Origin of the sequence: Paenimyroides tangerinum, assembly GCF_003865405.1 — a bacterium.
GTDB classification, from domain to species: Bacteria; Bacteroidota; Bacteroidia; order Flavobacteriales; family Flavobacteriaceae; genus Flavobacterium; species Flavobacterium tangerinum.
Window position 1 is genome coordinate 1 of sequence record NZ_RQVQ01000020.1, and the last position, 57,671, is coordinate 57,671.

Consider the following 57,671-nt stretch of genomic DNA (forward strand, 5'->3'; position numbering starts at 1 on the left):
TTATCTTCCAAATTTATTTTTGTTAAAATTTAAATTTGTTTTTTCTTGATTTGTATGAACTTCTGTTTTTCAACGGTGCAAATATACCGCCTTATTCTTGTGCCAAACAAGCTTTTTTGAAGTTAATTTTTGATTATTTTTTAGTAAGCTGATGCTAAAAGATTTAAGGATTGAAAATTTGTAAATTTGCTGATTCGAGGATTTGAAAATGAAATAATAAAGATATTGAAAACTTCTTATCCATATAAACTCTCTTAGATACAAACCTTGTAGGTTAACCTATAAAGGAAAATAAAAACTCCAAAAGAGTTTGAAACTCTGTTGGAGTTAGTGAAGAATTCATCCTATCGTCGGAATAACAGAAAAAAAAACTACAGGGTTTTGAAAACCTTGCAGGTTAACTTTGACCTTTAACTTTTATCCACAGATGCACGGATGAAATTTCAAAATTTAAAATTTAATGATTAAAAAATGAAATAATGAAGATGTTGAATACTTCTTAATCTATGTAAACTTTGTTAGATATAAACCTACAAGGTTTGGAAAACCTCGCAGGTTAACGTATAAAGAAAATAAAGAGTCCAACAGAGTTTGAAACTCCGTTGGAGTTAGTGAAGGATTCATTTTATCGTCGGAATAAAAGATAAAAAAATAAACCTACAAGGTTTGAAAACCTCACAGGTTAACTTTATGACTTTATGACTTTAAACTTTCAAACTTTAAGACTTTAAGACTCTTCTTGCGTTAGGGATTGAAGCGATATCCTTTTTTTTATTTTTAGAACACATTATATGACTCAAGGAATGAGATTCTGAAACAAGTTCCTTTAGATTTGAAAATCTTAAATTGTAGTATAAAAAGAAGAGAAAAGAGTTTGAGTACACTATAACGAGTTCAGAGCTATATAATCTCATATGCTGATTAAGACTCAACTCTTTCTTATCAAATTCTCAAATAGAAATTCGGGTTAAAAACCCATTAGTAAGGAATCGAGTTATTGATAAGTTTCTCCTCTCATTAAATTCAGAATAACAATAGAAAATATTAAAAAAAGATTTAGCGGAAAGCCCGACCGAGCGGTTTCTATTACATAAAATTTTACTCATATATATAATGAGCGAGGGAACGCCCAAAAAATAAATTTCTATAAAGATATTAATTAGTCATTTTTTTTTAATTTTAAAGAATGAAAACACAAATATCTTGGAGCGATTTCGAAAAAATTGACATTCGAGTTGGAACTATTCTTGAAGCTAAACCTTTTGAAAAAGCAAAAAATCCGTCGTATCAACTTTGGATTGATTTCGGTGAACTAGGAATTTTAAAATCTTCTGCTCAGATTACACATCTTTATGAATGTGAAGATTTGATTGGAAAACAAATTATGGCTGTGGTCAATTTTCCTGAAAAGCAAATTGCAAATTTTATGAGCCAATGTTTGGTCTTAGGTATTGTTGGAACTGAAAAAGAAGTGGTTTTAATTGAACCTGAGCGCAAAGTTACGAATGGTTTTAGAATTGGATAAAAGTTTTTAAAACTGTATTTTTGCCAAAAAATATTCGGAATGAACATAAAATTACTTGCTATCGGAAAAACAGACAATAAAGCGTTGCAAACTTTAATTGATGATTACACCAAGCGTTTGTCGTTTTACGTAAAATTTGATTTGGAAATCATTGCCGATATTAAGAATGTAAAAAACTTATCTGAAAAACAACAGAAAGAAAAAGAAGGCGAACTGATTTTATCGAAAATCGGAAGTACTGACCATTTGGTTTTACTTGATGAAAACGGAAAAACGTTTTCGAGTGTTGGTTTTGCTGACGAATTGCAAAAGAAAATGAATGCTGGAATTAAAACTTTGGTTTTTGTGATTGGCGGTCCGTACGGATTTTCGGAAGAAGTTTATAAAAAAGCAAACGGAAAAATTTCTCTTTCCGCTATGACTTTTTCGCACCAAATGGTGCGTTTATTTATAATCGAACAAATTTATCGTGGTTTTACGATTCTTAAAAATGAACCGTATCATCATCAATAAATGAAAACTTTTGTTTTTTGAGGTAAAGTATCTGCCGTTGTAATTTTTACCATTTCTTGAATAAATTTTTCTGTAGAAATATTTTTATCAAAACGTAACGTAAGAGAATCCGTTGGTTTTTCAGTAATAAATTCTAAACCATCAATTGGTAGATAAGCCGTTTTATTGGCAACCGTATCGATATATAGAAAATACACTTTTTTATTATCTGAATGCATTCCTTCGGCATATTTTTTTGCGATTAATCGTTGCACATCTGGCAGGATTTCCCCGATTGGCAAATTACTTTCAACGCTAAAAACCCAATCGGTATTTCCGATTGTATTGTTTTCGTTTATCGATGCAGAACCAGCGTCATCTTTTATGATATATATAGGAGATTGTTTGATTAATTCGGGAACGATTGTTTTATCTGCTCTCGAAATTTTCATCTCATTTTTGCCGCAAGAAGCCAATAACAAAATCATTGTTAAAGGTAAAAACTTAATTATTTTCATATATTTTTTGGGTTAATTTCACACATTCAACAGCTTCTTTTACATCGTGAGCCCGTAATAATTTGGCGCCTTTCATTAATGAAATCGTATGTAAAACTGTTGTTCCATTAAGAACTTCAGTTGGTTCTGTGTTTAAAAATTTATAAATCATTGATTTTCTTGAAAGCGCTGAAAGTACTGGCAAGTTGAATTCGTTTAGTAATTCTAATTTATTTAAAACTTCATAATTCTGATTTAATGTTTTCGAAAATCCGAAACCTGGATCGAGAATAATATCGACAATTCCAAACGATTTTGCGGTTGCAATTCGTTCTGAAAAATAAAACATCATATCTTTCATCACATCGTCATAATCGGTAAACTTTTGCATATTTTGAGGTGTTCCTTTCATATGCATCATAATGTACGGAACTTTATATTTCCCAACCACTTCAAACATTTTTTCATCAAGAAATCCAGCCGAAACATCGTTAATAATTGTTGCGCCATTTTCAATACATTGTTTGGCAACTTCTGAACGAAACGAATCAATTGATAAAATAACTTCAGGAAAATGTTTGATTATTGAACTAGCAATAGGCAAAATACGATTTAACTCTTCTTCTTCAGTTACAAAATCGGCGTTTGGTTGTGTAGAATATGCGCCTAAATCAATTATCGAAGCGCCGTCAATCAACATCTTTTCGGTTTGCTTTAGAAAATCAGTTTCGGTTTTGTATTTTCCTCCGTCGTAAAATGAATTTGGTGTACAATTTAAAATTCCCATCACTTTCGGAACTTCAAAATCCATCAATTTTCCATTACAATTTATTGTCATTGCTCAAGTTTAAATAATATATAACAAAAATAATCAATTTCTGAAGTATAATATTTTAAAAGCTGAAGTTTATTCTTATTTTTGATAAAAATAAGATTTTTAATAATGAACAATACTTCAGAACAATATAATACCATCATTTCGATTTGTAAAAATTTGTACACGAAAAAATTACAAGATTATGGATGTGCTTGGCGCATTTTAAGATTACCTTCTTTAACTGACCAAATTTTTATTAAAGCGCAACGAATTCGTAGTTTACAAGAAAACGATGTTAGAAAAGTTGATGAAGATGAATCGTCAGAATTTATTGGAATTATCAATTATTGTGTGATGGCATTGATTCAAATTGAAAAAGGAATTACTTCAAAACCTGATTTATCAAACGAAGAAGCAATTGCTCTTTATGATAAACACATCGAAGAAACAAAAAATTTGATGTTTAATAAAAATCACGATTACGGTGAAGCTTGGCGCGAAATGCGTGTGAGTTCTTGCACCGATATTATCTTACAAAAACTTTTACGCGTCAAACAAATTGAAGATAATCAAGGTAAAACTTTGGTTTCTGAAGGTATTGACGCAAACTATCAAGATATGATTAACTACGCTGTTTTCTCATTGATTTTAATGGGATTTGCAGATTCAAATTAATAAAAAATAAAAAAAGTATATGAAATTTATCACCCAAATCGCCCGTTTTTTTGTTGGATTTTTATTCATCATTTCTGGATTAATTAAATTGAATGACCCAGTTGGATTTTCGTTTAAATTAGATGAATATTTCTCCGAAGCTGTTTTCAACGTTCCCTTTTTACAACCTTTAGCATTAAGCATTGCTGTATTTGTTGTAATTGTAGAAGTTGTTCTTGGAGTTTTATTATTGATTGGTTTCAAGAAAAAATTCACTTTATGGAGTTTATTCTTGATGATTTTATTCTTTACTTTCCTGACTTTTTATTCGGCTTATTTCAATAAAGTTACAGATTGTGGATGTTTTGGTGATGCATTAAAACTAACACCTTGGCAGTCTTTCTCAAAAGATGTTGTTCTATTGGTTTTAATTTTGATTTTATTCGCTGGTCAAAAATATATCTTACCTATTTTTAAATCAAACGGAGCTAATTATGGTTTATCATTTATTAGTTTGGCTTTATGTGGTTATTTAGGTTTTCACGTTCTAAATCATTTACCAGTTATTGATTTCAGAGCTTATAAAGTTGGAACTAATATCCGTAAAGGAATGGAAATTCCTGAAGGCGCACCAGAATCTAAATACGATATCATTTTTAAATATAACGTTAATGGAGTTCCTACCGATTTCAAAATGGATGAATTAGTGAATTTACCAGAAGGAGCTGAGTTTATTTCACGTGAGGAAATTTTGTTAGTTAAAGGTTATGAACCACCAATTCACGATTTCTCGATTGAAAAAGATGGTGAGAATTTTATGGACCAATTATTAGAAGAACCTAAGTTATTGATGTTTGTTAGTTATAATCTAAATTTAGCTTCTGAAGATGGATTGGCTGCATTAAATAATATTTCAACTCAAGCTAAAGAAAAAGGTTATCAAGTGATTGCGATGACAGCTTCTAATCAGGAAACTATTGAAGATTTCAATAAAAAATATAATTTCAATTTCGAATTCTATTTTTGTGACGCAACAACTTTAAAAACAATCGAACGTGCAAATCCAAGTTTAGTTGTTTTAGAATACGGAACAATTGTTCAAAAATTGCATTGGCAAGATGCATCTAAAATCTCATTAAAATAATTTGTTACGATACTTTTTTAATAAACTTGGTTACGGAATTTTAACGCTTTGGGGCGTTATTACGGTTGTTTTCTTTTTGTTTAATATTCTACCTGGCGATCCAGCCCGAATGATGTTAGACCAAAATGAAAACTCTGAACAATTAGCCATAATCAAAAAGAAATACGGTTTTGATTTACCTATTTCACAACAATATTTAAATTATTTAAACGATTTATCTGTCATTTCATTACATTCAAAAAACACAGATAATTATACGTTCTTTGACGAAAATAAATACAATGGAATTAAACTTCTAAGTTTAAATAATTCTGACGTTGTTTTAAAAGCTCCATATTTAAGAGAAAGCTTTCAAAAAAATGGTAAAAAAGTAACTGATATTATTGCTGAAACTTTACCTAACACCATTTTCTTGGCTTTTTTTGCTGTAGGAATTGCAATCTTCTTAGGAATTTTTTTAGGAATTTTATCTGCTTTATATAAAGATACCGCTTTTGATAAAACCATTGCAATCATTAGTACTTTCGGAATGAGTTTACCTTCGTTCTTTTGTGCGATTCTTGCTGCTTGGATATTCGGTTTTGTTCTTAACGAATATACCGGATTAAATATGACCGGAAGTTTATATGAAGTCGATGATTTTGGAGAAGGCGTTCATTTACAACTTAAAAACAGTATCTTACCTGCTGTAGTTTTAGGAATTCGTCCGCTAGGTGTGGTTATTCAATTGATGCGAAATTCTTTGTTAGAAGTTTTAAATCAGGATTACATTCGAACAGCAAAAGCAAAGGGATTGTCTATGTTTAAAATTGTTTATAAACACGCTTTGAAAAATGCTTTAAATCCAGTTGTAACTGCTGTTTCAGGTTGGTTTGCTTCGATGCTAGCTGGTTCTGTTTTTGTTGAATTTATATTTGGATGGAATGGACTTGGTAAAGAAATCGTTGATGCTTTAAATAATTTAGATTTACCAATAATAATGGGTTCTGTGTTGGTTATCGCCACAACTTTTGTTGTAATTACCATTTTAGTTGATATGATTTACGCCTATTTAGACCCAAAAATAAAATTGAATTAAAATGAAAAAAAATATATTAATTGCTATTTCTGCTTTATCGCTTATCTTAGTTGGTTGTAAAAAAAATGAAGAAAGTAATATCACAAAAGGTCTTGAGTCTATTGATAATAAAATTTCAAATGGAATTAATCATTTGAAAGATACTTTAAAAATAAAGCACGATACAATTGTAATTCACGACCAATTCAGTACGGTTACATTAAATAAAGAATTCACGAATTTACAAGGAAGTAAAGTCGCATTTAAAAACATACTTGCTGAAAATAAAGGAAAGACGATTGTAATTGATATTTGGGCTTCTTGGTGTCCAGATTGTATCAAAGGAATTCCGAGTATAGAAGAAGTTCAAAAGCAATATCCAGATGCGGCTTATGTTTTCTTATCTTTAGATAAAACTGAAGAAGCTTGGAAAACAGCAATTGAAAAATACAATCTAAAAGGTTCGCATTATTATTTAAATGAAAAAATGAGTGGTGAATTTGGAAAATCAATTGATTTAGATTGGATTCCACGATATATCATCATCAATAAGGAAGGAAAAATTGCCGATTATAAATCAATCGCAGCAGATGATAAAACATTCCTTTTTACTTTAAAAAAATTAGAAAAAAAAGACAATTAAAATATGAGACATTCAATCGTAGCAGGAAACTGGAAAATGCATAAAAATGCACAAGAAACTTCAGCTTTCTTAAATGAATTAGTGAACGATTTACCAAACGATAAAGAAGTAGAAATTATCGTAGCACCGCCATTTACAAGCTTATTAATTGCTACACAACAATTAGAAGGAACAAACATTGGAGTTGCTGCACAAAATATGCATCAAGCTGAAGGTGGAGCTTTTACAGGTGAAATTTCTGCTGATATGTTAACAAGTATCGGAGTTGATATTGTGATTTTAGGACATTCTGAAAGAAGACAATATTTCAAAGAAACTGACGGAACGTTAGCTAGTAAAGTCGATACTGCTTTAAGACACAATATGCGTGTTATTTTTTGTGTTGGCGAAGAATTGAAAGATAGAGAAAGTAAACAATTCCAAAATGTAGTTTATTATCAATTAAAAGATGCTTTGTTTCACTTACCAAAACAAGCTTGGGAAAATATCGTAATTGCTTACGAACCGGTTTGGGCAATTGGAACTGGATTAACTGCAACACCAGAACAAGCTCAAGAAATGCATCAGTTTATTCGTGAGCAAATTGCTCATCAATACGACCAAACAGTTGCAAATAATACTTCGATACTTTATGGAGGAAGTGTGAAACCAGAAAACGCTAAAGAGATTTTTTCTAAACCAGATGTTGACGGTGGTTTGATTGGTGGAGCTGCATTAAATGCAAAAGATTTTTCTGCGATTGTAAATGCAATATAATTTTTAAAAGCTGTAAATTTGATTACAGCTTTTTTTATTAAAATTTCAGTTATGAAAAAGTATCTTATTATATTATTCGGATGTTTTACTTCGATTTCATTTGCTCAAACTAATGTTTTTGGCCCAACAATTTCATATCAAACACAAAGTGGAAATATGGCGAAAATTGGTGGATTCTATTTACATAATTCGCAAAACAACTTTACTTATAAAATTGACGCTACTGCAAATTTGGCTTATTTTAGAGACAAGTTTGTTGCAATACCTGAAGTAGGTTTTACCTATTATCCCAAACCTGATTTCTTACTTTTACCGATGATTGAGGCAGAAGTTTCACCTTATACGATTACTCCAAAAGTTGGATTTTCAGTTTTGACCATTGTAGATTTTTCTTTTGGATACGGAATTGAAACCCAAGTTAAAAAAGATTTAAAACCTATTAAAGGATTTACTTTTTCATTTGGATTGAATATTCCACTAACTTGGTAAATTAACAAAATAAACAACAGCCTCTTTAGAAATATTGAGGTTGTATTTCACACAATCTGATCTAATGAGTAGAAACAGTTATAGAAACAATTTTACCATTTGAACCTTGTACCCAAACTTGTAAACCAATAGATTCAAATTCATAAACATATTGAGGAATATCATCATCCTCAAAATTTAAACAATCTACCTCTCCACAATAGTTCTCGCCTATTTGCGAAATAAACTCGTTAATAGTAAGACCAATTAGATTGCAACCTTTATATAAAAGTTCACTATAACATCCAATACATTCAATCAAATTGTTATGAACATATAATGTAATTTCTGGACAATCTAATGAATGATGAACACCGGGTACATGTAAATCAGAACTAAAATCATTGATTTCAAAAGAAAATTTTTCTAAATAATCATTAATGTTTGAATTTAAAATAAAATCCCCAACTGAATAAAATACGTTTAATATTGGAATCAATTGATTGCATTTTAATAATTTAATTCATAAACCATAAAAAATCTCATTCAATTTCAAAGACTAAATCATCTTTCAAATTTAAAATGCTATCCTTATTTACAAGATTCAAAAATTTAGAATATTCTTCATTTCTATACGGAAACTCTTTTGATTTAGCACTTATTATATTATCACCAAATCTATAGTAAACTTTTTTAATCATAAAGGTCGAATCGTAGTAAATTTTTAAACAATACTTCGGAGATGGCGAAAACGAAATTTGACTTACATATAAGTTCTCATCTATTTTATAATTAAAATTATTTACATAAACTGACTGACGTAATTCGTTATCATAAACGTCATATTTTTTGTAAAAAGTTTCTTTCGTCATAAACACTGAATCATCTAAACTAAGACTCTTGGTTGTTATCAAAATACCTTTATTTTCTTTTAAAATATATTCGTCAAATTCAGTCTTAATTAAATTAATTTCACGTTCAATCGAATCCTTAAATACGATTTTTATCTTATCATCTAATTTCTCAACTTGTATTGAGCTGTTATTATTACTATCTAGCAAATCAATTCTTTTAGAACAAGATGCGTAAAATATAAGAATCAAAATATTGAAAAAAATATTACACTTCATAATAATCAGGGTAAAATAAAACTTTCTAAATTGGAAAAATTTTCATAAAGAATAAAATACGTTTAATATTGGAATCATTTGATTATATTAATCAATAATAATTACAAAATACATAATTTTTATTTATAAAAAAAATCGACTAAAAGCCGATTTGTATTTTAATAATTGAAACGTCGTTTTTTATTCAATTCTTTTTCATTCTCAATGATTTCTGTAGGAACAACTTTCAAAAAAGATTGATGTTGTTCGATTGCAAATTCAATTTTTTCTACAATATCTTCAATCGAATCGTTATCGTAATCAATATCCAAGGGTTCTTTGATAACCATCGATTGTAAAATTCCTTTTTTCTTTAACCAAATTCCTTTTCTATCAAACGAACGTCTGAAACCATCAATTACAATCGGAACCACAATTGGTCTGTGTTCCTTAATAATATGAGCCGTTCCTTTACGAACTGGTTTAAACGATTTTGTAGTTCCTTGCGGAAACGTAATCACCCAACCGTCTTTTAATGCTATTTTAATATTTTCGGTATCGTTAGGGTTTACAGCTTTTTTATTTTCAACATCTTTTCCTTTTTCACGCCAAGTTCTTTCAACCGTAATTGCACCTGCATAACTCATAATTCGAGGCAAAATACCCGATTTCATTGTCTCTTTAGCAGAAACAAAATATAAATTTAATTTAGGATTCCAGATATAAAAAACATTTTTGATGCTATCAACTCTTCCTTTTAAACTTGCGTTAAATACATGGAACATCGAAACCACATCAGCAAAATAAGTTTGATGATTTGATATAAAAAGTACATTTGTTTCTGGTAATGATTTGATAATTTCAGAACCTTCAATTTTCAAATCGTTAAAACCTCTGTAACGCTTGTGCGTGATAAAACCAAAGATTCTTATGAGCCATTTTTTAAAAAGAAGTACATGCCCGAACGGATCTTTCTTCAATAATCCCATAAAATATATTATTAATCAAGATGCAAAGTTACAAAACTTACTTATAAAGCTTTACTAATAATATCTTTAATTTCGCTTAATATCATTGCAGTAGCTCCCCAAACAATATGATTTGAAATTATGAAAGCAGGAACTTCAATATTTTTTGCATAAGAAGTTGATAATTTTACGTTAGAAATCAAACGATTATCTAACAAATCTTGAATTGGTAATTCTAAAATATGAGAAACTTCACGCGAATCAATTTTCGGAAAAATAGCTTCTGTCGTGATTCCCATAAAAGGTGAAACTAAAAAATTACTTGGCGGAATATACAATTCAGAAAATGGTTTTATGATTTGAATTTTATCTTTAGCAATTCCGACTTCTTCTTCTGTTTCTCGTAATGCTGTTTCTTGTAATGAAGCATCAAAAATTTCCATTTTTCCACCTGGAAACGAAATTTGTGCAGAATGAATTCCAGGATATTCAGAACGAACGATTAATAATAAATTGGTTTGCGTATCTTTGGGGTAAAATAACGAAAGTACCGCAGATTTTCTAGGATTATGAATTGAATAATCATAATTTTCATAATATTTTAATCGTTCCAAAGGAGCCATTTTTATATGCGCTTCAGAAGAAAGTAAAGGTTCTTTTTCAATTTTTGGGATTAATTCTAAGAATTTATCGAATAACATAAATCATTTTCTTTAATAGAAAATAAAAGTAGAAAATTTAAATATATTTATATCTAAAAATAAATTAAAATGTTCAGTAAAGAAGAAGTACAACAACTTAAAAGACAATTTTGGATTGATTTTGCAGAAGCTTATCCTCGAAAATGGTTATTGTTTGATACAAAAATTAAAGATTTTGCGTTTAAGTTTTATGTAGATAATAAAAAAGCAATGGTTATGCTTGATATTGAATGTAAGGATGAAGAAAAACGTAAAATTTATTATGAAAAAATTGAATCGCTTAGAACCTTATTGTTAGAAGAACATGTTGCTGATGCCATTTTTGAAAGAAACTTACATCTTGAAAACGGAAAATTAATAAGCCGAATTTGGGTTGAATTGGATAAAGTAAGTTGTAATAATAAAAATACCTGGCCACGAATTTTCGATTTCTTCAACGACCAAATGAATGCTTTCGAGATTTTCTTCTATGAATATGAAGATTATATTCGAGATTTAGAATTAAATACATAAAATAGATATATTTACTTTTTTCATATAAAAACGGATTGCTTAAAAAATTTTACATATTATTATTTCTGATTTTGTGTCTTCAAACAAAAGCACAAAATAATGATACTATACCTAAAAAAAATCCGATTGAAAACAATCAAAAACCTAAAAAAAATAAATTTATAAAATCGATTGAAAAATTATTATATAAAAAACCAAATCAAAAACCATCAAATCAAAAGGAAATAAAAAAAAATGAATCAATAAACTATAGTTCTTTTGAAGGGAAAATTATTCGAAATATTGACATAGAAACCATGGATCCTTTTGGAAATTCAATTGATGATTCTACCCAAATAGCTCAAAAAAGATTTGAAAAACTTGGAAATAAAGCACATTTAAAAACTAAAAAATTTACGATTCGAAATATTTTATTATTTAAACCAGATCAAAAATTAGATTCAGTAAAAATAAAAGAAAGTGAACGTTTGATGCGTACACAACGATATATTCGTAGAGTTAAAATTACACCTGTTCTGATTCCAAACAGTCCAGATTCAGTAGATATCGACATCAAAGTTCTTGATTCATGGAGTATTTATCCAACCGGATCATTGTCAAATTCTGGCGGTAGAATTCGTTTGGTTTCTAGAAATTTTGGCGGTTTTGGTCATTATTTATCAACGCAATACAAAACAAATTTCGTCCAAAACAAACATGCTTTCAATGCGCAATATCAAGTAAATAATATCAAAAACACCTTTATCAATGTTGGAGGTTTATATGATATTGATTTTGCGAAAAATCATCAAAAATCAGTTTATATTCAGCGTCCTTTTTATTCACCTCTAACAAAATATGCAGGTGGAGCGACCTTATCGAAAATTTTTTATAAAGATTCGATTCCTGATGTTACGAACAACAATCAAATCACTAATATAAAATATAATATTTATGATGTTTGGTTTGGAAGAGCTTTTCGAATCTCAAAAACTAACGATAAAAACATTACAAACTTAATTACTACACTGAGATACAATGTAGTTAATTACAAAGAAAATCCTATTCCAACCAACGATCCAGAAGGTGTTTATTCAGACCAACAATTTGTTTTAGGTTCTGTTGCAATCTCTTCGTCACAGTACAAGCAAACCAAATATTTGTTTAATTACGGATTGATTGAAGATGTCAATTATGGTAAAAACTTTTCAATAACCGGAGGTTTACAATGGAAAAATCAAATTTTAAGACCTTATTTAGGTGCCGAATTTTCCTTAGGTAAGTTTGTGAATGATAATTATCTTGGAATAAATGTTGAATGGGGAACATTTTTTAATGCAAACAAGCCAGAACAAAGTGTGCTTAGTGTAAAAGGAATGTTTTTTTCGAGAATTTATGAATACAAGAATTGGAAATTTAGACAATTTTTTAACCCTGAATTAGTTTTTGGGTACAATCGATTAGATTACACAAAAGATCGAATCAATTTAAACGGAGCAGATAACGGAATAGATGGTTTTTATAGCTATAACTTATTTGGAACAAAACGAGTTTTACTAAGTTTTCAAACACAATCTTATGCACCAGGAAGCTTACTGGGATTTAGATTTAGTCCGTTTTTGTCAGCTTCATTTGGTTGGTTGGGAGATGAAGATAACAAATTTGTTTCAGATAATATGTATTCAAAAATTGCTTTTGGTATTTCATTAAACAATGATTATCTTGTTTTTCAAAACATTCAAATCTCAATTGCACTTTATCCAACAATTCCAGGAAATGGTAGAAACATCATAAAAACAAATAACATACGAAATGATAACATTGATTTAATGCGTTTTAACTCTGGTAGTCCAACAACAGTTCCTTTCCAATAAAAAAAATGAGTATCTTTGCACAATGAAGATAATCCACAAAATACTGTTTTTAGTTTTGTTTTCGCAGCCCATTTTTGCGCAACAAATCACTGTGAATAATACGTTTACGAATCAACAACTTATTGATGGTTTCATAAACGGAACTTGTACGAATATTTTAAACGTCAACTTTAACGGTCACACTTTTTCTGACGGAATGAAAAGTTGGGGATATTTTAATAAAGCACAATCTAACTTTCCGTTTGAGGAAGGAATTGTACTTACAACAGGTAAGTTATCTGCTGCACCAGGACCAAGTTTTTCAATTCTGAGTGATGGTCCAAGTAGTTGGTCTGGTGATATGGATTTGCAAAATGCAGTAAATATCAACAATACTTACAATGCTTCAAGTTTAATTTTCGATTTCATTCCGACTGCGAATACCATTCGATTTGATTATATCTTTGCTTCAGAACAATATTTGATTAATGGAACACAAAACCAATGTAGTTATACAGATGGATTTGCCTTTATTCTAACAAATGTAACTGCAGGAACTACACCACAAAACCTTGCTTTGGTTCCTGGAACAAACACACCAGTAACTTCAAGCACAATTCGTGGAACAGGCGGACTTTGTCCTGCTTCTAACGCTCAATATTTCGCAAGTTATAACGACATCAATTCACCAATTGCATATAATGGAAATACGGTTCCAATGCAAGTTGAAACAACCGTTATTCCTGGAAATACATATCGAATCAAAATCGTAATTGCCGACCAAGGAAACGCACTTTATGATTCGGCTGTTTTTTTAAGAGCAAATAGTTTCAATGCAGAAATTGACCTTGGTGCAAATAAGTTAATCGCAAATAACAATGCTTTGTGCGCTAATCAAACGTTAACTTTAAATGCAACAACAGCTAATGCAACTTATGAATGGTTTAGAAATGGTAATTTAATTACAAATCAAAATCAAGCCACTTATACCGTAACTGAAACTGGAACTTATAAGGTAAAAATCACACAACAAAACGGATGTATTTCTGAAGGTGAAATTACCGTAGAATATGAATTATTTGATTTCGAAGAAACCGTATCACTTCAAGTTTGCGGAGTTGCAAATGAGAATACGGCAGCATTTAATTTGAATGATGCAATGGATTTAATTACAAATGATCCTGTTGATTCAATTAGTTTTTATCAAAATAATAACAACGGAGTTTTGTCTGGAATCATTAATTCTACAATACCATATAACGCAACAAACGGAACACAGGTTTACGCTAGAATTATTTCTGAAAGTGGTTGTGAAAATGTTGGAACAATAAATTTATTGATTAATTCCGAAAACATTACACCAATCACACAAACTAAATGTGATACAGATGCAAATTCATCAGATGGTTTTACGAGTTTTAATCTTACTGAAATTGCACAAATAATTAGAACTGAAAATAATTTCACCCAAAATCATGATATTGATTTCTTTCTAACGGTTCAGGACGCAAATAATGATGAAAATACACTTCCGAATAATTTTACAAATACAATTGCTAATCAACAAGAAATCTATGCAAAAGTTTCTATTAATGGTACTTGTGTTGCAATCTTAAAAATATTTTTGAATGTTGTTAATACCGAAAGTGTTCAACAACAAGAACTTTCAATTTGTCAAGGTGAAACTATTACATTAACTGCAGCTTCACAAAATAACAATTACGTTTGGAATACAGGAGAAACGACTCAAAGTATTCAAGTTTCTACAGCCGGACTTTATACGGTTACGTATTTTTCTATTGATGGTTGTGAGATTACTCAAAATTTTAATGTAAATATTTCAAACGGACCAACAGATGTTCAAATCATCACAACAGATTTTAATGAATCTAACAATTCAATTACTGTAATTGTAAATGATGAAGGTATTTTTGAATATTCTTTAGACGGAGTTAATTATCAATTATCAAATATTTTCACTGGATTAGGAGTTGGAACTTTTACAGTTTATATTAGAGATTTGAATGGATGTGGAGAAAAAGTTTTGAGTGTTTATATTTTAGATTACCCAAGATTTATAACTCCAAACGCAGATGGATATAACGATACTTGGAGAATTCCTAACCTAACAAGAATGGATCCGAATGCAATCATTTCCATTTTTGATAGATATGGAAAATTACTTTATCGAATGAGATCACAATTTTCATGGGATGGAACATTTAACGGAAAACTGATGCCACCTAGTGATTATTGGTTTTTAGTCAACTATTCAAACGGAAAAGAATTAAGAGGACATTTCTCTTTAATCAGATAAAAAATACCCCTTGAAGATTAAACTTCAAGGGGTATTTCGTTGATATTACATTATTGTAAATTATTTAAACGAAGTAGCAATTTTAAGTAAAGCTTCTGGATTAGAAACTCCTTTACTAACATCCATCAATTTAATTTCATCAGAATCACTTGTTCCAGTTGACAACGGTAATTGCTGAGGAATTTTAGGCGTTTCTCCAAATAAATATTGATATAAAACAATTGAATTTAAAAAAACTGCATCATTCAAAGCATGTTTCGATGAATCTGAAAAACGTAATAAATCAGCTCCATCTTTTTTAGACACATAACCTTCTTTACCTTCATAAGCAGAAGTCAAAACGTCTGCAAAATTAACAACTCCTGCATTTGGCAAAGATTTCGCAACTTCTTTAACTATTTCAACAATTTGAGGCTGATATGTTTTGAAATCAGAAGTTTCAATATCAAGAGGAGTCATTAATTGATAAACATAAGTTGCAACACCCGGACTATTCTTTACTATCAAATCATGAAGCATTTTAGTATTCGAAGAAAATTTTCCATCTTCTTGAACTGATACACGAGTAGCTTCTTGCATGATTACGTAATCAATATAATTACCGTCAGTATCTGTTTGAGCAAACATTTTGTCAGCTTTGGATTTATTAGCTGATAAAACTTCGTCAATTCCAACACCCATTTCGACTAAAGTTAAAACTTCTACATTTTTACCATTTTCTTTGCATAAAGCTTCTAACATTTTTGGGTAACTCACAAAAAATTCTGTATGACTATTTCCAACAAACAAAACGCGAACGGTACCTTCTGCTTTAGGTGGCGTTGGTTTAGCAACTGTTTCCTTTGGAGTTGCGCCAGAATCATTAGTTGTAGTTCCTGTTTCATTTTTCTTATCGCAAGAAACTAACATTGTTATTGCAAATAATGAACTTAATAAGATTTTTTTCATAGTGATTGTAATTAATTATAAATATTAAAACAAAAATAACTATTTTAAGTTAAAACTTTAATTAATACACAACAAAATACCAAATAAAAACAAATTAAAATATTATTAAACAAAAAAATCCCTAAAAACAAATGCTCTTAGGGAATTATTATAATTTAATTATTTTTGCCATTCTTTTGTTTCATCAAAAACATGCTGAAGAATCGCTTGTTCCATTTCATCAAAGTCAACATGACGACGAGACATTACAATTTTTGCAGTTTCAAAAGCTTTTTTAGGTAAATAAGCCTGAGTTCCTTGCGCTCCACCCCAAGTAAAATTAGGTATGTAATTACGTGGAAAACCTGCGCCAAAAACATTTGCAGAAACTCCAACAACAGTTCCAGTATTGAACATGGTATTGATTCCACATTTTGCGTGATCTCCCATCATCAAACCACAAAATTGTAAACCTGTATTTTCAAAACGTTCGGTTTCGTAATTCCAAAGTTTCACACTTTCGTAATTATTTTTAAGGTTTGAATTATTAGAATCAGCACCAATATTACACCATTCTCCTAAAACTGCATTTCCTAAAAATCCATCATGTCCTTTATTAGAATATGCAAACATCACAGAATTATTAACTTCTCCTCCTACTCTACAATGTGGACCAACAGTTGTTGCGCCATAAATTTTAGTAGCTAATTTAACTTGAGCTTCTTCACACAAAGCAAAAGGTCCACGAATTACAGAACCTTCCATAATTTCAGCATTTCTTCCGATATAAATTGGTCCAGTGCTTGCGTTTAACGTACAGAAATTTAAAACTGCTCCTTCTTCAATAAAAATATTTTCGGCTCCTAAAACATTTACAGTTGCAGGAATTGGTTCTGATTCACGATCTTCAGTCAACAAATCAAAATCGGCACGAATTGCTGCGTCATTTTTTTGGAAAATATCCCAAGTATGTTCAACAGTCAAAATATCTCCTTCAAATTCAATCAAATCATACGAATCAAAATCAACTTCATCTTGAGAATTGGTTGTAAAAAAAGCAACCATTTCATCTCCATAAATTACGGCTTGATTTTCTTGAAGATTTTCTATTAATTCAACTAATTCAGGATTTGGTAAGAAAGAAGCATTTATCATCACATTTTCTTCTAACTCAACCATTGGATATTTTTCAGAAAGATATTCTTCTGTAATTGTAGTTGTTGTTGCTCCTAAAAACTTTTCCCACTTTTCACGAATTGTCAAAATTCCGATACGAATATCAGCAACCGGACGTGTAAAAGTAAACGGTAAAAGGTTATTTCTAACAGCACCGTCGTATAAAATATAATTCATTTCGTTATTTTTTTCAAATGTACAAAAATAGCTTTACTAAAATATAGAAAAATAAAAAAAGCCACTCTAAATAAGAATGGCTTTTGTATGAAATATTCAGAAAATTATTTACTGAATTTAGCGTATTTAGTTTTGAATTTATCAATACGTCCTGCAGTATCGATAAGTTTAGATTTACCTGTATAGAATGGGTGAGAAGTTCTAGAAATCTCCATTTTGAATACTGGGTAAACAACTCCATCAACTTCAATAGTTTCTTTAGTTTCAACTGTTGATTTCGTGATGAATACGTCTTCATTAGACATATCTTTAAACGCTACTAATCTGTAATTTTCTGGGTGAATACCTTTTTTCATGATAAATCTTGTTTGTTAAATGGGCAAAAGTTAGTTTGAAGCTTTATTTCTAAAGGTGTAAATAACCGTTACCTTTTTGTTATAAATTATTTTTGTTCTATTTCAGATTGCAAATTTACAAATAAATATGAATTTCCAAACATTTAAACTGCTTTTTTTCCATCTAATTATAACATTTCAATTCCTTACAATTTACTATATTTGTAATCTTATATATTTATCAAAAACATGAATCAAACAATTAAAAATATTGGTATTAAATTCGGATTACTTTTAGCCTTAATCCTTTCAATCATTAACGTTGGAATCTATTTTTATGATTATAACATCATGGCTTCGACAGCAAACGGATTTATTTTACTTTTTGTAATTATTATTTTTGGATTAATCTCAACAGCATTAGCTAAATTTAAGATTGGCGGTTTCATTACTTTTAAACAAGCTTTTACTCCATATATTTTAACGATTTCAATTGGAATTTTTATTTCTACAATTGTTCAATTCTTAATTTACAGTGTTATTGCCCCTGAAACTGGTGAATTATTAAAAGAAACACTTCGAAATATGTATGTGGAACAAATTATGAAATCTAACGGAACTCAAGAAGAAATTGCTGCTTCAATTGCAGAAGTTCAAAAAACAAATCCATTAGCTTTTGGAGGTTTGATTTCATCTGCTGTAATTCGAATTGCGATGCTTTCTGTTGCTGGAATTCTAATTGCTTTGATTTTCAGAAATCGTTCAGAATTCATAGCTCCAGTTGAACCGAAACAATAATCCAATGAATTTATCTATCGTTATCCCTTTATTAAACGAAGAAGAATCGTTACCCGAATTACACGCTTGGATTGTACGAGTGATGAATTCTAATAATTTCTCGTATGAAATTCTTTTTATTGATGACGGAAGTACCGATAATTCTTGGAAAGTAATTTCTGATATTTCTAAAAATGATAATAATGTGAAAGGCATTCGTTTTCAGAAAAATTACGGAAAATCTCAAGCATTAAATATTGGCTTTAAAAAAGCACTAGGTGATGTTATCATTACTATGGATGCCGATTTACAAGATAGTCCGGATGAAATTCCAGAATTATATGAATTGATTGTAAATAAAAATTACGATTTAGTTTCGGGTTGGAAAAAGAAACGTTTCGATTCGGTAGTTTCAAAAAACTTACCTTCAAAACTTTTTAATTGGGCAGCTTGTAAAACTTCTGGATTAAAATTACACGATTTTAATTGTGGTTTAAAGGCCTACAAAAACGAAGTGGTTAAAAACATCGACGTTTACGGAGAAATGCATCGTTACATTCCTGTACTTGCAAAAAATGAAGGTTATAATAAAATCACTGAAAAAGTTGTAAAGCACCAAGCTAGAAAATACGGAACATCCAAATTTGGAATAAGCCGTTTTATCAATGGTTTTTTAGATTTAATAACTATTTGGTTTTTATCTAAATTCGGAAAAAGACCGATGCATTTATTCGGTGCTTTAGGTGTTTTAATGTTCTTTATTGGATTTTGTGCAACGCTTTTTATCGGAATTTACAAATTATACAAATTATCAACTGGCGAACCTGCCATTTTAGTTACTAGTAATCCGTGGTTTTACATAGCTTTGACTACGATGATTTTAGGAACTCAACTTTTCTTAGCTGGATTTTTAGGTGAAATCATTTTAAAATCAAACAAGAAAGAAAAAAGGTACAAAGTTTCAGAAACACTTATGATTAAAAAATAAAAAACAACATGGAAATTAAAACTAACATTTTAGAAAAAGTAAATCAGTGGTTAACTCCAACATTCGATCAAGAAACAAAAGATAAAGTTAAAGATTTAATGACTTCATCTCCTGCCGAATTGGAAGATGCTTTTTATAAAAATTTAGAATTCGGAACTGGCGGAATGCGAGGAATTATGGGCGTTGGAACGAACCGAATTAATAAATATACATTAGGAAAAAACACACAAGGTTTATCTCAATACTTAAAACAAAGTTTCCCAAACGAAGAAATCAAAGTTGCTATTGCTTATGATTGTCGTCATAACAGCGATACGTTAGCAAAAGTAGTTGCAGATGTTTTTTCTGCAAACGGAATTAAAGTTTTCTTATTTGAAGAATTACGCCCAACACCAGAATTATCTTTTGCTGTAAAATACTTAAACTGCCACGCAGGAATTGTTTTAACAGCATCTCATAATCCACCAGAATACAACGGATATAAAGTTTATTGGCAAGATGGCGGACAACTAGTTCCACCACAAGATCAAGAAATTATAAATTTAATTGATAGTTTAAACTATGAAGACATTAAATTCGAAGCTAACGAATCGTTAATCGAATATATTGGAGCAGAAGTAGATGAAGCTTTTGCAGTTTCAGCTATTGAAAATGCAAGTTTCGATATCCCTACAGAAGCGAAAGAAAACTTAAAAATTGTTTTTACTTCGTTACATGGAACTTCAATAAAATCGATTCCAAATGTTTTGGCTAAAGCTGGTTATACCAATGTAAATATCGTTGCAGAACAAGCAGAACCAAACGGAGATTTCCCTACAGTAAAATCACCAAATCCAGAAGAACCAGAAGCCTTAACTATGGCTTTGAAATTAGCTGAAGAAACTAATGCAGATATCGTTATTGGAACCGATCCAGATTCTGACCGTTTAGGAGTTGCTGTTCGTGATAACAATGGAAAAATGGTCCTTTTAAACGGAAACCAAACCATGGTAATCATGACGGCTTTCTTATTAGAACAATGGAAACGTAATAACAAATTAACTGGTAAAGAGTTCATCGGTTCAACTATTGTTTCGACTCCAATGATGTTCAACTTAGCAGATGCTTATGGCGTTGAATGTAAAGTTGGTTTAACAGGTTTTAAATGGATTGCGAAAATGATCAAAGACTTTCCTGAATTAAAATTCATTGGAGGTGGTGAAGAAAGTTTCGGATTTATGGTCGGAGATGCAGTTCGTGATAAAGATGCGGTTGCTTCTACTCTATTAGTTTGTGAAATTGCCGCAATTGCTAAAGCTGCCGGAAGTAGTTTATACAAAGAATTAGAAAACTTATATGTTGATTTCGGTTACTTTAAAGAGCATTTAATTTCAATCACTAAAAAAGGAATTGAAGGTGCAAACGAAATCAAACAAATTATGACGAATTTACGTGAGAATCCGGTATCGGAATTAAACGGAGAACGAGTAGTTTTTATTGAAGATTACCAAAGCTCAAAAGCTTTAAATATGGATACAAAAGAATACGAAGATTTAAAACTTCCGAAATCTAATGTATTGATTTATTACCTTGCTGATGGCAGCAAAATCTGTGCTCGCCCAAGCGGAACAGAACCAAAAATTAAATTCTATATGAGCGTGAATATGCCAATAGAAAATGTTGAAGAAATCAAAGATGCAGATGCTTATTTATCTGACAAAATTGATAACATAATCAAAGATTTGAATTTATAAATTATATGGACGACAATTTAAAGAAAATAATTCCCTACACTAAAAAATACAAAAAGAATGTTGTGTTAAATATTGTTTTTAATGTTTTATACGCACTCTTTAGTACTATTAGTATGATTTTTATTTTTCCTGTATTACAGGTTCTTTTCAAAGAAGGTGAAAAAATCACCAAATATCCAAAATACACAGGATTTATTGATGCAATTAAAAATTGGCAAGACTATTTATTTTACTATGTAAATGAATATTCAAATAAATATGGTGTTTATTATGGATTAATGATAACTGTAAGTCTAGTTTTAATTACTTTCTTGCTTAAAAATTTATCTAATTATTTTGCTTTACAGAATATTACCAAATTAAGAAATGGTGTTTTGCGTGATTTACGTGAAAAAATGTATAATAAAATAGTATCATTACCTGTTTCTTATTATTCTGAAAAAAGAAAAGGCGATGTGATGTCACGTATGCTTGGTGATATTAATGAAGTACAAGCATCTTTCTTTTTAGTTTTAGAATTAATCATTAAAGAACCTTTAACTATATTATTTGCACTTGTTTCCATGTTTTTTATTAGTTGGAAATTAACCTTATTCGTATTTGTTTTTATTCCAATTTCTGCGTTAATCATAACAAAAATAGGTAAAACATTAAAGGCAAAATCCACGAAGGCACAACAAGAAAATGGATATTTAATCTCGATTACAGAAGAAACGTTGAGTGGTTTAAAAGTAGTTAAAGCTTACAATGCTGAAACTTATTTTTCAAAATTATTTAAAGAGTCTATTGATCGTTTGTTTAAAATCTCAAACTCAATTGCTAAAAAAAATAACTTAGCACAACCGATGAGTGAATTTTTAGGAATTGTGATTATTGGAGTACTTTTAGTTTATGGTGGAAATTTAGTATTGGTTGACAAATCTATTAAAGGAGCTGAATTCTTAACCTACATTGCACTAGCTTATAACATTTTAACACCTGCAAAAGCATTCTCTAAAGCATCATACCAAGTTAAAAATGGATTAGCAGCTGCAGATCGTGTTTTTGAAATTTTAGAAGTTAAAAATCCAATTGAAGATAATTCAAATGCTAAAATCATAAATTCGTTTGATAAAGGAATTGAAATCAAAAATGTAACATTTGCTTACAATGATGATGCCGTCTTAAAGAATTTTACTTTAGACATTCCAAAAGGGAAAACAATTGCTTTAGTTGGACAATCTGGTTCAGGAAAAAGTACGATTGCCAATTTACTAACACGTTTTTATGATGTAAACCAAGGAGAACTTTTAATCGATGGTGAAAACATCAAAAATATTTCTTTACATTCACTACGCGATCAGATGGGATTGGTTACTCAAGATTCAATTATGTTCAATGGTTCAATTGCCGATAACGTAAAACTTGGAAAATTAGATGCAAATGATGAGGAAGTTATTCAAGCATTAAAAGTTGCCAACGCTTACGAATTTGTAGCGAATCTTCCAGAAGGAATTCATACAAACATTGGCGATGCAGGAAACAAACTTTCGGGCGGACAAAAACAACGTATTTCTATCGCACGAGCTATTTTGAAAAATCCTCCGATTATGATTCTCGATGAAGCAACCTCAGCATTAGATACAGAAAGCGAACGTTTGGTACAAGATGCATTGGAAAAAATGATGCAAAACAGAACATCGGTTGTGATTGCGCACCGTTTATCAACGATTCAGAAAGCTGATAATATTGTAGTTATGAACCGCGGACAAATTGTTGAACAAGGCACACATGACGAATTATTAGCTAAAAACGGAACGTACGCAAAACTAGTTTCGTTGCAATCTTTTGAGAGTTAAAAATTTACAAATAATAGAAAGAAAATCACTCAACTAAAAATTGAGTGATTTTTTTATTTTCTAAGAGTATTTTTTTTGAAAATTAATTTACTACGATTACTTTTTTTGAAACTATTTTATGAGTAGCGAACTTTAATAAACTATCGGTTTTTATATGTCGATAATCATATTATAATTCATCTCGAATTAAACCTCCAATAAAAAAATTTCCTATTTCATCAAATTGATAAGAAATTTTTAAACTATTCGTATCTAACAAAATAGAATCTGCATAAATTCTAGAATTAGATTGATTTTCATTTTCTGGATAATATTCGGAAAATAATAAAAATCGAAATTGTACATATCCTTTTATTCTAGGCTCAATAATTGTGTCGAAAGTACGGTTATAGAAAGTTAATTTGGCTATGTTTTTTTCTCCTATCTTAACGGTATCTGGAAACTCAAAAAGTGATTCAATTTTAGAATTATCTCTGTAATTGACTTTATCTGCTGATTCATTAATTCGTTTATCACAGCTTATCAAAAGAAAACAAGTTGTTATTACTAAAAAGCACTTCAGCATTATCATAATTATTTAGTTATTCAAACTAATAAAAATCAATAAGAACTAAAGTAGTTATTATGAAATTTTAAAGTATTAAACACAAAGATTATAATATAAAATGTTAGAATAAGGTACTGAAAAAGTACAGAATACATGCCAAACTGGTTTCATTATAATTTTTAGATAGTTCAAAATTCTCAAACTTTTATATAAAATCACTCAACCAAAATCAATGTAACATTATTTTGAGCTAGTTGATAAACCGTTCTTTCGCCAATGCCAAAAGTAGCACCAGTTACCAAAATAACTTTATTCTTCAAGACTGAATTTGACCTAAAATCAATCCTTTTCTTTTTCGGAAATAAAAAACATTGAAGCAAAATAGAAATTGATTATTTAATATTAGATGGGCTCAAGCGATAAATACAACTTTAATTGCACAATATTTTTAGCAAAAAACCAGCTTGTTTTCAACGATTAATCAACCTCAGCGTTTTCTTTTTTATCAGGAAACATAATCGATACAATAACTGAAATAACCAAAATAGATCCTACAATCCCTAAAGAAATAGGTGAAGGAATATGATACCAAGGTGAAATCAACATTTTTACTCCAATAAAAGATAAAATAATGGCTAATCCATAAGGCAACTTACTGAACATGTGAATAAAATTTGCCAACAAGAAATACAACGAACGTAATCCTAAAATAGCAAATATATTTGATGTATATAATATAAATGGATCGTTTGATATTGCAAAAATTGCAGGTATTGAATCGACTGCGAATAACAAATCTGTAAATTCTATAACAGCAACTACAACTAATAAAGGTGTTGCCATTTTTACTCCATTTTGCATAGTAAAGAACTTATCACCATCATAATTATCAGATGTTTTCCAGAATTTTTTCACCAATCTTGCTCCTGCTGTGTTACTGAAATCTTCATCTTCATCGCCATCATCACCTCCCCAAGATTTGATTCCTGCATAAATTAAGAATATTCCAAAAAGAGTCATGACAACATTAATTTTTACATCTTTGCCCAGTAAACTCATTTCAGGTAAAAAAGTTAAATTTATAATCTCAACTCCAGCAAATATGAAAATTGCTCTAAAAAGCAAAGCCCCAATAATTCCCCAAAATAATACTTTGTGATGTAAATGTTTAGGTACCTTAAAGAAACCAAAAACTAAAATAAACACAAATAAATTATCTACTGATAAAGCCTTTTCAATCCAATATGCGGCTTGAAATTGTGTAAATTTCTCGATTGCTAATGCATGACCTCCGGCATCTTGATTAAACACATAATAAACTACGCCAGAGAAAACCATTGACAGCGAAATCCAAACAATAGACCAAATTGTTGCTTCTTTTGAAGAAACTTCGTGAGCTTTTTTATTAAATATACCTAAATCAAGTAGTAACATTATAATTACGACTATTCCAAAACCCCAAACTAAACCAGGATGAAGATCTATAATACTTTGTTGCATTTTATCAATTTAATTAGTTAATGTGATATAAAGAAGACGTCCTCCTTCTTCGTTTGATAATAGTATTTTTTTTCCGTTTGTTAATTCAACCATAGAATTAATTGGGATTTCAATATCTTCCGTAAGATCTTTCATTCCTTTTAATGATTGATTTACCAAGACCCATTTATTTTGATAAAAAGTAAAATATCCAACAGGAATTTTATCTTCTTTTGTTAAGGTTTCGTTTCTAATTACATTTTTAGAAACGTGCCATTTAAATAAATACTGATTATGATAAACCATTAATCGATGTCCTTCTGGTTTCCAAACATCATCTTTAAATTTGAAATATAAATCAATAACTGGCAGAGAACCTTGGTGCGATGTATTACAAAATGGACAAGTTGGTTTTGTTGTATTGTCAAAAACATACCATTTTTCATCACAATTTTTATTACTACACGGTTGGATTAAATCTACTGTTTTAAGAAGTGCTGTTTCCCATTCGTTTGCAATTGGTCTTAACATTGGATTATGTAATCCATCAATAAAAGCTCTTTCGAATAATTTTGATAGATATGGACCAGCAGATTTATATGATATTTTTTTAGGATCTCCCCAAAAAACATCCCATTTTCTCAGTTGATCTGATTTTACTCTATTTATGTTATCGGTTGGATGTTCAATAAAAATTGCTTTTTCACCCATTGCCAATAATTCATCTTTTTCTGAATCTAAATCCCAAATTTTGCCACCTCTTAACGGATGTCTTCTAAAAAGATACATATAAATCAATACGGCTAAAGCATGTAAATCTGTTTTTTGATTTGGCAATATTCTATTAGAATCACCAATTTTTAGATGCTTTGTTTTTAAAACTTCAGGAGCAATAAAATCAGCAGTGCCAATTACTTCGGGCGGAAACAATCCTGGAACAACTAGACCGTCTAAATCAATTATATTTGCTGATTTAGTAACAGGATCAATCAAAACATTATTGTAAGATAAGTCTGAATGAGCTAATCCCATTTGGTGCATTTTCTTGACTCCTCGACTGATATTGATGGCAATCTGAAAATAACTTAACCAATCACCTAATTCAGATTTATCCAAAGAAAGTGGATATTGTTTATTTCTAAACGAAGGCGACGTGAACCATTTGCCAACTTTTTCGCCATTTTTTATGGTATCATTTGCTGAATATCCTTTTTGAAAAAAGAATTTGGAACTATAAATTGGAACTATAACTCCTGTTATTCCATTTTTTTCAACTACGTCATACGGCCATCTAAAAATTTCATCCAGAAAATAATCAGATGAATTCCCTTTTTTAATGTTGTCTAAATACAACGTGACAATTCGTTTTAATCTATCTTTTTGATTAAAATCTAATTTATCTCTAAAAAAAGCAACGACATATTTTCTGTTTGGTGCAAAAAAAACATCTTTTACACCACCTTGTTTCGGATTGCCATCATCTACAAACTCGTAGTTTTTTGTTGGATCGATTATAGAACTAACTCTGATTATACCCATAATTAATAAATTATTGCAAGAGTTCTGTCATCATGATTTCCTTTGCTCCAAAAATCTAACCACTGTAAAAGTTCTATTTCTTGACTTCTAATATTCTCAAAATCAACCTTTACTTTATCTTCGTTTTCACCATTTAAATCTTTTAAAAAAATTTGCCATGCTTCTATATTTTCCAATTTATTTTCGGTAATGAATTTTGGATCATAAATCCCATCAGTCATTAAAAATAATTTATCGAAATGATCAAATCTGTTTATTGAAAATCGATTTACAATTTCTTTCGTGAAAATTTCAGGCATTGTTATGAAACGAGTTCCTCCTCCATATTCGCCCACATCTAAAGTGTTTAACAATTTTACATCTTGATGATTGTTATAAACAATATTTATTGGACAATCGCCCACACCAAAAGAAAGCACAACGTATCCAAAATCGAATTTCTTACACAATGAAAAAATCAATGTTGAATTCAAATCTTTAAGAAGCATTTCTTCTTGTTTGGCGAAATCAATTAATTGAGTATGCAGGTTACGCACTTCTTTATAAAGTGCATTGATGATTGAAGATTTATGTTTTACTCTTTCAACCTCATCTGTTTCTTGTTTATCCGAAAAAAAAGCTGTGACTTCAGTACTCAAAATATTTAAGATTTCTGCATTATTGAAACTCTCAGCTATAAATTCTGTTGCTAGTTTTGAACCTTGTCTTGCATATTTTGCAGAACCAGCTCCATCAGCAACAACGATAATCGCCCAATTATCAGGTAACATTTTTACGCTAAAATCATCATCTCTGAAAGTTCCATCATGAGCATGCGAGCGACCTCTTTTTGAAGCTACAATAATCTTTTTATCTAAAAAATCGCTCGAAAAAGAAGCTTCATCATTTTTAGGGAATTTTGCATTTTGATCGCTTGGTTTATTTAACCATAAATCTTTGGGATCAGCATTTACAATAAAAGGAATGATTTTTATATCTTCGCTTCTATTTCTGTCTAGTTTGTTATAAAAAACAATCTGAATATCAATGGTATTTGCAATATTCGGAATTCCGAAAATTCGATTTGTATTTGGATCAAATCTTAATCCGACAACATCTAAATTACGTATTTCTTTAATTACAATATTTGGGAATTCATGCAAATCAATTATAAAATCATATTCCTTTTTGGCATTAGCATTAGTGATAGATAAATGTTTTTCCTTAAAATCTTCTCTTTCTCTATACATATTAAATATTTCGATTATTTGATTTTTTAAACCAGATATTGTTTTGGATAATTCCGTTACTTTAGCATTGTCATTCAATTTATTAAGAGTAATATTAACTACCTTATTGATTTCAATATTATTTTCTGCTAATAATTGTTTTAAAAATAATTCCATTTTATCCAAGAGTTCGATTTATATCAAAATTACCATCACCAATTCCGTAATAACCTAAGTTTCCACACCAAGGACAAGTTGCTTCTCCGTCGCCAGAAATACAATGAATTCCACCACACAAGCAATGTGCTATTCCAATCTGATTGCCACAACAAGGACAATTTGGATTTCCATAAAGTTCATCTGAAGATATTTTTAGAGCATAATCCTTGTCGTTTGAATATTCTGTATAAGCGATTTCATCTATCTTATAAGCTCCATCCAATCTAAAAATTCGAGTTTGAAAATCAGGCAAGAATGAATTTTGAGATGATTTTCTAAATTTAATTAGATATAATTTTTCTGTTTGTGAGCATTTTCCATTCAAGACAACAAAATTTTCATCAGGTAGATTATGCTTTTTTGTAACATCAATTCTTTCAATTATATCATCATTAACTTTACTTAGATTAATACCATCAATGTTTGTATTATTAATGTTTTCGCTTGTAGCTTTAATTGAAGCTGTAATCCATTTAAAAAATTCTTTATATGCATTTGAATTTATATTATTAAATTTCAACACATTATCAGATATTTTACCCAACAGATTATAGTTTGTATTTTCGCCGATTGAAATAACCACAAGTATTGTTTTACTTTTATAATTATTATTCCATCTCTGAATTTCTTTTTCAGTATCATCGGTCGGAATTCCATCCGTAAACAAAAACACAATTGGTTTCCAATCACCTTTTTGCTCATAACTGGTTTTGGTAACTTCTCTATCAATAGAATTCATCAGTTCGTTCAAACCATTTGAAAGAGATGTTCCACTACCAATTGGAATTTTTGGTGGATAAAACGTAACAACATTTTGCAAAGGCGTTATAACTTTGCTTTTACCAGCAAAACCGATTATAGAAACCCAAACCGTTTCCAATGCATATGGATCGGTTTTTAATTCCTTTATAATTGTGGCAATTCCTTCTTGAACTTGTTCAATTGGTTCTCCAACCATTGATTCAGAAATATCGATTAAAAAATAGATTGGTAATCTTCTCATTTCAATGTAGTTTGTATTTTATTATTAATCTTATGAGCCATGATTTTATAATTTTTATCTAAACATTTCATCTAACAATTTGAATATTTATCAAAAAATGTAACTAGATAAAATCACCCTTTTTTGATAAATCAGTTAATCTGAAATAAACCGATTTAAATTATAATGTTCAATTCACTCGGAGGTGGCGGTAAATCAATTGTTTCGCCTATTCCTTTTGATTTACTACTCATTTCAATAGAAGAACTTACCCATTTAAAAAATGTAGTTAATGTATTTACATCGGTAGTATCTAGTTTTACAACATTATCTGTTAGCTCCTGTAAAAAATTCACTTCTGCTTTTGGACCAGCTGCACAACCTACAATTACTCCAAAATCTAATGCTTTTACCTTAGGGATAAACTCACGATATTTTTGTAAATCAGAAGGTTTTCCGTCTGTAAAAATAAACAACAACGGTTTCCAATCTCCCTTGCGTTCATTTGTACCTTTTATAAGTTCTCTTCCAACTAAATTTGTTAATACTTCCAACGCTTGCCCCGTATGTGTAGGACCGCTATCTGGGCAAAAAATCTCTACTGGTTGAAAACTTGCTAAATCAGTTAAAGGCACAATATTTTGCACTTCTCTATCAAACGTAATCACACTAATATGCAATGAATCCATAGCTTGCGGATCTGTTCTTAGCATGTTAACTAATCCATTAAAACCATTATTCAAGGCTTGAATAGCTTCTCCACGCATCGAACCCGAAGTATCTAAAAGGAAATAAGCTAATAATCTCCTATTCATTACGAAACAATTACTAATTCTGAAGGTGGTGGTGGCAATTGATCCAAACCTGTGATCTCTTTTCCTGATTCTTCAACTTTTGTCGAAGAAGTAGATATTGAAGCTGTAACCCATTGAAAGAATTTTGAAATACTTTCTGAGTCAGCGCTATCTAATCTTACTACAGATTCGGTAATTTGTCTTAAAACAGAATCATCAGCATCGCTACCTGCGGCACATCCAACAATTAAACCTTTGTTTACAGATTTTAATTTATTCAGTCCTGCTTGCCAATCATCAGTAGGAACTCCATCGGTCATTATAAATGTCATTGGTTTCCAATCTCCTTTTTGTTCTAATGTGGTTTTATTGATTTCTGTCTGAAGTTTATCAGCTAACAAACTCAAAGCTAAACCTAGTGAAGTTACACCTGCTGCTTTGATATCAACCATTTGAAAAGAAGCTAAGTCTGTCAAAGGAACAATTTGCTTGGCATCCGTATCAAATGTAATTATGCTTACAAATGCAGTTTCGATTGCTTGTGGATTTTGACGAAGCGAATGCATCATCATTTGTACGCCATTTTTTACAGCTTCGATTGGTTCACCTGTCATTGACCCAGAAGTGTCTAATAATAAATATACTGGTAATCTTCTCATTTTTTATTTCTTTTAAAAAAGTAAGACTTAAATTAGTTTTTCGCTGTTAATAATATTTTCAGCTTGTATAAATAAACAGCTGAATTCTAGCAAACTCTAAAAAAAAATTTACTAAAACATGAAAAACATTCTATTTCTTACCTTTTGTTATATTTTACAAATAGGTTCTTTGAACTGTTACTACAGTTTCTTCTAATTCTCTATCTCTTGTTGGTTCACCAATTGCATTGAATTTCCATTCGTTATTTCTTTTATAAAAAACACCCATAACCATAGAAACACTTCCTGAAAAATTTGGTTCTTTAGCGATATTATAAGTTGCGAAAACATTATTAACTCTTGAAGGAGAACCTTCGAAAATACGTATTGACGCAAATGGAATATCAGCAAAATCATGACCTTGGAAACTATTCAAAACAAATGCAACAAACTCCACAGACGGATTTAATCTAGAGAAATCTAAAGTTATAATTTCGTTATCTAATCCATCGTCGCCAGATAAATCGCCTGTTAAATCGTCGCCACTGTGTCTAATTGAACCATCTTTGGAAAAAAGATTTCCGAAAAAAATAAGATCAACAACATTCTTTGAACCATCGTATAAAACGCAACTTGCATCTAAATCAACTGCTTCTTTAGAAACACCGCCAAACCAACCTTTTTTTTCAATAACTCCCCAATTTACTCCAACACATACATTTTGTAAATCAGAACCGTTTTCTTTTTTTAAGTTAATTCGTTGTCCTTTCTGTAAATCGATTGCCATTATCTATTAATTGTATTTATTTAAATAATCTTCTAATCCACCTCTCATTCCTGAACCTACTGCCTCAAATTTCCATTCGCCATTTCTACGATAAATTCGTCCGAATTCTACAGCTGTTTCGATAGAAAAATCTTCTTCTAATTCATACTTCAACAATTCTTGATTTGAACTTGCGTCAACAATTCGAATAAATGAATTACGAACTTGTCCGAAATTTTGATTTCTATCATTAGCGTCATGAATTGTAATTACGATACATATTTCACTTGCATTATCTTCAATTTTTGATAAATCAACAATGATTTGTTCATCATCTCCATCTCCATCTCCTGTTAAGTTATCTCCAGTGTGAACTACTGATTCGTTTGGTGCTTTTAAGTTGTTATAAAAAATAAAATGTCGATCTGTTAATATTTTTTTATTTTCGCCAAGTATAAAAACCGATGCGTCCAAATCAAAAGCATTTCCTGTTGAAGTAGTGTTTGTATCCCATCCTAATCCAACAATAAATTTTGGAGCATTTATATTTTCTCTTTGTCCTTTTTGTAAGTTGATTGCCATAATGTATTATTTAAAAAATTTATATTTCTTTGATATTCTAATATTTGATAATAATCGTTACTGATAGCTAAGTTCAAAAGCTTTAATCGTTGTGAAAATGAAATCTGGTTTAGCACAAGTTCAAAATCTTTAGAAGTGAGCATTAATAAATACTTAACTATTCTTGTATTAAACTCGAAATAGTTTGAATTAATTAAAGCTATAATGTCATTTATACTTTTTAAAGAATAATAGTTATAATGATTTTCTATATTCGGATGTATATCTGGATTCATCAATTCGGCATAATAAACAAATAAAAACTTACCAGAAACTTTAAATTGTTCTAGTATTTTTTTTACTGTTTTTTCATGACTTCCGGTGATTTTTATATCATCTAAAAAAAGGCAACATTTGTTTTCTATAAAATGTTTATCTATGTAATATGTATCATTAGAAATTAGCGCTAAGCGTTCTTCAAAATTCATATTACCATAGTCTTGAATATACGATTGATTTCGGAAAATTTTACTTTCGATACAAGCCTTTTTCCCATTTAAAAACAAAAAATGATTTAGATTTTCTTTAAAAAAAGCACACAGAAAATTTGAAGCAGTTGGTATAGAATTATAAGGACTTGGAAACAAAATTATCTCTGATTGTTCAAGTAAAAAATCACCATATTCTTTTATAAAATTATCGAAGAGGTCTTTAGCAAATTTTTTGGCATAAAGCGTATCTCCGAACTTGAATCGACTGTATTCATTTTCATCAAACGGACAAATTTCCTTTTGAATAATTTTATGTAAACTAAATCTTCTTTCCATATTTTCACGAGTCGTTTCTGTATAATAATGCTTGAAATCCAACATTCAATGCGCCTTCAAAATCTGCCACTGGATTATCTCCAATATGAATTATTTCGTTTCTATTTATTGTTTTGATTTTGATTGCGTTATCAAATACCAATTCAAACATTTTATTATTGGGTTTGGAAAAACCAGTTTCATCTGAATAAAGTTGAAATGAAAAAAAGTTAGATAATTCATAGTAATCCAAAATCTTACGTAAAGTTTCACCATGAATAAATCCAGTATTACTTAAAATATTAGCCGTTTTTCCAGAATTTATTATTTCATTCAATATGAAATGTAAATGTGGATTTAACAACTCTGGTTTATATTGAAAAAAAAGTTCGTCACATAACAAGCAAAAATCATCTAACATCTGATTATTTATAGATTCAATCTTGCAATTGAGTTTATTTAAAATCAATAAGTAAATGTTGGAACGATTAAAATGCGTACCTGTGATTTCACTGATGTTATTACACAACACATCATAATATCTCACAACACGTTGTAATTCTTCAAGAGGTTGAGAAATAGCAAAAAAATCTTTCAATAATTCATCTCGTTTTTTCTTATAATCTGGGTTTGATTTTATAATTGTTAGCCATAAATCGAATGAAAAATGTTGATATAAATCAATATTTAACTTCATCTTATTGATACGTGTAATTTCTTAAAATATCAATAAAACTATCTGTACTATGTAAATCTCCAAGTGCTCTAAACTTCCATTCGCCATTGTGTCTATATAGTTCAGAGAAAACCATCGAACACATTCCATTCATACTTGCATCGCCTGATAAGCTATATTTTGCAATCTCTTTTCCTTTTGCATCAATTGCACGGATAAAAGCATTTTCTACCATTGAGAAATTTTGGCTATTTTGACGGCCTTGATAAATAGTTACGATAAACAAAATTTTCTGATAAATCTGATCCAATTGATCTAGTTTAACAATAATTTGTTCATCATCGCCATCACCTGCTCCCGTTCGATTATCTCCAGTTAACCAAATATTTCCACTTGGATGATTTTTAGAATTGAAGAAAATAACATCACCTTCATAAAGACTGATCTGTTGTCCGTTTTGAGCTTGAACAGTTCTTCCAAGATTCGCAACTTTTCCATTACTATCTAATAAAAGTGCAATTGCATCTAAATCATATTCTTCTTCTTTACTTCCAAACAATTTGTTTAAAAATCCACTTTGTTTTTGACGAACGTCCCATCCTAAACCAATAGTTACTTTTGAAAGGTCATAAATATTTTCACCTTTGTCATTTTTTCTAAGATCAATAGTTTGACCTTTTTTTAAATTTATTGCCATTATATTGAATTATTTAATTATTTCTCCATCATAATATTTCTCTAAAAAGAAACTTAAATCAGCCTGATAGCCAATTCCAGAAGCTTCAAATTTCCAACTGCCATTACGTTTATAAAGTCTTCCGAATTCTACACCCGTTTCAGTAGAAAAATCTTCATCTAATTCGTATTTTGCAATTTCTTCGTTATTGTTATTATCAACGATTCTGATATAAGAATTTCTTACTTGTCCGAAATTTTGTCTTCGTGTTTCAAAATCTTCAATTGTAACTACAAATAAAATCTCAACAACTCTTTCGTCTAATTTGGAAAGATCAACCAATATTGATTCATCATCATCGCCATTGCTATTGCCACCCGTAGGATCATCTCCCGTATGAATTAAAGAACCATCTGGAGAATTCAGATTATTATAAAAAATAAAAAAATCGTCAGATATTAATTTTCTATTAGTGTTTATCATTATTGCAGAAGCATCTAAATCAAATGCGTGACCAGTTCCTTCATTTGGATCCCATCCCAAACCAATTGAAATATTTGTTAATCCAATATCAATCTTTTGACCTTTAACTAAATTTATAGCCATTTTAATATTTATTTAAATACAATTGCATATATACTACTTTTTTTTAACATAAAAAACTATTAAAAAGCATCATTTTAGTTTGAATCTTAACTTTTTTTGTCAGAAAGTATTAAATCCCAATAAACATCAGGATTTTGATTTTCTATTTATCACATAACTTTTTAAAATAAATACGATTTTGGTGACAAAAAATAAATTTGAGAATGAATGTTAATAAGAAAATTAACCTTGAAAAAACTATTATAAAAAAAAGAAGCTGTCTCAAATTTATTATTTGAGACAGCTTCTTTTATAGATTATAAAAAATGAAATGTAGCTAATTAAACTGAAATTAATTGGCTTTAAAAAATCAAAAATTCGTTTTATGAAAAATGATATGGATAGCCAATTTCATTTAGGTCGTTTTCCAATTGTTCCCAATCTTCAAGTTCATCAACAATTGTTAAAACCATTTTTTTGGTCAACGTTTTTCCGTTATAAATATCGTTCACCGTTTCTAATGGAATTCCTGTTTCGATAAAACATTCATCAAAATATTCTGTAGCCCAATCTATATAGGTTTGCGGTTCACCATCAAAAACAGCTAGCATTTCCTGAGAATTATCATCAAAATCTTCGACTTGCCCAATTTTCCATTTGTCATCATCTTTAGAAATCCAAATACAGAATGTTGTACCTATAGAATTTACAGGTTCTCCGTAAATAAATTCATCAAAAATTACAGGTACGTTTTTAGTCAATTTTTCTTTTTCACGATACGGATATTCATGAGCAAAACCATTGATTACACATCCATTTTGATTAAATAAAATAAGCATCTGATCTCCTGAACCATTTCGCATTTCGAAAAACTCTTCGGAATCTGACCAATTTTTGTTGTAAGAATAATAACGAAATGGCCATTCTTGAGAAAGTATTGCGTCTAAAACAGAAATTGCTTTACAAATTGTTTGTAATTTATTTTGATTTGGTATGTTTAATTCTTTGCTTGAAATCATTTTTAAAATTTTATATTCGATTATTCATTGTTATGAAATACTTCTTTATGATACAATAATTTTCAATTTTACATCTTTATTTTTTCTTCGGTAAAAACCTGGAAATAGAATGATATATTATCTTCATTACCATTATAAAATCTCTTGAATGCTTTGGCAATTGGATCAGTAATCGTTCCGTTTTGCAATTTGATAACGATAGGCATCATTGTTATACCGTTTGGTAAATTTGTTTCATCTTGTTTTATCCACTCAGCTTTACAATTCTCAACCATCACTTGACCAACATAACAACCTGCTATAAAAATAGTTTCCGCAAAATCATTTACTGTTAAACCTTCGTCTTTGAAACGTTGCAAAAAAAGGTCAATAAATTTCAAAGATTCAACAGAAAAATCTAAATCAATATCATCATTTTCTTTGACTACATGACGGAATTGCAAGGCAAAATTCAAACCATTGTTTGGTGTTGGAGTAAATTGAAGATTCAAATTACGAGTTGGCATTGGTCCGTTGTTATCTTTTTTGTTTGTTCCAAATAACCTATTAAATAGTTTCATACAAATACCTTATTTCTTGTTCAATTTAAAAAATATGTAAGCAAAAATTCTACGATTTATACTTCATCTAACACAATTTTAATTTCATTTTCAAAAATAATTCCGTTTCGATTTACAGTTAATAAATGCTTAATTGCCTTATGAGATTTATACGTTTTTTCAGTAAAATCATTCTCGATTTGAACCTTATCGATTGCCTCTGAAAGCTCGTTTATTTTAACGTCAGACCAATTTCCTGTTCCAAAATATAATACGTGATTGTCATTTGGTTTTATAGAAAAGTAAACTGAATCATTACTTGAAAATCGATTCAAAGGATTAAAATCTGAATTATGTTTTTTAAGTATTAATACTTTTATAATCTGATTTGATTTATTTTCAAATGTTATAAAATGTATTGGATCACAACTTTGAAAAAGAAATGAAAATACAAACAATACGAGCAATCTAAATTTCATAATTTATATTTATTTTTCAAAAATCTCAGAAAAATCAGCCTTCTTTATTCCAATTTTTAGATGAAGATCTATAAACATTTGATTCGCCAACACTCAATCCGTACCAAACAATATAAGCCGAATCATTGAGTTTCTCATAAAAAACAGCAGAATCCATTTCTTCTTTCAAACCAAGTTCTTTAACACTTTCAGGAAATCTGTTTTCATTACTTTTAAATAATTCAATCTTCTTTATAATGATTTCAGCAGATTGTTTCTTTTCATCATTTAGACTACAACTAAAAACACAAATTGAACAAAGTAAAATTAATACTATTTTAAAATTTATCATTTTCATTTTTATATAAACGAAATAAAGATTCGGACATCTACAAAAATTTAATCCAAAACATCCACTTCTATTTTAGAACCCAATAAAAACTCGTAAATATCTGTAATACTAAAAGTTACAGAATCCATTATCGGAGTCGAAATAATAGAAACGTTCTTAATACAGAACATTTAACGCATCGTTTTGAAAAAGAAAAAGTTACGAAATTTTATGTAAATACTTTTACTAAAAAAAGGAAATTTCACCAAAAGAAATTTCCTTTTTGTTCTATTTTTAAATGATTGGATTGCAAATCTGAGCTATCTAGAAATAAATTTTTAAATATTAAGCTAACATACCGTTTTATCTGTAGATATCCATCCTCTAACTAAATCCATAATATTTAATACAAAATTTTCTTGTTCTTCTGGATCTAATTCATTTCTTAAGTTTTATAGACGCCATCATGTGTTTTTTCTTCATTTTTTAATATTCTTAAAATAATTAACAGCTTCATCTAAATACGAATTCAATATTATTATTAAAAATTCATTTCTCATTTTTTATTTGCATGTTACTTTTTTAAACTTATTTTATAAATCGATTAAATACTTATTAAATTCATTAAAAGTCATAGGTTTATAAGCTTGTATAGTTCCATATCTTGGCTTTTTGAAGGTTTCGAATTTGAAAATAGTTAGCTTAATTCTATCTTAAAATCTGTAGCAGTAAAAATTTCAATTAAGATATCTGTATATTTTTGTTTATACTTTTTGAAGGATTTTGGTGTATTTAAAATTTTTTCTAAATGAGAAAAATTATTAATACATACTTTATTATTAGATTCGTTTCTCAAAAAAGATCTTAAACAATCTTCCAGACCATCTAAATCTTGACCTAAATAACCCTTGTCCAAAAAAAATAACTCACCTAGGTAACAATACAAATCTCTTTCTGAATTTACCTCTAGTGATTCAAAAAATATTTCTTTTTCAGGAATGAAAACAGTTTGAATACCACTCCAAAATAAACAAGCCTCAATCCAAACTTTTTTTCTCAGATTTGTAAGATTTCTCCAAGCATATTTTTCTTCGTTATTTATCCATGATTGGATTAGGCTTAAATAAAACGATGTTTGATATGGTTCCAAATATGTATCTCTATCTATTTTTAGAGAAAAAATCTCATAATACCCTTTTTTTATATTTGTGTTTTCAAAGCAATACAAATAATAACCTCTAGAATTTATGGCTAAATCTAGATATTCTTCTTTTTCAAGTGTAATATCTTTTGTAAATTCAACTTTCTCAAAAACAATTTCATAATATCCTTTCTTTATTTGGATTTCTAAAAAAGAAGATTGAGCAATTTCTTTACTATCAAATTCAATAGTTATATCTATTTTTTTACTCATTATGTACACTTTAATATATCCCTATCAGTAGAAACGACACCGTAATTATGATCTATTACATATCCATACAAAGTAGGGTTACCACCAGCCAACCCAATTGGGATTTAGAGATGTAATTACCGCTTTCGCTGTGGTAATAACGGAAACGATTATAATAAAGACCGCCTAATTCTTTGTTTTGAAAAAGTAAAAGTTACGGAATTTTATGTAAACACTTTCACTAAAAAAAGGAAATTTCATTAGTTTGAAATTTCCTTTTTGTTTTATTTTTTATAGAAAGGCGTTTTAACCACTTTTGCTAAAACATCATTCTTACGAATTCTGATGTAAATCTCGCTTCCTTCAGTTGAAAATTCTTTTGGAACATATCCCATTCCAATTCCTTTTCCTAAAGATGGTGATTGCGTTCCTGAAGTTACTTTCCCAATAACGTTTCCGTCCTTATCAACGATTTCGTAATCATGACGAGGAATTCCTCTTTCGATTAATTCAAATCCAACTAATTTATTTTTAACTCCAGCTTCTTTTTCAGCTTTTAAGTTTTCTGAATTAGTAAATTCTTTAGTGAATTTAGTAACCCATCCTAAACCTGCTTCCAAAGGAGAAGCTTCGTCAGTGATTTCGTTTCCATATAAACAGTAACCCATTTCTAAACGTAACGTATCACGAGCCGCCAATCCGATTGGTTTGATATCCCAAGCTGCACCAGCTTCGAAAACTTTATTCCAAATAGCTTCAACATCTTCGTTTTTTGCATAAATTTCAAAACCTCCAGAACCTGTGTAACCAGTTGCAGAAACAATTACGTTTTCAACACCTGCGAAAGTTCCTGTTTCAAAATGATAAAACTTGATAGCAGCCAAATCTAAATCTGTTAAACTTTGCATTGCTTCAACCGCTTTTGGTCCTTGAATTGCTAATAAAGAATATCCATCAGATAAGTTTTCCATAGTTGCATTTACATCATTTTTAGAAGAAACCCAGTTCCAATCTTTATCAATGTTTGATGCGTTAACAACCATTAAATATTCTTCATCGCTTACTTTATACGTAATGATATCGTCAACTACTCCACCGTTATCGTTTGGAAAATAGCTGTATTGTGCTTTACCATTTGTCAAAGTAGAAGCATCATTTGAAGTAACTTTTTGAACTAAAGCTAAAGCATTTGGTCCAGAAATTTTGAATAATCCCATGTGAGATACATCAAAAACACCAACACCATTTCTAACTGTATCGTGTTCTATATTTACGCCTTCGTATTGAACTGGCATATTAAATCCAGCGAAAGGAACCATTTTTGCTCCTAAAGCTTCGTGTACGTGGTTTAAAGCAACTTGTTTCATTGTGTTGTTTACTTAAATTTTGAAAGCGAATGTAATTCTTTTTTTAGAGTTTTAAAAATTTTAACCTCAAGATAATGCGAATCTTTTTAAATACGAAAAAACGGTTTCCATAATTGAAAACCGTTTTAATATTAATTATTTTTCTCTTACAATTTGTATCCAACCCGTAATCATTTCTCTTGGTGTTTGAATGGCATAAAAATACGTTCCGCTTGGTAATGGATTTCCGTTTTTATCTTGACCAATCCATTCGTTTTTATAACCTTGCCCAAAAACATAAACTTCTTTTCCATAGCGATTAATTACTTTCAATCCCATAACTTCAAGATTATTCAAAGTAAATGTATCATTAAGTCCATCGCCATTTGGTGAAATTCCTTTCGGAATCAAACAATTTACATCGGCTAAATCAATAGAAGCGATTTGCGTACAACCTTCTGGAGTTGTTACCTCAACATTATAACTTCCGTCTTCTTCGACAAAAAATTCATTGTTTGTCGAATTAATTCCATTTCCTGACCATTGATAAGTTAAATTACTCCAAACGCCATTTTCACTAATATCTAAAATCGAAAGTAAATATTTATTTTCAAAACAACCGCCTTGAATCACAATATCAATATCTCGAGTAATCTTAATTGTTGTTTCAAATTCTTTCGATTCGCCACATCTAGGTTCAGCAACGTTGTATTTATATTTAACTATATATTCTCCAGGTTCGGTCAATTCAACATTAATTTCACCCGTTTGTGCGTTAATGTCCAATCCAGCTGAACCACTGAATATTCCTCCAAAAGTAAAATCATTTGGAGTGATTGGTGATACTTTATCATGGTTACTTTTACAAATTGGATTTTGATAAGCAAAATTAACTATCGGAATTTCGTATGCTTTAAAATCTAAAATAATTGGAGCAATCGTTACACAATCATTAAATCCAATAGTAGCAATTCTAACATAAATAGTTTGGGATTGTGATATAATAAAATTCTGAATATCAATTGAACTTACATTATCAATAGCATTTTGATTTGTATTGAAATACGTAATTTGATAATTAGCGTTATTTTGATTTGATAAAAATGTATTCGTTAAAGCTTCGAAATCTACTTGCTGAACACCGTCTGGTTCTAAATCACAAACTAAAAATGGACTTGGAATCAATGTTGCATCAAACGGATTGATAAAAGTTACAACAATTTCATCACTAATACTTGATTGCGTACAATTTTCTTTTTCAACTTCAATTTTATACGTTCCTGATTCAGTAACGGAAATATTTAAAGTATTGTAAAGATTAACATCCATCAAAATATTATCTTTAAACCATTTGATAGAGGTTATATCTCCATCTCCGATTGTGTCAATTATACCAGATAAATCAACACTTGGCGTATTACAAACAGTGATATCTTCGCCTAAATCTACCTCACATAAAAAATCACAATTCGTAGAACCTGCACCTGGAGCATTAGAATTGGTTTGTTCTAATTTGATAAAACCAGACAAACCGTCCCAGTTTGCAATAAGTACCGCATATATTTGTCCAACTTGTGCATTTGGAATTGACATCGTTTCAATGGCTGCTGGACTTGGACTACAATCTACAATATTTCCATAAGGATAAAAATTTGGATTAACTGCTCCAGGATTTACAACTTGTAAATATCCCGGACAAGCCGAACAATATTCGATTTCTATATTTGAGCAGGCTTGATCTAACGAATTAAAAGGTCCAAAAGCCACATAATCAACATCAAGAGGAGTTCCGGTTGGAACACCAGATGCATTAAAAGATGTATTTTGAACAATATTAAATTCTAAATTTCCTGGAGTATCAACTTCAAAATAATACCAAATCGCATTTGGTGTAAATCCTAAACAACCAATTGGTCCATAGCCCGAAGTATTACTTGAACCAAAATTATTTTGAAATACAATAGCTCCAGAATCACCACAAAACGGATTTGCTAAAGCTGCACTTGGAATGGTTTTAAAATATTCTGGTGTCCAATTACTTTTCGAAGTTGCACTACAAATAGCTCGAACCCAAACGGTGTACCAAGTATCGGCAACCAATCCAGTCGTAGAAAAAGAATTGATATTTGTAAGCGTTCCTGTAGCTAAAGGAGGTGAACCAGCAGATACAACACAAAATTCCCATTGTGTTTCATTCTGTCCTGGATTCCAACTAAAATCAACTGTAGTCTGGTTTACACAACTAACCAAATGCGTTATATCTTTACAAGCTGGTTTTGCATCAATAATTACATCATCTAAATAAACTCCTCTTCCTAAAGGATAAGCGTTTCGATTTACTTGAAATCCTACATTGATAACTCCAGTCAGAGGCAGCAATGTTTGAATATTAACCAAATCAACCTTAACCTCAACATAAAAATCATTTTGAAAAGTTTTACCAGGAAGAATGGTAGTTGTAAAATTTGCTAAATTAGCACCTCCAGTAGTTGAAACAGCAACCTTAATTACTTGGTCAACTTGCCAATTTCCGTGTAAATGAGGTGACAATTTTACATGAAATTTTAATTCTTTAGTTCCTGGAATTGCATCTAAATTTATATTCGGAGAAATCAACCAATCATTTGTTGAACCAAAAGATAAATTTTGAACTGGTAATTGCTTACAACCATTCCCTTCATTAGTATTTGTTGAGCTAGTAGTCCAAGCAACATTATCATTGTTTACATTAAAAGCATTCCAACAATTGGCTGAGGTTGAAGCTGTATTGAATGTTTCATGAAATGGAACTGGAAAAATAGTTGCACATTGATCAAAAAAAGCTCTTTCAGCTACTTGCCTTTTGAATGATTCAATCAAATCTTTATCCTTAATATTTTTATCGGATGCAAACGCATTCAAACAAATTAAAGAGGTGATTAAAAATAATAGAAATAAAGTAGTTTTTTTCATGCTAATAATCTTACATTTTACTCAAAATGATGTGTATGCGATAAAAATAACTAAAAATAACTAAAAATAACTAAACTATTTATTTTTTTGTGTTATAATTTAATTCTCTTTAATCTCAAAGCATTTGATATTACTGAAACCGAACTCAAACACATTGCTAAAGCTGCTACCATTGGTGACAATAAAGTATTAGTTGCATAATAAAAAACACCTGCGGCAATTGCTATTCCGATTACGTTATAAACAAATGCGAAAAATAGATTCTCTTTAATATTTTTAATAACTTTTTCACTTAAACGAATTGATTTTTCTACATTAGAAAACGAATGATTTAACAGTGTTATTTTAGAAAAATCTTTAGCTAAATCCGAACCATTTCCCATAGCAATTCCAATATTCGCTTTCGCTAAAGCTGGAGCGTCGTTGATTCCATCACCAATCATGGTAATAATTTTTCCTTCGGATTGGATTTTTTCAATCATTTGTAATTTATCCTCTGGAAGTTGTGAAGCAAAAACTTTATCAATTCCAATTTGTTTTGCGATAGCTTCTGCCGTTTTTTTATGGTCGCCAGTTAACATAATTACTTCGATTCCTTTTGAATGTAAGAATGAAATGGTTTCAGAAACTTCTGGTTTTATTGCATCGTGAATTACGGCTAATCCAATAATTTCGGTATTTATAACAACATACGAAACTGTTTTTCCTAAATCTTGAACCTGTTGAACTTGATTTTTAATTTCTTCAGAAACCTGAATTTTATTTTGATTTAATAAGGCTTCATTTCCTAACAAAATCTTTTTAGACTCAATCATACCTTGAATTCCTTTCCCAGCAATATTCGCAACCATTTTTGTTGGTTTAATATCCAATTGATAATAGGTTGCTTTGTCTTTAAAAGCTTTCGCAATCGGATGTTCGCTATTTGCGTTTAATTGCGCTGTTAATAAAACCAATTCTTTTTCTGAGTAATTTTGTAACGGAATAATTTCTTCAAGTGAAGGTTTTCCTTCGGTCAATGTTCCGGTTTTATCAGTGATTACGACATTTGTTTTTTCTAATAATTCTAAAGCTTCTGCATTTTTGATTAAGATTCCATATTGTGCACCTTTGCCAATTCCCATTGAAATGGAAACAGGAGTTGCTAAACCTAACGCACACGGACAAGCAATGATTAAAACTGAAATTGCATTTTGTAAACCAAATAACCAAGAAGCTTCTAAAGAAAAATAGCTCCAATAAAAAAAAGTCAATACAGAAATTCCAACAACAATTGGAACAAAATATCCTGAAATGGAATCTGCTAAACGTTGAATTGGTGCACGTGATAAACCAGCTTTATTCACCATTTCAATTATTTTAGCAATTGTAGTTGCTTGTCCAACCTGAACAGCTTTCATTGTAAAAGTTTGGTCGGTATTAATGCTTCCGGCTAGAACTTTATCGTTTATCGATTTTTCGATTGGTAGTGGTTCTCCCGTTAATAAAGCTTCGTTTACCGAGGTTGAACCTGAAAAAATAATTCCATCAACCGGAATTTTTTCTCCTGGCTTTACAAGTAATTCATCATTAATTTGAACTTTATCAATATCAATTTCTGAATGATTTCCGTTGATTATAATTGTTGCTTTTTGAGGAATTAAATTCAATAAATGTTCTAAGGAAGATTTTGTTTTTTGATGCGCTTTGGCTTCTAACCATTGTCCTAAAATCATTAAGGTAAAAATAACAGCAACACTTTCAAAATAAATGGGTAAATGTTCTGACGAATGAAAATTATGTGGATTTAAAATCACGTAAAATGAAAACAAATAAGCTGCTATTGCTCCTAAACCAATCAAACTAAACATATTTAAATTCCAAGTTTTGAAAGAAATCCAAGCGCGTTTTAAATAATTTCGTCCTAAAAATAAGACAAGACTCGCTCCAATAAATTGTAACCAGATTCCGAAATCAAATGAAATAAATTGATAAATAAAACTATCGTGCTTCATTCCAAACATCGCAATAATAAAAACGGGAATAGTTATAATTAAAGATTGATAAAATAGTTTTTTAAGATGATTAACCTCATCGTTATCATTTGGATTTCCGCCAATTTTTACTAAATCCATTCCACAAATCGGGCAACCGACATTACTGTCATAAACTTTATCGCCTTCACACAACATCGGACAATAATATTTACCTGATAGATGTTCTAAATTTTTAGGCGTTTCGTTGTGTTTATCGGAACTGTGAATGGCGTGATGGGCAATTTCTGAATATGTTTGGGTTCCGTTTTCATCTACGATAATTTCTTGAATCGTATAAGGACCTTTATGAGAAAGCGCATGTTGAAGTTCTTCTAGCGGAATTTTCTTTTTCGATTCAATTACAGCTTCAGCTGGTTGTAAATGAACTTCAACATATTCTGTAACCGATTGTAGTGCCTGAATAACTTTGGCTTGACAACCGCTACAAGTCATTTCATTTATTTTATATCTTGTTTTCATGATAATCTAATTTAGATTGGTAAAGATATTTAGATTTCAAGAAAATAATTTTACATAATTTCTGGAATGATTTATATAATTTCAGGATTATTTGCTTTTTTAGAAATTTTATCTGCTTTCCAAATACAATAAATTGAATAGAACATAAATAGCAAAATTAAACTCATCTCAAAAGTTCTGAAATGTTCTCTTTTAATAAGTAATTCAGTTAATGGTTCTGACAAATAATTAATAACTAATAATCCAATTAAATGAATTAAACCATCTGTAAAGCTAATCTTTAATTTATAGAAATATTTAAAAACCAACAGTATCAAAAATGACACAAAGAAAAAACATATAAAAATCTATCAAATCAAATTTCTTTAAAAGATAAATCAGCTTACTTTTTGATAATATATCAAAACTTAAGAACCAAAAATCCAAAATCAAGATTAAATAAACTAAAAGAATATTGAGCGAAACATTTAGGTATTTTCTAATTCCATCATAATACTTTATAGGAAAACAATAAGCCACGAATACTGGATAAACCAACATTGTTTGAGGAATTATGATCGTAATGAATAGTAATAATATTAAGAAAAATAAGTTATAATTATTCTTTAATAAATTTGACATTCTCTGTTGTATTGCTTTTTTTAATGTAATACATTTTTTTCTATTCTTGATGTAATTTTTTACTTCCTAAATTATAAATAAAACGAACATTGAAACTACCTCCAACATTTCCAATAAAAGGTGTGTATTGTGTTTTGTGAATATTACTAAAAAAACTAATATATTCTTGATGTTCAATTCCTAAAGAAATTTGCTCTGTAATTTTGAATTTATAACCAATTCCAAAACCAAAACCAACTTGAGTATCACGTATTCCTGTCATGTCGCTTTTTTGTTTATTAATTGAAACAGCTTGAAGATAAGAAAGTACAGGTCCGAAATTTAAATTCCAATTTCTATCACTACCAAAATGCCAATTAGCATTAAAAGGAATATGAATATAATTTAATTTTTCTGTTATAGAATTGCTATAAATATAGCCATTCACGAAATGTTCACTTTTTATTTTAGAACCGAAAGTTCTATATTCTAAACCTAATAAAAAACTCCAACGGTTATTACTATAAAAATCTGCACGAACACCATAAGTTGGAGTATAGATTGATTGGTTATTGTGTAATGAAATATCACCGTAATAATTTGAACTCGCTAATCCTAAAGAAGCAGATAATTCAATATCGTTTTTTTTTTTGATTTGTGCTTTAGTAGCAAAAGTTGCTAATAAAGAAATGACTATAATTTTTTTGTTCATAATTAATAAAATAGTTGGTGATTTTTTTTTTAGAAAAAAACCTTTTGTTAATTTTGTCAAATATAAAATAAAAAAACAGAAATGGGAAGAGCGTTTGAATTTAGAAAGGCTAGAAAAATGAAACGTTGGTCTGCAATGGCTAAAACGTTTACACGAATTGGTAAAGACATTGTTATTGCTGTTAAAGAAGGCGGACCTCACCCAGAAAGTAATTCACGTTTGCGAGCTGTTATTCAGAATGCGAAAGCAGCTAATATGCCAAAAGAAAACGTAGAACGTGCAATTAAAAAAGCTTCTGATAAAGATACAGCTAACTATAAAGAAGTTCTTTTTGAAGGCTATGCACCTCACGGAATTGCTTTACTTATTGAAACTGCAACTGACAATAACAACAGAACTGTAGCTAATATTCGTTCGTATTTTAACAAATGTAATGGAACAATGGGAACTCAAGGTTCTGTTGAATTCATGTTTGACCACACTTGTAATTTCCGTTTAGCAAAAATCGAAGGTTTAGATTTAGAAGAATTTGAATTAGAATTAATTGATTTAGGAGTTGATGAAGTTTTCGAGGATGAAGATGGAATTATGATTTACGGTCCTTTCAATAGTTTTGGTTCAATTCAAAAAGAATTAGAAGAAAGAAAATTAGAAATTTTATCATCTGGTTTTGACCGTATTCCGCAGGTTACAAAAGAATTAACGGAAGAGCAAATTGCAGATGTTGAAAAATTATTAGAAAAAATTGAGGAAGATGATGACGTTCAAAACGTTTTTCATACAATGGCTTAATTTTAAAACATAAAAAAATCCGACAATTGTCGGATTTTTTTTAATTATATAGACATCATTTCGGTTAATGTTAAACCTCTTGAAGCTTTTTTATATTTGAAAAGAATTACTTCGTCTTTTTTTACAGGCTTACTTAAATCGTCATATCTGAAATAAACATCTTCTCCTGAAGTAGTTATTGATATAAATCCGAATTTTTTAGCATCATCCATAAACTTTACTTTCCCAGAAACGAAATCACTTTCATCTCCTCTACTTGTATTAATATCACGTTGTTTTTCTGGAGGAGTACTAGTTAAACGACCTAAAAAATCAACATAAACAAATTGTTCTTCTAATGATTTTCCTTTATTATTATTATCTTTTCGCTCTTCTTTTTTCTTAACCTTATCTTGCTTTTTTTTCATTTTGCCTTTGGCTATCTCAGATTTACGAAAAGTTTGTTGATTTTTTGACATATTTTATTTTTAAAATTATTCGATAGTATGAAGTCGGATGTAGGAAAACTAGAAGATTTTTTCAGGAAGAACTATAAGAAGACTTTATGCAAAGTTACGTAAAAATTACTAATTTCTATTATAAGTATTCGAGTAAGTTAAAAATTGAATTTTTAAAACAAAAAAAGCTTCATATTCCTATGAAGCTCAATATTTTATATTAACCAAACATTTTTTTAATTTGATTTTCGATGTCTTGTATATTTTTAAAATGTTCAAATTCTAAATCTATTTTTTTTGATTTTAATTTTTTAGTGATAGCTAAAATCAAATCGATTGGGTCAATTTCCAAACCTATCATTTGAGCATTGAAATCTAATCCTACTAAAAAGCTGTCGTTATAAATTCCAACGCACCAATCTTCAAGAAAAGATGCAATTTGAACTTCTTGAACCTTAAAATTAGACCAATCTTCAACACAACAAGATTTAGCTAAATTTTCTTCACTCCAAAAACAAAAAACGGTTACTGGCTCTCCCGATTCATTTGTAAACTGATTAGAACCGCATAAAGCGAAAGCATCTTTGCTTTCCATACTATAAACAACACCATCTTCACATATTTTGTTTACAAAATTTTCTAAAATCAAATTTGGTTGTTGCTCATTCATATTTATCGTAATTAATTAATTGCAAAGATAACCTTTATCATTCAAATTTTATCATTGAAACCGTGATAAAGAAGAAAAGATTTGATTTATCATTTACAAACTAGAGAAAAAATCTAATTCAAAAAATTATTGAATCTCGGCACTCAAACCAGCATCCAAAAGTGCAGAACACATAGGTACCAATTCTTTCATACTTCCGGTTTTTACGGTACATTTTCCTTTATAATGAACTAATAAAGCACATTGTTCTGCTTGTAAAGCTTCGTGATTACAAACCCGAATTAAAGTTTCAATTACGTGATCAAAAGTATTTACATCATCGTTAAATAAAATAATTTCGTTATTATTACCTAACAACTCTTCAACAGAAACTTCTTCTAATACTTCTTCTTTTGTACTCATTTTTATTTTTTTATGAATTTTAAAGAAACCCAATTATTACGTTCTAACTGAGAAATATATTCTAAACCTAATTTTTCAGCTTCCGTTTGAATAAAAGGAATATCTTCTGTATAAAAACCACTAAACAAAATAGTCGCATTTGCTTTCATCGTTTTCACGTAAGCGTGCATATCTTCTAACAAAATGTTTCTATTGATATTAGCAATTACTAAATCATATTTCGGTTCTGTAGTCAAAATTGACGCATCACCTTCAAAAACATCCATATTTGTAATGTTATTACGTTCGCCGTTTTCGATCGAATTTAAATAACACCAATTATCAATATCAATTGCATCAGCGTGTTTTGCACCTTTCATTAATGCTAAAATTGCCAAAATAGCCGTTCCACAACCCATATCTAAAACTTCCATATCTTTAACATCCATTGCTAAAAGATGTTTCATCATCATATATGTTGTTTCGTGATGACCGGTTCCGAAACTCATTTTAGGTTCGATGACAATTTCATATTCGGCGTTTTTCGTTTCGTGAAATGGTGCGCGAACATAACAAATTCCGTCAACATCAATTGGATCAAAATTTTTCTCCCATTCTTCATTCCAATTCACTTGTTCAATTTCTTCTTTTGTGAAAGTAATCTTGAACTCTTCAGAATCCAAAATATAAATATCTTCCAGAATATCTTCTGACCAAAGTGATTCTTGCACAAAAGCAGATAAGCCTTCTTCTGTTTCGATAAAGCTTTCAAATGCTTTTTCGCCTAATTCGGCAAGTAAAATTTCTACTCCAACCTCTTTAGGTTCAACTGTGAAATGATATGCGATATATTTTGGTTCCATTTTCTTAACGTTTTGATAATATTACTTAAATTAGTGGGTACAAAAATAATCATAGTTTTGCGACATATATTAATAAATGTGATGAAAAAAGTTATTTTATTGTTATTATTTGCTTTAGCAAGTCAGACGTATGCTCAAGTAAAGTCAACAGGCGAAGATGAATTTAAGCTAGCTTCTTTACCATATTACAATTATGGTAAAGGTTTAGGTATGACTTCTGCAGACAGTCTTTTTCAATTTAATATTCGATTTAGAATGCAAAATCGAGTAACTTTCTATGAGAACGAAGGAGAAGAAGGAAGCTACGATGCTCAAATTAGACGTTTAAGACTTCGCTTTGATGGTTACGTTGGAAATCCTCAATTTCAGTATGCGATTCAGTTGTCATTTGCTCCTGGAGATGTAGGTTCTATCGAAGAAGGGAAAAACTTAAACATCATTCGAGATGCATCTATAACATATAAACCAAATAAAAACTGGAACTTTATTTTTGGACAAACGAAACTTCCTGGAAATAGACAACGTGTAAATTCGTCAGGAGCTTTACAACTTACAGATCGTTCAATTAACAATGCAAGCTTTAATATCGATCGTGATTTTGGTTTTCAAGTTTATTATTTAAATGAGAAAAAAGATAAGTTTTCTTACAATATAAAAACTGCTGTTTCGACAGGAAATGGAAGAAATACTACTGAAAAAGATACAAATGTAGCTTTAACTGGTAAATTAGAACTTCTACCTTTTGGTACTTTTACGAAAGGAGGAGATTACTTCGAAGGAGATTTAGCTCGTGAGAAAACACCAAAATTAATGGTTTCGGGAGTTTTTCATCAAAATAACGGAAGTTGGAACGAACGCGGACAACAAGGTAAAGCTTTATTTGAAGCTCGAACTCTGAAGAATGTTTTTGTAGATGCGATTTTAAAATATCAAGGTTGGTCAGGTATGTTCTCCTATTTAAATAGAACAACATCAAATCCATTAACAACAGAAACAAATAGTGAAGGTATTTTAGAAACTTCTTATGTTTATGCCGGTGAAGGAAATGATTACCAATTGAGTTATACATTTCCATCAAAATGGGAAGTTATTGGAAGATATTCTAGACAAAACGTAAATGGTGAGATTTATAAATTAAATGTTCCAAATACAAAACAATATAGTTTAGGTGTTACAAAATATATCTGGGAACACGCTTTTAAAATACAAGGAGAAGTTAGTTACGACAGATTACATTTCCACGATACTTCAACAAAAAACAATTGGTACTTCCGTTTTCAAATAGAAATGGGAATTTAATAAAACAAAAAAAATCGGCAGTTGCCGATTTTTTTGTTTTATATCTTAATGAGAAATATTCTCTACATCTTTTGGATTGTGTTTGTATTTAAACAAGATTGCAAATAAAATGGTAACCACTAAAGCATAACCTGCGAAAATAAACCAAGACGTTCTCCAACCTTCTAATTGTTGAACCACATCGGTATGACTATAAACATAATGATTAACGACATACTGAGCAGCTATCATACCAATTGTAGCTCCGAAACCATTTGTCATCATCATAAAAACACCTTGAGCCGATGAACGTAATTTTTTATCTGTTTCTTTATCTACAAATAATGAACCTGAAACGTTGAAGAAGTCAAATGCAATTCCATAAACAATCATTGAAACTACAAACATCCAAACTCCCGTTCCTGGATTTCCGACAGCAAATAATCCGAAACGTAAAACCCAAGCTAACATTGCCAATAACATCACTTTTTTGATACCGAACTTTTTCAAGAAGAATGGAATCAATAAGATACATAAGGTTTCTGAAACTTGAGATAATGAAATTAAAGCATTTGCGTTATTTGCACCCCAACTATTTAAATATTCAGGCATTTCGTTAAAACTTGAAATAAACGGGTTTGCATAACCATTTGTAATTTGAAGAGAAACACCTAATAACATTGAGAAAATAAAGAAAATTGCCATCTTTCTCTGTTTAAATAAAGCGAAAGCTTTTAAACCAAGTGCATCTGACATTGAAATTTTTCCTTCTGATTTATTAACTTCACAATTCGGTAAAAGGAATGAAAACAAGAATAAAATTATTCCTAAAACTCCAGAAACATAAAACTGTTCATAGCCGTTTTGGAAACTGAAAAAGTTTTCATCACTACCAAAATTTAACATAAAAACTCCATCCTTGAAACCTGCGAAATTTACGAATAACATCGCACAAATAAATCCAACAGTTCCTAATGTTCTAATTGGCGGGAACGCTTTAATCGTATCGTAATTATTGTTTGTCAAAACCGTATAAGCAACAGAATTTGACAAAGCAATTGTTGGCATAAAAAAAGCAACACTTAAAGAATACAATAAAAACAAGGTTGCAAATTCAGCTGATTCACCAGCAGAATATCCATAATAACCAGCTGCAATAATAAAAATTGCTCCTAAACCATGGCAATATCCAAGTAAGCGTTGAGCAGGAATCCATCTATCTGCGATAATTCCCATAACTGCAGGCATAAATATAGAAACAATACCTTGCATGGCATAAAACAATCCAATTTTCGGAGCTAATCCAATAGAAGCTAAATAATTTCCCATTGAAGTTAAATAAGCTCCCCAAACTGCAAATTGCAGAAAGCTCATTATAGTTAAACGAAGTTTTAAACTCATTTCTTAAACTAAATAAAATTAAAATAGTTCGTAAAATTACCATTTAAATATTAGTTGACAAACAAAAAAAGAAGGAATACATCCTTCTTTTAATTTTTAACTATCTCGTTTACTAATTTGATAACTTTTTCGAATTGTTCTTCTCTATTTAGATGAGAATTATCAATTTCAATTGCATCAACTGCTTTTATTAATGGAGAATCTTTTCGGTTTGAATCAATTTCGTCTCGTTCAACGACATTTTTCAAAACTTCTTCATAGGAAACCGAATCTCCTTTTGATGTTAATTCTTCAAATCGACGTTGGGCACGAATTTCAGCAGAAGCTGTCATAAATAATTTTAATTCTGCATCAGTAAATACAACGGTTCCAATATCTCGTCCATCCATTACAACGCCTTTATCTTTACCGAATGCTTTTTGTTGTTCAACCAATTTAGTTCGAACTTCAGAAATTTCTGCAATTTTACTTACCAAATTAGAAACTTCAATTTTTCTAATTTCATTTTCAACATTTACATCGTTCAAATAAATTTCGGCAAAGCCTAAATCAGAATTAAAGACAAATTGTAAATTGATATTTTTTAGTTCGTTTTTTAATTTTTCAATGTCAAAATACGTATTCGAAATGATGTTATTTTGCATTGAGAAATACGTAACTGCTCGGTACATTGCACCAGTATCAACATATACGTATCCTAAATATTTTGCTAATTGTTTTGCTAAAGTACTTTTCCCGGTAGAAGAATGACCGTCGATAGCAATGGTTATTTTTTTCAAATCTTATGTTTTAATACTGCAAATTTATTTCAGATTTAGTGATAATCCAAACATACTTGTGTTTGCGGCCAAAGTAAATCTTGAATATGAATAGTCAAATCTTAAACGGTTGTAACGAAATCCGAATCCAGCACTAAATCCTGAAAAGTTTTTTTGTTCCAATACTTTCATCTCATAACCTTTTCTAAAATTATAAGCTAAACGAATATTGAATTTCTTTTCTGGAAAAAGTTCTGCTCCAATAATCACGTGTCGCATTGCGTTATTAAAAAAACTTACTTTTTCTTCAGTAACTTGCCCGTCTAACCCAACATCTCCTCTATTTGGATTTGAAAAACCTACATTCCATTTTTGTAAATTTTCTAATGTTAAATGCCAACGAACTGGTACATTTTCAAGTCTTTTGGAAATACCAGCTGTAATTTCAAATGGTAAATTTTCATTCACTTTATGATACGAATCAAGTTGAGTTCCGACATTTCTTAGAGTTAAACCTGCATTAAAACCTGTTTCTGGATTTACGTACATTCCACCGAAATCAAAACCAGCAGCAAATGAACCGTAACTTTCAAGTTTTGAAGAAATTACTTTTAAATTTGAACCTACATAAAAATTTGTACCTGTTATATGATGCGAATATCCAACAGAAACAGCAACTTCGTTCCCTGTAAAACTCCCAGTTTCAAAACCATTTTCATCATACCCATCCATTGAACCATAATTCAAATATTGAACTCCGATTTGAAATTGACGATTATTTTTAAACTTTTTAGAATAAGCCATCGTTCCGTAATTCAAATCGCCATAATATTTGGAGAAATTCAAAGAAACATTATTATCCATTGCTTCATTAATCGAAGCTGGATTCATGAAAGCTTGATTTACATCGTAATTATAAACAGTAACATTTTTTCCTCCCAATGCAGCTTGAGAAGGAGAAATTGGAAGATTTAAAAACTGATATGTTTCTCTACCACCTAATTGAGCAAATACAAATTGCCCTAAAAGTAAACCGATTACTGTAAATATTTTTTTGTTCATTTACTCGTTTTTAACTTTAACGAATATATCAATAATATTATTGTAATGAAACAAAAAAGCACACAGAAATTTTGCGTGCTTTAATTTGTTTTTCAACTTTTGAAATTAATCTAACTTTTTAGCGTTTTTTACTTTTTGTTCAGTCAAAGCAAGTTCTAAAACTTCGCTCATTCTATCGACATAATGAAAAGTTAATCCAGTTAAATAATCTGGTTTAATTTGCTCAACATCTCTACGATTATCTTTACAAAGAATAATTTCTTTAATATTTGCACGTTTTGCTGCTAAGATTTTTTCTTTTATTCCACCGACAGGAAGTACTTTTCCTCTTAATGTTATTTCACCTGTCATCGCTAAGTTTTTCTTAACTTTTCGTTGCGTAAAACTTGAAATCATAGAAGTTAGCATTGCAATACCAGCCGATGGTCCATCTTTTGGAGTTGCGCCTTCCGGAACGTGAACGTGAATTTTATAGTTTTCAAAAATCTCTTCTTTAAGCCCTAGTTCAACAGCATTAGCTTTGATATATTCTAATGCAATTGTTGCAGATTCTTTCATAACTGTACCTAAATTTCCAGTCATAGTTAATCCACCTTTTCCTTTAGAAATAATCGATTCGATATATAAAATATCTCCACCAACTCGTGTCCAAGCTAAACCTGTAACCACACCAGCCGTATCGTTATTTTCGTATTTATCACGTTCAAATCGAGGAACTCCTAAAATTTCGATAATATCTTCGTTTGTCAATTTCTCATTGAACGACTCTTCTAAAACAATAGATTTTGCAACAAAACGAACAACATTTGCAATTTGCTTATCTAAATTACGAACTCCAGATTCACGTGTATAATTCGTAATGATGAATTCCATTTGCTTTTTACCGATCGAAAAAGTTTTAGCATCAACTCCATGTTCTTTCAACTGCTTTGGAAGTAAATGTTGACGTCCGATTTCAACTTTTTCTTCAATGGTATAACCATTCATTTCTAGAATTTCCATACGATCTAAAAGCGCAGGCTGAATAGAATTTAAACTATTTGAAGTTGCAATAAACATCACTTTAGACAGATCAAATCCCATTTCTAAGAAATTATCATAGAAATCTGAATTTTGTTCTGGATCTAAAACTTCTAACATTGCAGAAGATGGATCGCCATTATGTGAAGTTGATAATTTATCAATTTCATCTAACAAGAAAACAGGATTTGCTGATTTTGCTTTTTTTATCGATTGAATAATTCGACCAGGCATTGCACCAATATATGTTTTTCTATGTCCACGAATTTCAGCTTCATCACGTAAACCACCCAAAGAAATACGAACATATTCACGACCTAAAGCTTTTGCAATAGATTTTCCAATCGAAGTTTTACCAACACCTGGAGGTCCGTATAAACAAAGAATTGGAGCTTTCATATCGTTTCTTAATTTAAGAACCGCCATATGTTCGATGATGCGTTTTTTTACATCTTCCAATCCGTAATGATCTTTATCTAGGATTTTTTGCGCATTTTTTAAATCAAAAATATCTTTTGTATATTCATTCCAAGGTAATTCTAAAAGCAATTCAAGATAATTTCTTTGAATAGAAAACTCTGCAACTTGCGGATTCATTCGTTGCATTTTAGCCAATTCTTTATCGAAATGTTCTTTTACTTTTTTATCCCATTTCTTAGCTTTTGCTTTTTGCTTTAATTCTTCAAACTCTTGCTCATGCGAAACACCTCCAAGTTCTTCTTGAATGGTTTTGATTTGTTGGTTTAAAAAATATTCTTTTTGTTGTTGATCTAAATCGACACGAACTTTGTTTTGAATATCATTCTTCAAATTTAATTTTTGAAGTTCAACATTCATCTTTCGTAACGTTTCCAATGCACGTTCTTTTAAATCGTTGATTTCAAGAATCGCTTGTTTATCTTGAACCGTTAAATTCAAATTTGAACCAACAAAATTGATTAAGAAAGAATCACTTTCAATGTTTTTAATTGCGAAAGAAGCTTCTGAAGGAATATTCGGATTTTCCTTAATCATTTCATAAGAAGTTTCTTTAACCGATTCGACAATTGCTTTGAATTCAGCATCGTCAGCTTCTGGTCTTACTTCTTCAACTTCTTTTACAATCGCTTTTAAATAAGGTTCTGATTGAGATAATTCAGCAATTTCGAAACGTTTTTTACCTTGAAGAATTACCGTAATATTTCCATCAGGAAGGTTTAAAATTTTTAAAATTTTAGCAACCGTTCCAATTTTATGAACATCATTTATATTTGGATCTTCCGTGTTTTCATTAATTTGAGAAACAACACCAACAGGTTTACCTAATTCGTTTGCTTCTTTCAATAAATGAATTGATTTATCACGACCAGCTGTTATAGGCAAAACTACACCAGGAAATAAAACCATATTTCTAAGAGGAAGAATGGCTAAATCTTCAGGTAAATTTTCTTTATGCATTTCCATTTCATCTTCAGTAGATAAAAGCGGAATGATTTCTGAATTTGTATCCAACTCTTGGAATGACAGATTGTCTATAGTAACTATTTTTTCGTTTGACATAATATATTTCAAGACAAATTGTCACATTTTATTTAAACATTTGTAAAACAAACACAATAAAAAAATGTAACAACTTTATTTTTAATTCTTTACAATAAAAATTCTAAGTATTTAATAGTATAAAGTCAATCTTTATGCCATAAAAAAAATCCCGAAAAAAATCGGGATTTATAACATATCATAAAAATATATTAATTGTATTTTAAGTATTGGAATGCACCATTTCTGATTCTCACTGGAGCAACTGTATTATTCGGATTTTCTCTTTTTGGAGGATAAATATCGTACTCAAATTCACCACCAAAGTATTTAGCTTTATCGTTTATATCTGAAATTATTAAATTACCTGTTTGTAAGTTAACACTTGGTGTATTAACAGGATCTAAATCTAAATTATCAGTTGAATATACCCAAGACTTACCTGACTGTTTATAAGTAGCATTAGATATTCCCAATGTCTCATCTACAACAACATTTCCAAGAGATGAAATATAATTTCCTGTTCCTAATTTACTAAAGTTTATAGTAAAAGTATCATATCTAAATTTTTGACTTTCAAGAGTATCTCTACTTAATAAATAAGCTGTTATAGAAACATTAACGCCATTATAAGATACAACAACACTATCTGTCACTCTTGTTTTACCATCTACGTCGCATCTAAAAATTTGCTTACCTGTTAAAAATTCATTTGTAATGTCTGCA

General features: G+C 29.9%; 58 protein-coding genes (1 of these 58 running past the window's edge). 17 read left to right on the forward strand and 41 right to left on the reverse strand.

The genetic code is table 11. The features are described 5' to 3' along the window. The first annotated feature begins 1,186 nt into the window (after positions 1-1,186). Together EG240_RS09795 and rlmH are read left to right on the forward strand one after the other, a co-directional pair. On the forward strand, positions 1,187-1,525 hold the full coding sequence (locus EG240_RS09795) for a tRNA-binding protein (protein ID WP_125019219.1): 339 nt from the start codon (positions 1,187-1,189) through the stop codon (positions 1,523-1,525). A gap of 39 nt (positions 1,526-1,564) precedes the next feature. Continuing rightward, positions 1,565-2,038: a 23S rRNA (pseudouridine(1915)-N(3))-methyltransferase RlmH gene (rlmH, locus tag EG240_RS09800; protein WP_125019220.1), complete on the forward strand. Its 474-nt coding sequence runs from the start codon at positions 1,565-1,567 to the stop codon at positions 2,036-2,038. Here rlmH and EG240_RS09805 read toward each other — a convergent pair. Both EG240_RS09805 and folP read right to left on the reverse strand, forming a co-directional pair. After that, positions 2,032-2,535: a hypothetical protein gene (locus tag EG240_RS09805; protein WP_125019221.1), complete on the reverse strand. Its 504-nt coding sequence runs from the start codon at positions 2,533-2,535 to the stop codon at positions 2,032-2,034. The two genes, rlmH and EG240_RS09805, sit on opposite strands and share 7 nt — an antisense overlap. Further along, positions 2,522-3,352 carry a dihydropteroate synthase gene (gene folP, locus EG240_RS09810; RefSeq protein WP_125019222.1) on the reverse strand — a complete coding sequence of 277 codons (831 nt, stop codon included), beginning with the start codon at positions 3,350-3,352 and terminating at the stop codon, positions 2,522-2,524. Before folP ends, EG240_RS09805 begins: the two co-directional genes overlap by 14 nt. A 105-nt stretch (positions 3,353-3,457) precedes the next feature. Between folP and EG240_RS09815 the strand changes: the two genes are divergently transcribed. From EG240_RS09815 to EG240_RS09840, 6 genes are read left to right on the forward strand one after another with little or no spacing between them, the layout of a single operon-like run. Continuing rightward, positions 3,458-4,006: a DUF1599 domain-containing protein gene (locus EG240_RS09815; RefSeq protein ID WP_125019223.1), complete on the forward strand. Its 549-nt coding sequence runs from the start codon at positions 3,458-3,460 to the stop codon at positions 4,004-4,006. A gap of 19 nt (positions 4,007-4,025) precedes the next feature. Continuing rightward, complete coding sequence (locus EG240_RS09820) at positions 4,026-5,129, forward strand: BT_3928 family protein (RefSeq protein ID WP_125019224.1); 1,104 nt, start codon at positions 4,026-4,028, stop codon at positions 5,127-5,129. A gap of 1 nt (position 5,130) precedes the next feature. Then, a complete protein-coding gene (locus tag EG240_RS09825) occupies positions 5,131-6,207 on the forward strand; it encodes an ABC transporter permease (RefSeq protein WP_125019225.1) in 1,077 nt (358 codons plus the stop codon). Between the two features lies 1 nt (position 6,208). Continuing rightward, entirely contained in the window at positions 6,209-6,829 is a 621-nt protein-coding gene (locus EG240_RS09830; protein ID WP_125019226.1) for a TlpA family protein disulfide reductase, read from the forward strand. A gap of 3 nt (positions 6,830-6,832) precedes the next feature. Next, positions 6,833-7,585: a triose-phosphate isomerase gene (tpiA, locus tag EG240_RS09835; RefSeq protein ID WP_125019227.1), complete on the forward strand. Its 753-nt coding sequence runs from the start codon at positions 6,833-6,835 to the stop codon at positions 7,583-7,585. A 51-nt stretch (positions 7,586-7,636) separates the two neighbouring features. Beyond that, positions 7,637-8,074 carry a hypothetical protein gene (locus EG240_RS09840; protein WP_125019228.1) on the forward strand — a complete coding sequence of 146 codons (438 nt, stop codon included), beginning with the start codon at positions 7,637-7,639 and terminating at the stop codon, positions 8,072-8,074. Between the two features lie 61 nt (positions 8,075-8,135). Here the strand turns inward: EG240_RS09840 and EG240_RS09845 are convergent, their stop codons facing one another. The 4 genes from EG240_RS09845 to EG240_RS09860 form a co-directional block, all read right to left on the reverse strand. Beyond that, positions 8,136-8,552, reverse strand: coding sequence for a hypothetical protein (locus EG240_RS09845; protein WP_125019229.1), 417 nt, complete (start codon positions 8,550-8,552; stop codon positions 8,136-8,138). A gap of 43 nt (positions 8,553-8,595) precedes the next feature. Continuing rightward, complete coding sequence (locus EG240_RS09850) at positions 8,596-9,183, reverse strand: hypothetical protein (RefSeq protein WP_125019230.1); 588 nt, start codon at positions 9,181-9,183, stop codon at positions 8,596-8,598. 158 nt (positions 9,184-9,341) lie between these two features. Further along, the gene (locus EG240_RS09855) at positions 9,342-10,151 is read right to left on the reverse strand and encodes a lysophospholipid acyltransferase family protein (RefSeq protein ID WP_125019231.1); all 810 of its coding nucleotides are present in this window, start codon (positions 10,149-10,151) and stop codon (positions 9,342-9,344) included. A 41-nt stretch (positions 10,152-10,192) separates the two neighbouring features. Beyond that, complete coding sequence (locus EG240_RS09860; protein ID WP_125019232.1) at positions 10,193-10,831, reverse strand: NUDIX hydrolase; 639 nt, start codon at positions 10,829-10,831, stop codon at positions 10,193-10,195. A 69-nt stretch (positions 10,832-10,900) separates the two neighbouring features. Here EG240_RS09860 and EG240_RS09865 point away from each other — a divergent pair, with 69 nt between their 5' ends. From EG240_RS09865 to EG240_RS09875, 3 genes are read left to right on the forward strand one after another with little or no spacing between them, the layout of a single operon-like run. Then, the gene (locus EG240_RS09865) at positions 10,901-11,344 is read left to right on the forward strand and encodes a DUF4268 domain-containing protein (RefSeq protein ID WP_125019233.1); all 444 of its coding nucleotides are present in this window, start codon (positions 10,901-10,903) and stop codon (positions 11,342-11,344) included. Positions 11,345-11,379: 35 nt separating this feature from the next. After that, positions 11,380-13,197 carry a BamA/TamA family outer membrane protein gene (locus EG240_RS09870; protein ID WP_125019234.1) on the forward strand — a complete coding sequence of 606 codons (1,818 nt, stop codon included), beginning with the start codon at positions 11,380-11,382 and terminating at the stop codon, positions 13,195-13,197. 22 nt (positions 13,198-13,219) lie between these two features. Next, positions 13,220-15,493, forward strand: a complete 2,274-nt coding sequence (locus EG240_RS09875) for a T9SS type B sorting domain-containing protein (protein WP_125019235.1) — start codon at positions 13,220-13,222, stop codon at positions 15,491-15,493. 60 nt (positions 15,494-15,553) lie between these two features. On the opposite strand, the gene EG240_RS09880 is transcribed toward EG240_RS09875, so the two are convergent. From EG240_RS09880 to EG240_RS09890, 3 genes are all read right to left on the reverse strand, one after another. Further along, positions 15,554-16,441 (reverse strand): hypothetical protein, encoded by an 888-nt coding sequence (locus EG240_RS09880; RefSeq protein ID WP_125019236.1) that lies wholly within the window; start codon positions 16,439-16,441, stop codon positions 15,554-15,556. A gap of 159 nt (positions 16,442-16,600) precedes the next feature. After that, on the reverse strand, positions 16,601-17,773 hold the full coding sequence (locus EG240_RS09885) for a GlmU family protein (RefSeq protein ID WP_125019237.1): 1,173 nt from the start codon (positions 17,771-17,773) through the stop codon (positions 16,601-16,603). 104 nt (positions 17,774-17,877) lie between these two features. Next, entirely contained in the window at positions 17,878-18,129 is a 252-nt protein-coding gene (locus tag EG240_RS09890; protein WP_125019238.1) for a type B 50S ribosomal protein L31, read from the reverse strand. Between the two features lie 228 nt (positions 18,130-18,357). Between EG240_RS09890 and EG240_RS09895 the strand changes: the two genes are divergently transcribed. Genes EG240_RS09895 through EG240_RS09910 form a run of 4 tightly spaced genes read left to right on the forward strand, consistent with a single transcriptional unit; the run spans position 18,358 to position 23,444 of the window. Next, positions 18,358-18,906 carry a DUF4199 domain-containing protein gene (locus EG240_RS09895; RefSeq protein ID WP_125019239.1) on the forward strand — a complete coding sequence of 183 codons (549 nt, stop codon included), beginning with the start codon at positions 18,358-18,360 and terminating at the stop codon, positions 18,904-18,906. A 4-nt stretch (positions 18,907-18,910) separates the two neighbouring features. Then, positions 18,911-19,873 (forward strand): glycosyltransferase family 2 protein, encoded by a 963-nt coding sequence (locus EG240_RS09900; RefSeq protein ID WP_125019240.1) that lies wholly within the window; start codon positions 18,911-18,913, stop codon positions 19,871-19,873. Between the two features lie 8 nt (positions 19,874-19,881). After that, positions 19,882-21,606 (forward strand): phospho-sugar mutase, encoded by a 1,725-nt coding sequence (locus EG240_RS09905; RefSeq protein WP_125019241.1) that lies wholly within the window; start codon positions 19,882-19,884, stop codon positions 21,604-21,606. A 5-nt stretch (positions 21,607-21,611) separates the two neighbouring features. Further along, positions 21,612-23,444, forward strand: coding sequence for an ABC transporter ATP-binding protein (locus tag EG240_RS09910; RefSeq protein ID WP_125019242.1), 1,833 nt, complete (start codon positions 21,612-21,614; stop codon positions 23,442-23,444). Positions 23,445-23,613: 169 nt separating this feature from the next. Here the strand turns inward: EG240_RS09910 and EG240_RS09915 are convergent, their stop codons facing one another. The 23 genes from EG240_RS09915 to EG240_RS10020 form a co-directional block, all read right to left on the reverse strand. Next, the gene (locus EG240_RS09915) at positions 23,614-23,970 is read right to left on the reverse strand and encodes a hypothetical protein (RefSeq protein ID WP_125019243.1); all 357 of its coding nucleotides are present in this window, start codon (positions 23,968-23,970) and stop codon (positions 23,614-23,616) included. Positions 23,971-24,468: 498 nt separating this feature from the next. Next, positions 24,469-25,491, reverse strand: a complete 1,023-nt coding sequence (locus EG240_RS09920; protein ID WP_125019244.1) for a TerC/Alx family metal homeostasis membrane protein — start codon at positions 25,489-25,491, stop codon at positions 24,469-24,471. Positions 25,492-25,500: 9 nt separating this feature from the next. Continuing rightward, positions 25,501-27,009 carry a helix-hairpin-helix domain-containing protein gene (locus EG240_RS09925; RefSeq protein WP_125019245.1) on the reverse strand — a complete coding sequence of 503 codons (1,509 nt, stop codon included), beginning with the start codon at positions 27,007-27,009 and terminating at the stop codon, positions 25,501-25,503. Positions 27,010-27,011: 2 nt separating this feature from the next. After that, positions 27,012-28,394, reverse strand: coding sequence for a PP2C family serine/threonine-protein phosphatase (locus tag EG240_RS09930; protein WP_125019246.1), 1,383 nt, complete (start codon positions 28,392-28,394; stop codon positions 27,012-27,014). A gap of 1 nt (position 28,395) precedes the next feature. Next, positions 28,396-29,439 (reverse strand): TerY-C metal binding domain-containing protein, encoded by a 1,044-nt coding sequence (locus EG240_RS09935; RefSeq protein ID WP_125019247.1) that lies wholly within the window; start codon positions 29,437-29,439, stop codon positions 28,396-28,398. 155 nt (positions 29,440-29,594) lie between these two features. After that, entirely contained in the window at positions 29,595-30,233 is a 639-nt protein-coding gene (locus EG240_RS09940; RefSeq protein WP_125019248.1) for a vWA domain-containing protein, read from the reverse strand. Next, on the reverse strand, positions 30,233-30,871 hold the full coding sequence (locus EG240_RS09945) for a vWA domain-containing protein (RefSeq protein ID WP_125019249.1): 639 nt from the start codon (positions 30,869-30,871) through the stop codon (positions 30,233-30,235). Before EG240_RS09945 ends, EG240_RS09940 begins: the two co-directional genes overlap by 1 nt. A gap of 154 nt (positions 30,872-31,025) precedes the next feature. Beyond that, positions 31,026-31,637, reverse strand: coding sequence for a TerD family protein (locus EG240_RS09950; RefSeq protein ID WP_125019250.1), 612 nt, complete (start codon positions 31,635-31,637; stop codon positions 31,026-31,028). Between the two features lie 6 nt (positions 31,638-31,643). Continuing rightward, positions 31,644-32,198: a TerD family protein gene (locus EG240_RS09955; protein WP_125019251.1), complete on the reverse strand. Its 555-nt coding sequence runs from the start codon at positions 32,196-32,198 to the stop codon at positions 31,644-31,646. Further along, entirely contained in the window at positions 32,159-33,004 is an 846-nt protein-coding gene (locus EG240_RS09960) for a phosphoribosyltransferase family protein (protein ID WP_125019252.1), read from the reverse strand. The genes EG240_RS09955 and EG240_RS09960 overlap by 40 nt, the downstream gene beginning before the upstream one ends. 4 nt (positions 33,005-33,008) lie before the next feature. Then, positions 33,009-33,680, reverse strand: a complete 672-nt coding sequence (locus EG240_RS09965) for an HAD family hydrolase (RefSeq protein WP_125019253.1) — start codon at positions 33,678-33,680, stop codon at positions 33,009-33,011. A 1-nt stretch (position 33,681) separates the two neighbouring features. Continuing rightward, positions 33,682-34,356 carry a TerD family protein gene (locus EG240_RS09970; RefSeq protein ID WP_125019254.1) on the reverse strand — a complete coding sequence of 225 codons (675 nt, stop codon included), beginning with the start codon at positions 34,354-34,356 and terminating at the stop codon, positions 33,682-33,684. Between the two features lie 9 nt (positions 34,357-34,365). Continuing rightward, positions 34,366-34,941, reverse strand: coding sequence for a TerD family protein (locus tag EG240_RS09975; protein ID WP_125019255.1), 576 nt, complete (start codon positions 34,939-34,941; stop codon positions 34,366-34,368). A 362-nt stretch (positions 34,942-35,303) separates the two neighbouring features. Next, on the reverse strand, positions 35,304-35,939 hold the full coding sequence (locus EG240_RS09980) for a hypothetical protein (RefSeq protein ID WP_125019256.1): 636 nt from the start codon (positions 35,937-35,939) through the stop codon (positions 35,304-35,306). Positions 35,940-36,007: 68 nt separating this feature from the next. Next, entirely contained in the window at positions 36,008-36,499 is a 492-nt protein-coding gene (locus tag EG240_RS09985) for a hypothetical protein (protein ID WP_125019257.1), read from the reverse strand. A 56-nt stretch (positions 36,500-36,555) separates the two neighbouring features. Next, the gene (locus tag EG240_RS09990; protein ID WP_125019258.1) at positions 36,556-36,957 is read right to left on the reverse strand and encodes a hypothetical protein; all 402 of its coding nucleotides are present in this window, start codon (positions 36,955-36,957) and stop codon (positions 36,556-36,558) included. 34 nt (positions 36,958-36,991) lie between these two features. Further along, positions 36,992-37,294, reverse strand: coding sequence for a hypothetical protein (locus EG240_RS09995; RefSeq protein WP_125019259.1), 303 nt, complete (start codon positions 37,292-37,294; stop codon positions 36,992-36,994). A 41-nt stretch (positions 37,295-37,335) separates the two neighbouring features. Further along, positions 37,336-37,458: a hypothetical protein gene (locus EG240_RS16970; RefSeq protein ID WP_262674887.1), complete on the reverse strand. Its 123-nt coding sequence runs from the start codon at positions 37,456-37,458 to the stop codon at positions 37,336-37,338. A 506-nt stretch (positions 37,459-37,964) separates the two neighbouring features. Continuing rightward, complete coding sequence (locus tag EG240_RS10000; RefSeq protein WP_125019260.1) at positions 37,965-38,681, reverse strand: hypothetical protein; 717 nt, start codon at positions 38,679-38,681, stop codon at positions 37,965-37,967. A 263-nt stretch (positions 38,682-38,944) separates the two neighbouring features. After that, on the reverse strand, positions 38,945-40,027 hold the full coding sequence (gene gcvT / locus EG240_RS10005; protein WP_125019261.1) for a glycine cleavage system aminomethyltransferase GcvT: 1,083 nt from the start codon (positions 40,025-40,027) through the stop codon (positions 38,945-38,947). Between the two features lie 135 nt (positions 40,028-40,162). Beyond that, complete coding sequence (locus EG240_RS10010) at positions 40,163-42,958, reverse strand: T9SS type B sorting domain-containing protein (protein ID WP_125019262.1); 2,796 nt, start codon at positions 42,956-42,958, stop codon at positions 40,163-40,165. Between the two features lie 92 nt (positions 42,959-43,050). Then, on the reverse strand, positions 43,051-45,453 hold the full coding sequence (locus EG240_RS10015) for a heavy metal translocating P-type ATPase (protein WP_125019263.1): 2,403 nt from the start codon (positions 45,451-45,453) through the stop codon (positions 43,051-43,053). Positions 45,454-46,114: 661 nt separating this feature from the next. Then, positions 46,115-46,765: an outer membrane beta-barrel protein gene (locus EG240_RS10020; RefSeq protein ID WP_125019264.1), complete on the reverse strand. Its 651-nt coding sequence runs from the start codon at positions 46,763-46,765 to the stop codon at positions 46,115-46,117. A gap of 81 nt (positions 46,766-46,846) precedes the next feature. Between EG240_RS10020 and EG240_RS10025 the strand changes: the two genes are divergently transcribed. Next, a complete protein-coding gene (locus tag EG240_RS10025) occupies positions 46,847-47,557 on the forward strand; it encodes a YebC/PmpR family DNA-binding transcriptional regulator (RefSeq protein WP_125019265.1) in 711 nt (236 codons plus the stop codon). 44 nt (positions 47,558-47,601) lie between these two features. On the opposite strand, the gene EG240_RS10030 is transcribed toward EG240_RS10025, so the two are convergent. From EG240_RS10030 to prmA, 4 genes are all read right to left on the reverse strand, one after another. Next, positions 47,602-48,015, reverse strand: a complete 414-nt coding sequence (locus tag EG240_RS10030) for a cold-shock protein (RefSeq protein ID WP_125019266.1) — start codon at positions 48,013-48,015, stop codon at positions 47,602-47,604. A gap of 199 nt (positions 48,016-48,214) precedes the next feature. Further along, positions 48,215-48,664: a DUF2750 domain-containing protein gene (locus tag EG240_RS10035; RefSeq protein WP_125019267.1), complete on the reverse strand. Its 450-nt coding sequence runs from the start codon at positions 48,662-48,664 to the stop codon at positions 48,215-48,217. Positions 48,665-48,790: 126 nt separating this feature from the next. Continuing rightward, complete coding sequence (locus EG240_RS10040) at positions 48,791-49,066, reverse strand: ATP-dependent Clp protease adaptor ClpS (protein ID WP_125019268.1); 276 nt, start codon at positions 49,064-49,066, stop codon at positions 48,791-48,793. A 2-nt stretch (positions 49,067-49,068) separates the two neighbouring features. Further along, positions 49,069-49,908 carry a 50S ribosomal protein L11 methyltransferase gene (prmA, locus tag EG240_RS10045; protein WP_125019269.1) on the reverse strand — a complete coding sequence of 280 codons (840 nt, stop codon included), beginning with the start codon at positions 49,906-49,908 and terminating at the stop codon, positions 49,069-49,071. 81 nt (positions 49,909-49,989) lie between these two features. Here prmA and EG240_RS10050 point away from each other — a divergent pair, with 81 nt between their 5' ends. Further along, on the forward strand, positions 49,990-51,207 hold the full coding sequence (locus EG240_RS10050) for a porin (RefSeq protein WP_125019270.1): 1,218 nt from the start codon (positions 49,990-49,992) through the stop codon (positions 51,205-51,207). Between the two features lie 45 nt (positions 51,208-51,252). Here EG240_RS10050 and EG240_RS10055 read toward each other — a convergent pair whose 3' ends face one another. From EG240_RS10055 to EG240_RS10075, 5 genes are all read right to left on the reverse strand, one after another. Further along, positions 51,253-52,587, reverse strand: coding sequence for an MFS transporter (locus tag EG240_RS10055; protein ID WP_125019271.1), 1,335 nt, complete (start codon positions 52,585-52,587; stop codon positions 51,253-51,255). Between the two features lie 89 nt (positions 52,588-52,676). Further along, a complete protein-coding gene (gene cmk, locus EG240_RS10060) occupies positions 52,677-53,366 on the reverse strand; it encodes a (d)CMP kinase (RefSeq protein ID WP_125019272.1) in 690 nt (229 codons plus the stop codon). Positions 53,367-53,390: 24 nt separating this feature from the next. After that, a complete protein-coding gene (porQ, locus tag EG240_RS10065) occupies positions 53,391-54,407 on the reverse strand; it encodes a type IX secretion system protein PorQ (protein ID WP_125019273.1) in 1,017 nt (338 codons plus the stop codon). 105 nt (positions 54,408-54,512) lie between these two features. Continuing rightward, a complete protein-coding gene (lon, locus tag EG240_RS10070) occupies positions 54,513-56,966 on the reverse strand; it encodes an endopeptidase La (RefSeq protein ID WP_125019274.1) in 2,454 nt (817 codons plus the stop codon). A 191-nt stretch (positions 56,967-57,157) separates the two neighbouring features. Then, positions 57,158-57,671 carry the 3' portion of a hypothetical protein gene (locus EG240_RS10075; protein ID WP_125019275.1) on the reverse strand. The gene runs 77 nt beyond the window's last position, so only the last 514 of its 591 coding nucleotides appear in the window; its start codon lies beyond the right edge, outside the window; the stop codon is at positions 57,158-57,160.

Excerpts from the sequence above, each read along its gene's own strand:
- EG240_RS09795 (WP_125019219.1), top strand. The coding sequence starts at position 1,187 with ATGAAAACACAAATATCTTGGAGCGATTTCGAAAAAATTGACATTCGA.
- rlmH (WP_125019220.1), top strand. The coding sequence starts at position 1,565 with ATGAACATAAAATTACTTGCTATCGGAAAAACAGACAATAAAGCGTTG.
- EG240_RS09805 (WP_125019221.1), bottom strand. The coding sequence starts at position 2,535 with ATGAAAATAATTAAGTTTTTACCTTTAACAATGATTTTGTTATTGGCT.
- folP (WP_125019222.1), bottom strand. The coding sequence starts at position 3,352 with ATGACAATAAATTGTAATGGAAAATTGATGGATTTTGAAGTTCCGAAA.
- EG240_RS09815 (WP_125019223.1), top strand. The coding sequence starts at position 3,458 with ATGAACAATACTTCAGAACAATATAATACCATCATTTCGATTTGTAAA.
- EG240_RS09820 (WP_125019224.1), top strand. The coding sequence starts at position 4,026 with ATGAAATTTATCACCCAAATCGCCCGTTTTTTTGTTGGATTTTTATTC.
- EG240_RS09830 (WP_125019226.1), top strand. The coding sequence starts at position 6,209 with ATGAAAAAAAATATATTAATTGCTATTTCTGCTTTATCGCTTATCTTA.
- tpiA (WP_125019227.1), top strand. The coding sequence starts at position 6,833 with ATGAGACATTCAATCGTAGCAGGAAACTGGAAAATGCATAAAAATGCA.
- EG240_RS09840 (WP_125019228.1), top strand. The coding sequence starts at position 7,637 with ATGAAAAAGTATCTTATTATATTATTCGGATGTTTTACTTCGATTTCA.
- EG240_RS09850 (WP_125019230.1), bottom strand. The coding sequence starts at position 9,183 with ATGAAGTGTAATATTTTTTTCAATATTTTGATTCTTATATTTTACGCA.
- EG240_RS09855 (WP_125019231.1), bottom strand. The coding sequence starts at position 10,151 with ATGGGATTATTGAAGAAAGATCCGTTCGGGCATGTACTTCTTTTTAAA.
- EG240_RS09860 (WP_125019232.1), bottom strand. The coding sequence starts at position 10,831 with ATGTTATTCGATAAATTCTTAGAATTAATCCCAAAAATTGAAAAAGAA.
- EG240_RS09865 (WP_125019233.1), top strand. The coding sequence starts at position 10,901 with ATGTTCAGTAAAGAAGAAGTACAACAACTTAAAAGACAATTTTGGATT.
- EG240_RS09875 (WP_125019235.1), top strand. The coding sequence starts at position 13,220 with ATGAAGATAATCCACAAAATACTGTTTTTAGTTTTGTTTTCGCAGCCC.
- EG240_RS09880 (WP_125019236.1), bottom strand. The coding sequence starts at position 16,441 with ATGAAAAAAATCTTATTAAGTTCATTATTTGCAATAACAATGTTAGTT.
- EG240_RS09885 (WP_125019237.1), bottom strand. The coding sequence starts at position 17,773 with ATGAATTATATTTTATACGACGGTGCTGTTAGAAATAACCTTTTACCG.
- EG240_RS09890 (WP_125019238.1), bottom strand. The coding sequence starts at position 18,129 with ATGAAAAAAGGTATTCACCCAGAAAATTACAGATTAGTAGCGTTTAAA.
- EG240_RS09895 (WP_125019239.1), top strand. The coding sequence starts at position 18,358 with ATGAATCAAACAATTAAAAATATTGGTATTAAATTCGGATTACTTTTA.
- EG240_RS09900 (WP_125019240.1), top strand. The coding sequence starts at position 18,911 with ATGAATTTATCTATCGTTATCCCTTTATTAAACGAAGAAGAATCGTTA.
- EG240_RS09905 (WP_125019241.1), top strand. The coding sequence starts at position 19,882 with ATGGAAATTAAAACTAACATTTTAGAAAAAGTAAATCAGTGGTTAACT.
- EG240_RS09910 (WP_125019242.1), top strand. The coding sequence starts at position 21,612 with ATGGACGACAATTTAAAGAAAATAATTCCCTACACTAAAAAATACAAA.
- EG240_RS09920 (WP_125019244.1), bottom strand. The coding sequence starts at position 25,491 with ATGCAACAAAGTATTATAGATCTTCATCCTGGTTTAGTTTGGGGTTTT.
- EG240_RS09925 (WP_125019245.1), bottom strand. The coding sequence starts at position 27,009 with ATGGGTATAATCAGAGTTAGTTCTATAATCGATCCAACAAAAAACTAC.
- EG240_RS09930 (WP_125019246.1), bottom strand. The coding sequence starts at position 28,394 with ATGGAATTATTTTTAAAACAATTATTAGCAGAAAATAATATTGAAATC.
- EG240_RS09935 (WP_125019247.1), bottom strand. The coding sequence starts at position 29,439 with ATGAGAAGATTACCAATCTATTTTTTAATCGATATTTCTGAATCAATG.
- EG240_RS09940 (WP_125019248.1), bottom strand. The coding sequence starts at position 30,233 with ATGAATAGGAGATTATTAGCTTATTTCCTTTTAGATACTTCGGGTTCG.
- EG240_RS09945 (WP_125019249.1), bottom strand. The coding sequence starts at position 30,871 with ATGAGAAGATTACCAGTATATTTATTATTAGACACTTCTGGGTCAATG.
- EG240_RS09950 (WP_125019250.1), bottom strand. The coding sequence starts at position 31,637 with ATGGCAATCGATTTACAGAAAGGACAACGAATTAACTTAAAAAAAGAA.
- EG240_RS09955 (WP_125019251.1), bottom strand. The coding sequence starts at position 32,198 with ATGGCAATCAACTTACAAAAAGGACAAAGAGAAAATATAAATGCTCCA.
- EG240_RS09960 (WP_125019252.1), bottom strand. The coding sequence starts at position 33,004 with ATGGAAAGAAGATTTAGTTTACATAAAATTATTCAAAAGGAAATTTGT.
- EG240_RS09965 (WP_125019253.1), bottom strand. The coding sequence starts at position 33,680 with ATGAAGTTAAATATTGATTTATATCAACATTTTTCATTCGATTTATGG.
- EG240_RS09970 (WP_125019254.1), bottom strand. The coding sequence starts at position 34,356 with ATGGCAATAAATTTAAAAAAAGGTCAAACTATTGATCTTAGAAAAAAT.
- EG240_RS09975 (WP_125019255.1), bottom strand. The coding sequence starts at position 34,941 with ATGGCTATAAATTTAGTTAAAGGTCAAAAGATTGATATTGGATTAACA.
- EG240_RS09980 (WP_125019256.1), bottom strand. The coding sequence starts at position 35,939 with ATGATTTCAAGCAAAGAATTAAACATACCAAATCAAAATAAATTACAA.
- EG240_RS09985 (WP_125019257.1), bottom strand. The coding sequence starts at position 36,499 with ATGAAACTATTTAATAGGTTATTTGGAACAAACAAAAAAGATAACAAC.
- EG240_RS09990 (WP_125019258.1), bottom strand. The coding sequence starts at position 36,957 with ATGAAATTTAGATTGCTCGTATTGTTTGTATTTTCATTTCTTTTTCAA.
- EG240_RS09995 (WP_125019259.1), bottom strand. The coding sequence starts at position 37,294 with ATGAAAATGATAAATTTTAAAATAGTATTAATTTTACTTTGTTCAATT.
- EG240_RS16970 (WP_262674887.1), bottom strand. The coding sequence starts at position 37,458 with ATGTTCTGTATTAAGAACGTTTCTATTATTTCGACTCCGATAATGGAT.
- EG240_RS10000 (WP_125019260.1), bottom strand. The coding sequence starts at position 38,681 with ATGAGTAAAAAAATAGATATAACTATTGAATTTGATAGTAAAGAAATT.
- gcvT (WP_125019261.1), bottom strand. The coding sequence starts at position 40,027 with ATGAAACAAGTTGCTTTAAACCACGTACACGAAGCTTTAGGAGCAAAA.
- EG240_RS10010 (WP_125019262.1), bottom strand. The coding sequence starts at position 42,958 with ATGAAAAAAACTACTTTATTTCTATTATTTTTAATCACCTCTTTAATT.
- EG240_RS10015 (WP_125019263.1), bottom strand. The coding sequence starts at position 45,453 with ATGAAAACAAGATATAAAATAAATGAAATGACTTGTAGCGGTTGTCAA.
- EG240_RS10020 (WP_125019264.1), bottom strand. The coding sequence starts at position 46,765 with ATGAACAAAAAAATTATAGTCATTTCTTTATTAGCAACTTTTGCTACT.
- EG240_RS10025 (WP_125019265.1), top strand. The coding sequence starts at position 46,847 with ATGGGAAGAGCGTTTGAATTTAGAAAGGCTAGAAAAATGAAACGTTGG.
- EG240_RS10030 (WP_125019266.1), bottom strand. The coding sequence starts at position 48,015 with ATGTCAAAAAATCAACAAACTTTTCGTAAATCTGAGATAGCCAAAGGC.
- EG240_RS10035 (WP_125019267.1), bottom strand. The coding sequence starts at position 48,664 with ATGAATGAGCAACAACCAAATTTGATTTTAGAAAATTTTGTAAACAAA.
- EG240_RS10040 (WP_125019268.1), bottom strand. The coding sequence starts at position 49,066 with ATGAGTACAAAAGAAGAAGTATTAGAAGAAGTTTCTGTTGAAGAGTTG.
- prmA (WP_125019269.1), bottom strand. The coding sequence starts at position 49,908 with ATGGAACCAAAATATATCGCATATCATTTCACAGTTGAACCTAAAGAG.
- EG240_RS10050 (WP_125019270.1), top strand. The coding sequence starts at position 49,990 with ATGAAAAAAGTTATTTTATTGTTATTATTTGCTTTAGCAAGTCAGACG.
- EG240_RS10055 (WP_125019271.1), bottom strand. The coding sequence starts at position 52,587 with ATGAGTTTAAAACTTCGTTTAACTATAATGAGCTTTCTGCAATTTGCA.
- porQ (WP_125019273.1), bottom strand. The coding sequence starts at position 54,407 with ATGAACAAAAAAATATTTACAGTAATCGGTTTACTTTTAGGGCAATTT.
- lon (WP_125019274.1), bottom strand. The coding sequence starts at position 56,966 with ATGTCAAACGAAAAAATAGTTACTATAGACAATCTGTCATTCCAAGAG.